This is a genomic window from bacterium (assembly GCA_026129405.1).
Taxonomy (GTDB): domain Bacteria; phylum Desulfobacterota; class Binatia; order DP-6; family DP-6; genus JAHCID01.
This window is the reverse complement of record JAHCID010000001.1, coordinates 339,841-396,700: the sequence shown is the minus strand read 5'-3', so window position 1 is coordinate 396,700 and position 56,860 is coordinate 339,841. Positions and strand designations below refer to the sequence as shown.

Sequence of the window (56,860 nt, the reverse complement as noted above, 5' to 3'; positions counted from 1 at the left end):
TCGCGTTCCGGCCGCTCGCGGGTCGGCATGGCGCCACGCGGACCGGAGCGGGTGCAGGTAAGGCCGAGGTGTCCCGCGGGTTCCGGCGCGGGCGTTGTCTCCGGCGGCGATGCCGCGAAGGCCGGCGTCGGGCGGCGCGGCTCGACAGTCGCTAGGTGAAGAGAGCCGGGTCTCAGATGAAGGTGGTCTACAGAATCACATACCCGAACGGAAAGATATACATCGGCAAGGATCTGACGGGGAGCATCAACTACTTCGGGAGTGCGAACAGCAAGCTCATCGCGATGGACTTTACGCCTGAGCAGAGGCGTAGTTTCAGCATCCGTCGCGATATCCTTTGGGAGTCGGAGACCGCGCCCGATGCCGAGGTTGGCCGCAAGGAAGTCGAGCTCATCAGAGCTCACCGCTCGAATGATCCAGCCATCGGCTACAACCAATGGCCAAAGTCCAAGGGATGAACTCGTTGAGCGGAGAGACGGGTCCTCGCAACCGCTCCGGCTGGTGGTCGCCGAATCGGCGACGTGGAGCACATTGGCCGGTTGGGCGGTCCGACGATTGGATCGAGCGGACGGTGACGGAGCAGGTGTGGCGCGAGGGGCTGTGGGGTAGCCTGAGGCGCGGGGCGGATGCGCTGCCGCCGACTGCGGAGCGGCCGGCCGACGTCGACCGTCGTCCGGGCCTGCTGGAGCGCGAGTGGAGGCCGAGCGGCGTCGCGCCGACGGGTCTTCGGCGCCGGCCGCTCGGCGCCGGCGTGTCGGGAGCCGGATCGTGATCGCGCAACGGATCGGCCTCGTCTCACTCGTGGTCGACGACTACGACGACGCGCTTGCGTTCTTCGTCGGCAAGCTCGGCTTCAGCGTGGCGGAAGACACGGTGATCGCGGAGCAGTCGAAGCGATGGCTGGTCGTGACGCCTGCGGGGGCGAGCGAGACCCGCCTCCTGCTCGCCAGGGCGTCCGACGACGAGCAGAGGATGCGCGTCGGCTCGCAGACCGGCGGGCGAGTGTTCCTCTTCCTCTATACCGACGACTTCTGGCGGGACTACGAGCGGTACAAGGCGAACGGCGTGGTGTTCGTGCGCGAGCCGAAGCGTGAGCCGTATGGCGTGGTCGCGGTGTTCGAAGACCTCTACGGAAACCTGTGGGACCTGCTGGAGCCGAGCGACGCCAACCGGAGCGCCTGACGACGCGCTGCTTCCGGCACGTGACGGCGAAGCCCCCCTCGGTACGGCGACGGTGGAACCTCCGTCCATGACCCGAGGCCGCGATCCAATCCGGCCGACGAGGTGACGAGACATGATCGACAAGCACGACATCGAGCGCGCTCTCGACGCCATCAACGCAGCCGAAAACGCGCTGGCCGAGCTCGGTGTCGAGGGCGTCATCGCCGCGATCGATCGTACGATGGCGCCGTCGGTCGAAGGTTGGATGAACGGCGGGCATCGGCCGGATCGCGAGGCGGAGAGGGCCGTCGAGCGCTGGCTCTTCGCCGAGCTGCCCGACTACCACCGGTCGATCGAGCGGTCGGTCATCGAGCCGCCGCGGGCGGCGATCGGCTGGCGGATCCGCGGGACCAGCAGGTCGCTCGGCCGCAGGCTCGAGATCGTCGGCGCGTCGCATTTCGAGCTCGACGACGAGGGACGGATCGCGCGCTACTGGGTCTACGTCGACCAGAGTGCCTTCCAACCGTGAGCGGCGTGCCGGCGGGCGGACCGCTGCGACGGCCGAGCTCGCCGTCGGCGCTTGGTGCATGGCGAGTGCGCCATCGACAAGGATGTGGCGACACATGCGATGCGCCTCGTATAGTCGGCCGCCATGCTTCGGTCCCTCGCGTCCGCGACCCTGCTCGTCCTGCTCGGCACCTCCTCCGTATCCGCCGCCAGCATCTACGCCGAGGTCGACGGCGTGGCGCAGTTCCCGAGGTCGATCGGCGGGTTCACGGAGAGACTCACCCACGGATCCGCGCTCCCGAACGGCGGCCGCGCCTTCGATTTCGGCGCCTTCAGCCACGGCGGCGGGCTCTGCCAGCCGTTCACCGGGCAGGTCGACTACCTGTGCGCGAGCGCCAGCGCGCGGGTCGAGATCGATCGCGAGCTCGTGGCGACCTCGACGTACGTCGGCGTCGCCACCCACGTCCGGCTCAAAGCCAAGGCGCAAGTCGAGTACCGCAACGTGCCAGGGTACCTGGTCGCGCAGATCTGGGGGCGGGCAACCATCCACTTCCCCATCGCGTGCCATGGGTTCCTGACGCCGCCGGTGACGGGTCTCGACCTCCGCTACCGTCTCACCGGCGACCACGCCGTGTCGTCGTCCGACCCGGCCCTGAAGGTGGAAGCGCCGCGGCCGTTCGAGACGTGCGATCCCGGGGGCGTGTGCGTCATCAGACTCCCCGACTTCCGCTGTCCCGACGAGGGGGCGACCGCGACCGTCACCGTCGATCTCTTCCCGCGCATCCGCATCGAGAATCCGCAGTATCACGAGGGATGGACCGTGCTGGGCGTGTCGGACTACTCGCACACCTTCACCGTCGAGGGGATGGACGTCCTCGACGCCAACGGCGACCCCATGCCTGGCGTCCGCGCCGTCGTGCCCGACGGCGCCGGCGGCGCGAACGACATCTTCCTGACGGGGGCCGAGTACGAGGAGATCGCGGAGAGCACGACGTCCACCACCACCACCGTCACGACATCGACCACGACGACCACGGTGCCCGGCGGTGGAACGACGACGACGATCCCGGTCGCAGGCACGACCACGACGTCGACGGCGATCCCGGTTTCGTCCACGACGACGACGGTACCGGCCACGGGCACCACGTCGACGACGTCGACCACCTTGCCGCCGTGCGCGGGCGAGATCGGTGCCCCCGCGGCCCGTTGTCACTGCGACCTGCGGCCGGTGGCCGGCTGCGAGGGCGTCGTGCTGAAGGGCCCCATCGCCAAAGGCGTCAAGGGGCTCTGTACGACCGTCGGCAAGGCCGTGGTCGCGAGCGGGAAGAAGCAGGTGCGTCTCACGCGGCGTGCCGCGGCGCTCGCCAAGCGCACGCTCGCCAAGGTGAACGGCCGCAAGGGAGCCGCCGTCGCCGACGCGTGTCGCAACGGTCTACGGACGTTCGTGGGTGCGGTGCAGACGGACCTCGCGACGACGCCGTGATTTCCGGATGCCGCCCACCCACACCGCGACGAATCCACGCACCGGCGAGCAGGTGGCGTTCGTCGCCGAGACCCTCGATCTGCTCGTGATGGACGTGCTGTGGACGCGGCCGGGACACCGCGCCGTCGAGCACCTGCATCCCGGGATGGAGGAGCGCTTCGCCGTCGTCGAGGGCCGTGCCGCCTGGCGGCTCGGGGGCGAGGGCGGCGCGAACGTCGACGGCGGCCCCGGCACCGTCGTCACCGTTCCCCCCGGCGTCGTGCACCTGGCCTGGAATCCCACCGACGCGCCGGTCCGACTGCGGATCGAGATGCGCCCCGCGCTGCGCTGGCGGGAGTTCACCACGCGCCTGTTCGCCGGCGAGAGCCCCGCCGCGCTGCTGGCCGAGTTCGCGCCCGAGGTCCGCCTGCCGTGATCCTCGAGGTCGCCGCGCTCCGCATCCGCTCCGGGCAGTCGGGCGCGTTCGAGGCCGCCTTTCGCCGGGCCCAGGCGATCATCCGCGCAGTGCCCGGCTACCTCTCGCACGAGTTGCAGCGGTGCGTGGAGCGCGAGGACGAGTACGTGCTCCTGGTGCGATGGCGCTCGCTCGAGGATCACGAGCGGGGGTTCCGCGGCTCGCCCGGGTATCAGGAGTGGAAGGCGCTCCTGCATCATTTCTACGATCCGTTCCCGACCGTGCTGCACTACGAGGCGGTCGAGGGGGTCGGACGCTCCTGACCGTCGCCCCGCGCGAAGCGGTCGGATAGATCCTCCCGGATGCTTCCCGGGACGGACTGGGCGTCGCTGTACGACGCGGTCAAGGACGAATGCCGCAGCGGCCTGTGGGCCCAGGGCGTCGGCCTCGCCCGCAACGGCGCGGTCAGCGCCTCCGGAGAGGGCGGCGGCGGTACGTGGAGCTTCCGCGTCGGCGCGGCGGCGACCGTGACGCTGCACCCCGGCGACGCCGAGTGGGACTGCGACTGCGGCAGCCGCATCGACCCGTGCGCCCACGTCGCAGCGGCGGCGATCGCCGTGCGCCAGAACCCGGATGCGGTCTTTGCGGCGGCGGCCGCGCGCCGGCACGTACGCTACGAGCTGTCGATCGCCGGCGACGCGATCACGTTGCAGCGCTCGCTCGCGACGCCGGACGGGGCCGCCGAGCCGCTCGGCGACCTCGGCGCATCGGGCGCGACGCCGAGCGCGACCGACGTGGTGCTCGATCGCCTGCTGCGCGACACCCGCACGCGTGCCATCGCGGCCGCGTCGTTCGCGCCGTTCCTGCGCGCGCTCGCCGATGCCGAGGACGTCCATCTCGCCGGCGATCCCGTGCGCGTGTCGCGCGATCCCGCCTTCCCGAAGGCACGCGTGCAGGATGGCGCGGACGGCGGCGTCGAGGTCGTCGTCACCGCCGACCCGGAGGTCGCGGCGGTCGTGGCGTCGGGCATCGTGCGCACCGGCGACACGCTGCGGCCGATGGGCGTCACGGGACGGTACGGTGCGCGATGGGAGCGGCTGCCGGCACGTCGCACGTACGCCCCTGCCGCGTTCGCCGAGGTCGTCGGCCGCGTGCTGCCGGAGCTGGAGCGCGAGATCGACGTCGAGGTCGCGACCACGCGCCTGCCGGGGCGGACCGGAGCGACGCCGCCGTGGGTCCGGTTCAACCTCGAGACCGTCGAGCAGGCGATCGAGCTGCGGCCCGAGCTGGTCTACGGCGATCCCCCCGTCGCCCGCGTCGAGGCCGGGCGCCTGGTGCATCTGCGCGGCGCCGTTCCGCGCCGCGACGAGGCGGCGGAGCATCGCCTCGAGCTGCGCCTGCGAGACGATCTGCACCTGGCGCTCGGCCGGCGCGTACGCCTCGCCGGTGCGGATGCGGCGCGCCTCCTGTCCGGCATCCGTACCTTCGACGACGGGCGGCCGCCGGCAGCGCGTGCGCGTACCACGGACGTTGCCCTCACCCCGCGTCTCGTCGGCGCGGGCGCGGACGCCGCCGTCGTCTTCGAGGCGCCCGACGGCACGCAGCGCGCGACGGCCGAGGCCGTCGTCGGGGCATGGCGCGACGGCCTGTCGCTCGTGCCGCTCGGCGGCGGCTTCGGCGCCGTGCCGTCGGGGTGGCTCGCGAAGCACGGGCACCTCGTCACCGAGCTGCTGTCGGCGCGCGAGGCCGGCGGCGGGCGTGTGCCGCGTGCGGCGATGCCGCTCGTCGCCGAGGTGTGCGAGGCGTTCGACCAGCCGCCGCCGTTCGATGCCGGACGGCTGACGGCGCTGCTCGAAGCCGGCGCGGTCGACGTGCCGGCCGACTTCACCGGCACGCTGCGGCCGTATCAGCGCGACGGCGTCGCCTGGCTGATCGCCCGCCGCGACGCGGACCTCGGCGCCGTGCTGGCCGACGACATGGGCCTCGGCAAGACGATCCAGGCGCTCTGCGCGTTGCGCGGCCGCACGCTCGTCGTCTGCCCGCGCAGCGTGATCCACAACTGGCAGGCGGAGATCGCACGCTTCCGCCCGAGCCTGCGCGTCGCGCTCTACCACGGGCCGCGCCGCGAGCCGTGCGACGCCGACGTGACGATCACGACGTATGCGACGCTGCGCAACGACGCCGACGTCCTCGTCGCGACGCGCTGGGACACGGTCGTCCTCGACGAGGCGCAGGCGATCAAGAACCCCGACAGCCAGACGGCGCGCGCGGCGTACGCGCTCGACGCGGGCTTCCGCCTGTCGCTCTCGGGCACGCCGGTCGAGAACCGGCTCGACGAGCTGTGGAGCCAGATGCACTTCGCCAACCGCGGCCTCCTCGGCGGCCGGCGCGACTTCGCGGAGCGCTACGAGACGCCGGTCGCCGACGGCGACGCCCGCGCCGCGGAGCGGCTGCGGCGCCGCATCGGCCCGTTCGTGCTCCGGCGTTTGAAGCGCGAGGTGGCGCAGGACCTGCCGCCGCGCACCGACGCGGTGCTGACCTGCGAGCTCGAGCCGTCGGAGCGTGCCGTCTACGACGCGGTCCGCGCCGCTGCGCGCGCCGACGTCGCCCGGCGGCTCGGCGACGGCGGCAACGTTCTCGCGGCGCTGGAGGCGTTGCTGCGCCTGCGCCAGGCGGCCTGTCACGTCGGCCTCGTGCCCGGGCACGAGGCGGCGACGTCGTCGAAGGTCGAGGCGCTGCTCGACGCGCTCGGCGATGCCGTCGCCGACGGCCACAAGGCGCTCGTGTTCTCGCAGTGGACGAGCCTCCTCGACCGCGTCGAGCCGCATCTGCGCGGGAACGCGATCCCGTTCACCCGCCTCGACGGCAGCACGCGCGATCGTGCCGGCGTGGTCGACGCGTTCCAGCGCGCCGACGGCCCGCCGGTGATGCTCGTCTCGCTCACCGCGGGCGGCACGGGTCTCAACCTCACCGCCGCCGACCACGTCTTCCTGCTCGACCCGTGGTGGAACCCCGCCGTCGAGGACCAGGCCGCCGACCGCGCGCACCGCATCGGCCAGGATCGGCCCGTCCTCGTCTACCGCATGGTCGCGAAGGACACGGTCGAGGAGCGCGTGCTCGCGCTGCAGGCCCAGAAGCGAGGCGTCGCCGAGGCGGCGCTCGGCAGCGGCAGCGCCGGCGGGGCATTGACGCGGGACGACATCCTGGCGCTGCTCGATTGAGTTCCGACGACGCGCGCGTGCCGCAAGGCTCGGGCGTCACGTCGACGCCGAGACGAGGCCGCCCGGGTCGAAGCTGGCATGACTCTGGATCGTCATGGCGTGTCGTTATTCGCAAGTCTTGCTATGCGACGCGCAATGGAGCTAGTGAAGGCCGTGATGCTTATCTGCCCCCATCTCGCGCTGGGCGACCCGCAGTCGCGATCGGTCCGTGGCCGCCAGGCTGGCAATTCACCGGCGCCGGGGATCTCGATGGGCCCGAAGGGACGGGTGTTCGCATGAGCTACGACGCAACGCGGCAGCACGTTGCCAATCGGGGTAGGCCGCCCGAGTCCTTTCTCGACCAGCTCGTCGGATGGGGGAAGGTCGCGCCCGACGATATATTCGTGCCGAACACGGTGAGCGACATCTACTCGAGCGTGAAGAATACGCTGGGACCCTGGCAGGGGCTCTACCATCGGCGCGCGGTGATGTTGGAAGTGATGCGGGTTCTCGCCGGCTTCGAGTCCTCTTGGGATTGGAACGAAGGTCGGGACGTCTCGAATCCCAATTCCGACACGCCGGAGGAGATCGAGGCGGGCGCATGGCAGGTCAGCGCCAACTCCATGCGCTTCGGGCCGGAGCTCAGTGACCTCGTTCGACAGCACACCGGAGGTTCGACGGATCCCGAAGCGTTCCAGGCGCGGATGAAGTCCGATCATTCGCTTGCGATGGAGTATGTCGCTCGCCTACTGCGCCGGACGACGCGTCACCATGGTCCCGTCCGCGACCACCACATCCACGCCTGGCTTCGCCGAGATGCGGTCGATGAGTTCCTCGATCTACTGGGTCGGCGTGACGGGATGGCCGTGGAACGCGGAGGTGCAGAGATCGGGTGGGACAGCACGGCCATCGGCGGCGGGCGACTTCGTACGCCGCACGGCCTTCAAGAGATCGAGGAGATGTTCGGCAGGCCGAACAATCGGGATGGTACGCTCAACGAGGCGTGGGAAGCCGAGAACATCCGCCGAATCGAGCCCCCTCTCGGCTGGCAGCTCTACTACCAAGACGACCACCGCGGGCTCGTCCGTGTCTCGGGCATTCGCTTGCATCGTAAGCTCGAGGGTAGCTTCCGCGATGTGCTCTCGGCCGTCTGGGATCGCGCTAAGCGAGAGATCGGTGGCTCGGTGCCCGATGAGGTTGTTCGCAACTGGCTCCACGAGCGGTGCCTCGATCAGCATGTCGGGGGGTTCAATTATCGAGCGATCAGGGGTGCGACGCGGCTCTCGCTGCACTCCTACGGGATAGCAATCGACTGGGACGGGAAGCACAACCCGCGAGGTCGCTCGACCTACACACTCCCGGATTGGTGGTACGCCGTGTGGAAAGACCACGGCTGGTCGGATGGTCGCCACTTCTCCACGCCGGATCCGATGCACGTCCAATTCGCGACTGGAGCTTGATCGATCGCCACCGTTCGGAAACGGATACCAGCGCGCGAGGTCGTCGACGCGCGCGACTCTCGCCGTGCGGCGGTCGCTCGGGGGAGGGTCGGCCGCGCCAACGAATGGTGATCCGGTGACGGATGCGCTAGAGGACGCTGGTCGACCCCGATGAGCGAGCGCGACAACGACTACGCCGACACCAGCGCCCTTCCCGGGCGCGTCGCGCAGGCGGCGCTGCTGGCGGCGCGGTTCGGCTTCCGGAACTCGAGCGCCATCGTCTATGCGCCGCTGCTCCAGATGCTCGCCGCCCAGGTGCGCGGCGGCGTGATCGCCGAGATGGGGACGGGCGTCGGCGTCGGCACGGCGTGGATGGCGCTCGCGATGTCGTCCGACTCCCGCCTCGTGACGATCGAGAAGGACGCGCCGCGCGCGCATGCCGTCGCCGAGCTCTTCGCCGACGACCCGCGCATCACGGTCCTGCGGGGAGACGCCCTGGACATCGCCGCCCACGGGCCGTTCGACTTCGTCTACTGCGATGCGGGGCCGGGCAAGATCGAGCGCCAGGAGGTGACGCTGGCGATGACGCGTCCGGGCGGCGTGATCCTGCTCGACGATCTCAGCCCGACGCGCACCGATCTCGCCTGGTGGCTGCGCTGTCCCGACGTCGTGACCGCCACGATCTGGCTGACGCCCGAGCTGGGCGCCATCCTCGCCGTGCGCCGCTGAGGGCGCCGCGCCGGCGAGCGTCGCGGCGATTGATCTCGGCCGGCGAATGGGCGATCAGCGGACGCCCGGCTCGCCACGGGTCCGGCGGAGGGAACGACGTGATGCAGAGGACGATGCCCTGGGTGCTGGCAGGCGCGATGCTGTTCGCGATCGCGTGCAGCTCGGCCCAGAAGCCCACCGCGCCGCTCCCGGCCTCGGTCGCGGACATGGTCCCGGCCGACAGCCCGCTGCCGCCGCCCGCGCCGCCGGCCGACGCGCCTCGGCGCGTGCACGTCTACGTGACCGGCAAGGTCCAGGGCGTCGGCTATCGCGACTTCGTGAAGACCGAGGCCGACCGCTTCGGTCTCACCGGCTGGGTGAAGAACCTGCCGGACGGGCGCGTCGAGATGGTCGCCGAGGGGCCGCGCGGCGGCGTGGACGCCCTGGTCGCGTCGATGTCGACCGGGCCGCGCCAGGCGGAGGTCGAGGACGTCCAGGTCACGGACCAGCCGTACCAGGGCGAGTTCAAGATGTTCACCCGCGAGTGACCGGCGCGCACCGGCGACGCGGCTCAGAACCAGCCGTGCAGCGTGCCGTCGGGATCCCAGCGTCGCCGGATCGCCTCCAGCCGCAGCCAGCTCGACGGCGAGAAGGATGCCTCGGCCTGCGCCGGCCGCCACGCCAGGTCGGACTCGCCGGCGTAGCGGCCCACGGTCAGCGGATCGAGCGCGGCGACCAGCTCGCGATGCCAGGCGCGGTTCGCGTCGTCGTCTGCCGGGTCGTCCCAGACCGCGTATGCCAGCGCCAGCATGCGCGCCGACATCGACCAGGCGCCGTCGAAGGCGTCCGACGCCTGCGGGATCGCGCAGAGGACCTGCGAGCGCGGCGACGGTGCGTCACGGACGCGCGTCGCCAGGATCGGCACGACGTCGCGCGGCGGGGCGTCGATCCACGCCGTCTCGGCGAGATAGCGGTGCCACGTCGGGAATGCGGCCGCCGTGGCGTCGCCGAGCACCTCGAGCGGCGAGCCCTGCGGCTCGTCGCGCAGGAGACAGCCCGTGCCGACGCGGCCGTGCAGCAGCCGGCGCAGCACGTCCGACGCGTGGGTCGCGTCGTCGGCGAACACCGTCGCGCCGACGATGCAGGCGCGCCCGCCCGCGTCGCGGCAGTGCGCGGCGGCCGGGGGCGGTGCCTGGCCGAGGATCGCGACGACCTCGAGCTCGCGGGGCAGGGTCGCGTCGGCGAGCGTCTCGATCACCTCCGCCGCGTCGTGCAGGGCATGCACGACGGTCACCGAGGTGATCGCGCGCGGCAGCGGCTGCAGCGCCAGGTGGAAGCGGGTCACGATACCCGGGAAGCCGAGGCCCCCACCACGCGCCGCCCACAGGAGGTCGTGCCGAGCGTCGGCGTGGAGCAGCTCCCCGGCCGCGGTCACCACGTCGATGCCCGCGATGCTCGCGCACGCCGGGCCCCAGGCGCCCGAGTTCCAGCCGAGGCCGCCGCCGAGGAGATAGCCGCCCAGCGCGACGGTCGGGCAGTGGCCGATGGGGAAGCAGAGGCCGCCGGCGGCGAGCCGGCGCGCGAAGGCGCCGCCCTGTACGGCCGGGCCGACGCGCGCCACGCGCCGGCGCCCGTCGATCTCGACCGCGTCCAGCGCGCCGAGGTCGAGGAGCAGGCCGCCGTCGCGCAGCGGTGCGCCGCACCAGCTGTGCCCGCCGCTCCGCACGGCGACCCGCAGCCCTTCGGCCCGCGCGAACCGCACCGCCGCGACGACGTCGTCCGCCGACGTCGCGCGCACGATCACCTCCGGCCGCCGCTCCGGACGGAGGCGATTCCACAGCAGCGTGGCGCAGGCCGCCTCGAACCCGGCGTCGCCCTGCGCGATCACCGGACCCGAGACGCGCAGCGCCGCGCGGTTCACCCGAGCGCCTTCGCCGCCCGCAAGGCCGCGATCTTCGCGTCGTCGTAGCCGAGGACGTCGCGCAGCACCGCGTCGGTGTCGCGTCCGGGCTCGCGCGCGGCGATCGTCGGCACGGGCAGGTCTTCGCCGATCGGCCTGATCGGCGACGGCATGAGGTCGGTGCCCGCCTCGGTGTACGGCCGCATCGCCAGCCGCGCCTGGAACTGCGGGTCGCGCGGGATCGTCTTCACGGTGTTCACCGGGCAGATGGGCGTGTTCACCTTCTGGCCGAACTCGACCCACTCGGCGGTCGTGCGCGACGCGAAGATCTCGGCGAGCTCGCGCCGCAGGGCGACGTTGCCGCGCGCGTGGTCGGCGTACTTCGCGCCCGGATTGCCGGTGAACATCTCCGGCTTGCCGATGCCCTCGCAGAAGTTCTTCCAGAACTCCCGCTCGGAGGCCATGAACAGGACGAGGCCGTCCTTCGAGCGGTAGTACTGGTAGCGCACCGACTCCTTCATCGAGTCGTCGCCGACGGGTCGCCGCGGGCCCTTGCCGTCGCCGTCGTTGCCGGTGACCTCGTCTTCGGGACGCTCGTACGCCTTGTTGCCCTCGATGCCGTTCCAGTTGAACGCCGCGGCGGCGTCGCACTGCGCGACCTCGAACCAGCACGGCCGTCCGGTGGCACGCGCGCGGATGATCGCGGCGCAGATGCCGAGCGCGGCGTAGAGCGGCCCGGCGTTGATGCCGACGGCGGTGTACGAGGGGATCGTCGGCATGCCGTCGTCGTTGACGAACGGCCGCGCGACGCCGGCCCACGCGTCGTAGGCGATGCCGTGGCTCGGCATGTCCTTGTATGGGCCGGTCATGCCGTAGCCCGAGTGCGTGCAGAAGACGATGCGCGGGTTCACCGTCTTGAGATCGTCGAAGCCGAGGCCGCGCCGCGCGAGCGCGCCCGGGCGCATGCCCTCGATCACCGCATCGGCGCCGCGCACCAGCTCGAGATACGTCGCGACGCCGTCCGGCGTCTTCAGATCGAGGATCATGCTCTTCTTGCCGCGGTTCAGGTGCCAGTGGAGCATCGAGATGCCGTCGACGATGGGGAAGGCCATCTTGCGGACGTAGTCGCCGCCGGGCCCCTCCACCTTGATGACGTCGGCGCCGAGGTCGGCGAGGTGCATCGCCACCCCGCCCGGGCCGAGCATGGCGCTTTCGATGATGCGGACGCCGGCGAGGAGGCCGGCGGAGGGCGTCGTGGTCATGGCCCGCGGCGTAGCACAGGGGCCGCGCGACGGGCGACCGCACGGGGCACATTGAAGAAACGACCAGACCCGGTCGCGGAAGACCCCGCCGCGACGGGGCGTCATCTGGGCACGCGTCCTGCAAACGCCTCCCGGGTGGACTCCGCCCCGCTCACCACCACCCCCGCGTCCGCCGTCGGGCTCGGCGCCGCCTGGCAGCGGCTCGACGGCATCCTGCAGACGGCGATCGGTCTGCTGCCGCTGCTCGCCGCCGCCGCCGTCGTCGTCGCGCTGGCCGTCTTCGTCGCCAACCGCGGTCAGGCGATGGTGGTGCGCGGCATCGAGCGCCGCGGCCGCCGCCACAACCTCGCCCTGGTCCTCGGCCGCTTCGCGCAGGTGGCGCTCCTGTGCCTCGGCGTTCTCGTGGCGCTGTCGATCGTGGTGCCGTCGTTCCAGCTGGCCGACCTGATCAACGTCCTCGGCATCGGCTCGGTCGCGATCGGCTTCGCGTTCCGCGACGTGCTGCAGAACTTCCTCGCCGGCGTGCTGCTGCTCCTGAACGAGCCGTTCCGCATCGGCGACCGCGTCGTCTTCGGCGGCTACGAGGGGCGCGTCGAGGAGATCGCGACCCGTGACACCAAGCTACTGACGGACGACGGCGACATCGTCGTGATCCCGAATGGGAAGCTCTTCACGGAGTCGGTGCTGGTGAGGAACCGGGGGGCGGCGCCGTCGCTGGCGCGGGCGGCGCAGCGGCGTTAGCTGCCCGGCAGGAGCGCGGCGACCGTCGACCGCTCGTCCGCCGGCGGCGGGAACAGCTCCCAGCCCCCACCCAGCGCCTTGTACAGCGCGATCAGGCTCGACGAGACCGACGTGTCCGAGATCGTCAGCGCCGTCTGGCTGCGCAGCAGGTTGCCCTGCGCGTCGAGCACGTCGAGGAAGTCGGTCAGGCCGCGGACGTAGAGCTGCTGCGCCAGGTCGACGGCGCGCTGGTTCGCGACCACCGCCTCCGACAGCGACGCCCGCCGCATGCGCTCGCGCGTATAGGCGACGATGGCGTTCTCCACGTCCTCGAGCGCCGTCAGCACGGTCTGCCCGTAGAAGAGCAGCGCCTGCTCCTCCTGGGCGTTGCGCACCTCGATCGTGGCGACGATCTGCCCGCCGCGGAAGATGGGCCACGAGATCGTCGGGCCGAACGACCACGCTTTGCTGGCGCCGGTGAACCAGTCCGACGCCGAGATGCTCTCCAGCCCCGCGGCGCCGGTGATGGAGAACTTCGGGAAGAGGTCGGCCGTCGCCACGCCGACGCGCGCCGTCGCCGCGGCGAGCTGGCGCTCGGCCTGGCCGACGTCGGGGCGCTGGCGCAAGAGGTCCGACGGCAGGCCGGGCGGCAGCGCCGGCGGTGCTTCGGGGATCGGCCGCGTCGCGGTGAGCTCGTCCGAGAGGGATCCCGGCGCCTCGGCGAGCAGCACGCTCAGGCGGTGCACGCCCGCCTTGTAGTTGCGCTCGACGAGGGGGATCTCGGCCGCCGTCGTCTCCACCTGCGCCGCCGCGCGCGCAACGTCGAGCTCGCTCGCGAGGCCGCCCTGGAAGCGCGCACGCGTCAGCTCCAGCGTGTCCCGTTGGAACGCGAGGTTCTGCCGTGCGACCTCGAGTTGGCGCTGGGCGCCGCGGAGCTCGACGTAGTTGCGCGCCACCTCGGCGATGAGCGTCAGGAGGACGTTGCCGCGCTCGAGCAGCTGCGCCTCGAGCTCCGCGGCGGCGGCCTCCATGCCGCGCCGGGTGCCGCCGAAGACGTCGATCTCCCAGCTCGCGTCGAAGCCGGCCTGGTAGAGCGACGTCGGTTTCGCGAGCCCGCCGACGTCCGCGAAGCGCGGGCTCTGGAAGCTGTTCACGCTCTGCTGGCTGCGCGAGTAGGATGCGGACGAGTCGATCCAGGGAAACAGCGGCGCCGCGGCGATGGTGCGGTTGGCGCGCGCCTCGCGCACGCGCGCCTCGGCGAGCTTCACGTCGAGGTTGGCGGCGACGGCGCGGTCGACCAGCGAGTCGAGCTGCACGTCGCGGAACGTCTCCCACCAGCGCGACGGGCCCGGGCTCGGCTCGGCCTGGCCGGGCGCTTCGCTCCAGCGGGCGGGGACGTCGGGCTCGGGCGGACGGTAGTCGGGGCCGACCATGCAGCCCGCGAGCGCGATCAGGGCGACGACGGCGACGCGCTTCACGACGTCTTCCCGGGGATCGGCGTCGCCTCGGCCTGGTGCGCCTCCGCCGACGGCGCCTCGATGAAGACGTCCATCTGCTGGCCGACGTAGACCGGCAGCGTGCCCTCGTCGAAGCTGTAGATCACCTGCAGCACGCGGGTGTCGACGCGCTCGCTGCTCATGCCGGTCAGCGACACCTTCGGCACCACGTAGGGCTCGATGCGCTCGAAGTGGAGCTCCGTCTCCAGGTTCGGGTTGCCGCGCACGAAGGCGACGGCGTCGGCGCCGGGGCGGAAGCGCCAGGCGTCGTTCTCGTCGATGTCGACGCGGACGTGCAGGCGGTCGTGGTTGCCGAGCATCATGAGCGGCGTCGCCGTGACGCCGGCCGGCGCGAACTCGCCGAGCCGCGTCTTCACCTGCATGATCTTGCCCGGAACGAGCGCGCGGATCTTGCGGCGCGACAGCTCGATATCGAGGCGCTCGACCTCGGCCTTCGCGCCCGCGAGCGAGGCGTCGTCGATGCTGACGGCGGCGCGGCGGTTGCTGAGCTCCTCGGCGCTGATGGCGCGCTTGTCGGGCACGCTCTCGGCGAGCTTCAGGAGCGTGCGGGAGCGGGCGAGGCCGGCCTCGGCCTCCTTCACCTTCGCCACGGCGACCAGGCGCTGCGCCTGCAGGTCGCGGTCGTCGATCTCGAAGAGGACGTCGCCGGGTGCGACCTTGTCGTCGACCTTCACGTGGATGGCCGTGACGATGCCGCCGACCGGCGTCCCGACCGCGATGTTCTCGGTGCTCGCCTCGATGATGCCGGCGCCGGCGACGAAGGCCTGGAACGGCGCCTTCGCCGGCTCGGCGACCGGCGGCATCACGGGCGTGGGTTGGTTGCCGCGCCGGACCATGCTGATGGCGAACAGCAGGCCCACGACGGCGAAGAGGGGGAGGCCGTATCGGCGGATCATGTTCCGTTCCCGTTTCCCTTGCTGATCGATTCGATGTGGCCGTCGTCCATGCGGGCGATGCGGTCGGCGAACTCGAAGATGCGGGCGTCGTGCGTGACCACGACGAGCGCGCGATCCGGCCCGGTGGCGACGCGGCGCAGGAGGCCCATGACGTTGTGGCCGGTCTCGTGGTCGAGGGCGCTGGTCGGCTCGTCGCAGACGACGAGCTTCGGCCGGTGGACGAGCGAGCGGGCGATGGCGACGCGCTGCTGCTGGCCGCCCGAGAGCTGCGACGGCAGCGACGAGGTGCGCGCGCCGAGCCCCACCTGCTCGAGCATCTCCTTCGCCTTCGCGACCGCCTGGCGGCGGCCCATCCCACCGATGAGCAGCGGCACGGCGACGTTCTCGGCGGCGGAGAGCGCCGGCAGCAGGTTGAACGCCTGGAAGACGAAGCCGATCGACGAGCCGCGGAAGCGCGCGCGCTCGCGCTGGTTCATCTTCGACGGGTCCCGGCCCAGCACGGTGCACTCGCCGCCGTCCTGGTCGAGGATGGCGGCGATCACCGAGATGAGCGTCGTCTTGCCGCAGCCGGACGGGCCGACGAGCATCAGCAGCTCGCCGTGCTCGACGTCGAGGTCGACGCCGCGCAGCGCGGTGACGGCCGCGTCGCCGGTGCCGTAGGTCTTCGTCACGCCGCGGCAGCGGACCGCGACGGACGGAGCCGGGGATGCGATGGCGCCCTGCATGCGTCAGCCCTTGAAGACGATCGCCGGCTCGAGGCGCATCACCTTCCACATGCTGAGCAGCGCGGCGAGGATGCAGATGACCGACACGGCGCCGGCGCTGATGAAGAGCAGCTGCCACGGCATGCGGAACGAGAGCTCGGTGTTGCTGGCCGAATAGCCGATGAAGGCCGCGAGCCCGACGCCGAGCCCGTAGCCGATGAATCCCACCATCACCGCCTGGAGCAGCACCATGCGCAGCAGCGTGGCGTTCTGCGTCCCCATCGCCTTCAGCGCGCCGAACTGGCGGATGTTGTCGAGCGTGAAGTTGTAGAACGTCTGCCCGGCGATCGCGGTGCCGACGATGAAGCCCAGCAGCACGGCGATGCCGATGTTGATGGGGATGCCGGTGTATTTCATGAAGTAGTTGATGGTGACGTCGGCGAACTCGTCGGCGGTGTAGGCGGCGAGACCCGTCTGTCGCTCGATGCGCGCCGTCAGCTGCTGCATGTCCTCGCCCGGCTTCGCCTTCACCAGGATGAAGCCGAGCATGCGGCGCTCCGGCGGCGCGAACGACATCGCGCGCGAGTACGTCGTGTAGATGATCGGCTGCGACTGGAACGTGCGCGTGTTCTGCGAGAAGCCGACGACGATGGCGCGGTGATCGTTGATCTCCAGCGTGTCGCCGACGTGCAGCGGCTCGCGTGGGCCGCCCGGCACGCGCGGCGGCTTGGCGAGCTTGTCGTGCGCGCCGACGGTCTCGACGATGACGCCGTCGGCGCGGCGGAGATCGGCGAGGCGGCCTTCCAGCATGCGCGGCGGGCCGCCCATCAGCGTCGAGTCGTCGAGGCCGATCACGTAGACGGTCTGGAAGTTGCCGTCGGCGAGGCGCGCCTTCAGCATGCCGCGGTACATCGGCACCGCCCACGCGACGCCGTCGATGCCGCGCACGCGCAGGAGCTGCGTGTCCTGCATCGGCTTCACGTCGTCGACGTACTGCGCCTTCGGGTCGACCACCCAGATGTCGGCCTGGCCGAGGTCGGTGATGGTGCCGTAGGTGCGGGTCATGAGGCCCACGAAGATCGCCGACTGCTGCGTGATCAGCAGCGACGCGAACGTGATCCCCATGATGATGCCGATGTACTTGGCGCGGTCGCCGATCAGCATCTTGAGGGCGACGAAGCTCACGCGGACTCCTTCGCCGTGCTGCGCGCCGCGCGCAGCGCGGCGATGCCGGCCAGCGAGAAGCGCGTCACGTGCTCGGCCAGGGTAGGCACCTGCGCGCGGCCGATCTGCACCTCGGGCGTCAGGCGCGCGATCACCGCCTGCGAGTGGCGGTAGAAGAGGCACTGCCCGACGACGCTGTAGGCGCAGCGCCGTACGTCCTCGTCGGGGGCGCCCGGGCCGAGCAGCGCGGCGACGATGTCGCGCAGGCGCTGGTGCGTACCGCGGATGTGCTGCTGCACGATGACGTCGAGCGCGCCGGTGGGCTCGAACATCTCGCGCGCCATCAGGCGCCCGTGCCAGGCGGGCCGCCCTTCGTCGAGCAGGTGGAGGAGGAAGGACTCGACGTGGTCGCGGAGCCGGGCCTCGGCCGGGGCGGCGGCGTCCGGCGGCGGGACCTCGCGATGGGCGATGAACTGGCCAGCGTAGTCGATGACCGCCCGGTAGAGCCGCTCCTTGTCGCCGAAGTGGTAGTGGACCGCCGCGATGTTCGCGCCGGCCCGCAGGCAGATCGCCTGGATGGTGGCGCTGCGGAATCCCTGCTCGGCGAACACCTCGCCGGCGGCCTCCAGGAGTCGATGCCGGGTCTCGGCGGATTGGGCGGGCGACGGCATGTCGAACGAACGTTTAAATTGAACACTTGAAGCGGCCGTTGGTGCGAGTCAACCGCGCACTCGCGTTGGCTCGCGCCCGTCGCGGCGAGGGGCTATGGACGCCCATGGCCGAGACTCGCCTGCCGCCGTGGACCCCCGCCCAAGAGCGTTGGGCGGACGTCGTCATCTGGCTCATGACCGCCGCCAACGTCTGGGCCTATCGCCTCACGGGCGGCTGGCTCGGCGGCAGGTTCCTGCGCGGCGCTCCGGTCTGCCTGGTGACCACGATCGGCAAGCGCAGCGGCCAGCCGCGCACCGTCGCGCTCCTCTACCTGCGCGACGGCGCCGAGGTGATCTTCGTCGCCTCGAAGGGCGGTATGTCCCACAGCCCGGCCTGGTACTGGAACATGCTCGCCAACCCCGAGATCACGGTCCAGGTCGGCGGCACGACGACGTCCATGCGCGTGCGCCGCGCGGCGTCCGAGGAGAAGGCGGCGCTCTGGCCGCGTCTGGTCGCGATGTACCCGGACTACGACGACTACCAGGGCCGCACGACGCGCGACATCCCGGTGATGATCGCGTCGCCGCGCTGACGCACCGGCGTTCGGCGTCGAACCCGCCTCAGTCGCTGCGGAACGCGAACCCGGCCGTCGTCGTCGCCGCGACCATGGCCGCCTCCATCGGCGGCTCCGCGGCCTCGGCGGCCGGGTCGGCGACGATCGTCCAGGCGAGCCGCTCGCGCCCCGCCGGCGTCGTCGGCACGCAGCGCGCGCGCGGGTTCACCGCCTGCACCATGGCGTCGAGGGCCGGGTGCGGGCCTTCGGCGAGGAGCGCAGGCCACGACCAGGCGTCGCCTTCGGCCAGCGCCGCGCCGTCTCCGAGCGCGAGGCGGTCGCCGCGGACGTCGACGCCCGAGTAGCCCGGTACGAACGCGGGATGCAGCGCCAGCACGGCGGCGATGCCGGCGGCGGCGTCGCCGGCGCCGAGGACGCGCCGCAGCCGCGTGGCGGCGACGGCACCGGCCCCGATCCACTGCGCGAGGCCGATGCGGCGGGCCATTTCCTCGCCGGCGCGCTCGGCCACGGCGATCATCAGCGACCGCACCAGCAGATGGTCCTGCACGAGGAACTCGCGGCACAGGCGCACCAGCGCCGGGCGCGAGAAGGCACCGAGGCGCAGGTCCGGCACGAACGCGCCGGCGTAGTCGGCGAGGCCGTCGCCGTCGGGTGCGACGGCCGGGAACGCGAACGCGGCCAGGCGCGAGCGGCCGACCTGGCGCGTGATCGCGATCTCCTCGATGGGCTCGGCGGCCGGGTCGATGACCACCTCCCATTCGCAGTGGGGCATCCGGTCGGCGGGAACGCGCGGCGGGCGATGGAGGGGCCGGACGCGCGCCCGCGGATTGGTCGCGACGGCCGACGCGTCGAAGGTGGGATCCTCGATGTGGTGGCACATCGAGATCACGGCGCCCTCGCCGTACTGCTCGACCTCGAGCAGCGCGCCGCAGCGCCGCAGCCAGAAGACGCCGCGCGCCGGCCCCTCTACGCGATAGCCGACGTCCATGTACTGGTGGGGAAAGCCGACGTCGAGCTGGAAGCCCTTGAAGATCGTCTCGACGTCGTCGCCGGCGAAGCCGAGCAGGCGCTGGAGGCGGCGGGTGTACACCGGGCTCGCGCCCATCCATTCGGCGATCGCGATCGCCTCGCGGGCCTCGGCGCCCACCTGCAGATGGACCTGCGGCAGGGCCGCACGGTTCAGGAGGTGGCCGAAGAGCATGTACTCGCGGCCGACGGCGGCGAGTTCGGCGCGCGAGAGGTCCTCGAGGGTGCGCATGCGGCGCGGCTAGCAGAGAGCCTTGCCCGCCGGCAATCCGCGTCGCGTGGGCCTACTCGTGATCGCCGCCGGACGGGTCCTCGGGATACCGGTCGAGATCCGCTTCCAGGTGGCGGATCAGCCGCCGCACGGCGCGCTGATCGACCGGGCCCTCGAAGGTGATGGTCGCCCAGGCGTCCGGACCGATCCGATAGCGCGCGGGAGGATCCCGCTGGTCGCGTCCGCTCACGGCGCCGACCGTCGCACGACCGCCCGCAGGCGCGCCAGCAGCACCTCGGGCGCGATCGGCTTGGCGAGGTGGTCGTCGAAGCCGGCGTCGAGCGCCTCGCGGCGATCGTTGCTGCTGGCGTGGCCGGTCAGCGCCAGCACCGGCAGGGCGGGGCCGTGGGTGGCGCGCAGCTCGCGGATCAGGTCGAGGCCGCTGCGTCCGGGCATGGCGATGTCGCTGAGGACGACGTCGGGGAGGGCGTCGTCCAGGCGGGCGAGCGCCTCGGTCACCGAGGCCGTGGCCCGCACGGTCGCGCCGTGCGCCTCCAGCACCGCGCTCAGCGCCTCACGGGTGTCGTCGTCGTCCTCGACGAGCAGCACGTGCACGCCGTCGAGGACGTCGGGCGACTGGCTCGCGGGCAGCGTCGGCAGCAAGGCGGGCACGCGGGTGAACGGTGCGCTGTCCATCGGCAGGCGGACGCGGAAGCACGCCCCCCGACCGGGGCCGTCGCTCGCGACGCCGACGGTGCCGCCGTGCAGCTCGACCAGATGCCGCACGATCGACAGGCCGAGGCCGAGGCCGCCGTGCGCGCGCGTGCTGGTTTCGTCGGCCTGGCGGAAGCGGTCGAAGACGTGGGGCAGGAAATCGGGAGCGATGCCGGCGCCGGTGTCGCTGACCTCGATGCCGGCGGCGCCGGCGCGCTCGCCCAGCGCGACGGTGACGCGGCCGCCCGGCGGCGTGAACTTGATCGCGTTGGTGAGGAGGTTCGTCACCACCTGGCGCAAGCGCTGGGCGTCGCCGAGGACGGCGTGGTCGAGCACCGCGACGTCGGCCTCCAGCGCCACGCCCTTGGCCGCTGCCGCCTGCCGGGCGTCCTCGACCGCCGTCTGCACCACGGCGCCCAGGTCGACGCGCTGCGCGTCGAGGCTCAGCTTGCCCGAGACGATGCGCGAGACGTCGAGGAGATCGTCGATCAGCTGCGCCTGGAGGTTGACGTTGCGCTCGATGGTCGCGACGGCGCGTGTCAGGTCGGTGCCCTGGAGCGCCCCGCGCTTCAGCAGCCCCAGCCACGCCATCATCGCGTTCAGCGGGGCGCGCAGCTCGTGCGAGAGCACGGCCAGGAACTGGTCCTTCGCGACGTTCGCCGATTCCGCGAGGGCCCGCGCCTCCTCGGCGTCGGCACGCGCGCGGTCGGCGTCCCGCAGCAGGCCCTCGCGGTCGGCCTCGGCCTCCTTCAGCTCGGTCACGTCGGTGCTCGTGCCGAACCAGCGCGTCTCACCGTCGCGGGCCCCGAGCGGGGTCGCGCGCGCGTCCATCCAGCGATACGTCCCGTCGTGCCGGCGCAGCCGGTGCTCGACGCGGAACGGCGTCGTCGTCGCCACCGCGGCCCGCCAGCGGGTCATGGTGGGGGCACGGTCGTCGGGGTGGACCGCCTCGAGCCAGCCGTAGCCGAGCTGCTGCGCGAGCTGGACGCCCGTGTAGGTGCGCCACTGCGGGCTCAGGTAGTCGCAATGGCCGTCGCTGCGGCAGGTCCAGACCATCTGCGGCAGCGACTCGGCCAGCTCGCGCCAGCGGCGCTCGCCCGCCGCGTGCTCGCGGACCCGCTCGTACTCGCGGCGCTCGGAGACGTCGCGGAAGACCAGCACGACGCCCATGATGTCGCCGTCGGCCTCGCGCACGGGCGCGCCGCTGTCGTCGATCGGGACGTCGGTGCCGTCGCGTCGGACGAGCAGCGTGTGGTTCGCGAGCCCGACGATCGTTCCCTCGCGCAGCACCTTGGCGACGGGGCTCTCGACGGTCGCGCGCGTGTCCTCGTTGACGATGAGGAAGACCTCGTCGAGGTGGCGCCCCCGCGCCTCGCGCTCGCTCCACCCCGTGCAGGCCTCCGCGATGGGATTCATGAAGACGATGTGCCCGCGCTCGTCGGTGGCGATCACCGCGTCGCCGATGCTGCGCAGCGTGACGTGCAGGCGCTCCTCGCTGTCGGCCAGCTCGCGTTCGGCGACCAGCCGCCGGCGCGTGGCGGCGTTGAGGCCGAAGAGGACGATGCCGACGAGCCCGATCGCGAAGGCGGCGGCGGCGACGAGCCACAGCTCGAGTCGGGTGCGGCTCGCCGCCGCCGCCGCGAGCCGCTCGCGGAGCAGGCCGGCCTCCTCGCGCTGCATCTCGTCGACGGCGCTGCGGACGTCGTTCATGACCCGCTGCCCGACGTCGCTCCGCACGTGCGGCACCACGGCCGCGAGCCCCTGCTGGCGGCGGATGTCGAGATTCTCCGCCAGCTCGCGGAGTCGCTCGCGCACGAGCTCGCCGAGACGGTCGACGCGGCCGATCTGGGCGGGATTGTCGCGCACGAGCTCGCGCAGGCGGGCGAGCTCGGTGGCGAGGCCGGCGCGGCCGCGCTCCCAGGGCGTGAGGTAGGCGGGATCGCCGGTCAGCAGGAAGCCGCGCTGGCCGGTCTCCGCGTCGAGGATGTCGCGCATGAGCGCGTCGGTCTGCTCGCGCACCTCGTGGGTGTGCATCACCCAGGCGGTGGTCTCCGTCGCGTCGCGCAGCTGGTGCAGGTTCGCGGCCGTCACGAGCACGCCGAGGACCATGGCGACGCCGAGGCCGAAGGTGGTTGCCCGGTCGAGGGCCCAGCGCGGCGTGGTGCGCAACGAGCCGGTCATAGCCGCCCGCGCCCGGTCCGAAAAGTGCGTTCGGTGGGCGCCGGCGCGATCGGCGGAGCGTTCCCGCCGTCGCCGCTCAGCCAGAGGAGCATGAGCGCGTAGGCACGCCAGGGGCGCCAGCCCTCGGCGCGCTCCGCGGCCGCGCGCGGCGTGGGCCGGACGCCGTCGCGCGCGAGCGCGCGCAGGACGCCGACGTCCGTGGGCAGGAAGGCGTCCGGATCGCGCAGCGCGCGCATCGCCACGTACTGCACGGTCCACGGACCGATGCCGGGCAGCGCGTGCAGGGCCGCGAGCGTAGCGGGTGCGGCCGGGCCGTCGAGGTCGAGGCGGCCGCCGGCGACGGCGCGCGCCAGGCGGTCGATGGTGGCGACGCGGGCACCGGTGAGACCGAGGCCGCCGAGATCGGCACCGGCGAGGCGCTCCGGAGTCGGGAAGAGGAGTGCGGCGCCGGCGCGCTCGCCGCAGCGGGCGACCAGACGGCCGGCGAGCGTGGTCGCGCCGCGGACGCTCACCTGCTGCCCGAGGATCGCGCGTACGGCCAGCTCGAAGCCGCTCCATGCGCCGGGGACGCGGACGCCGGGCAGGCGGTGCCAGCGTGCGGCCAGGGTGGGGTCGGCGGCGAGCCGCGCGCCGATCGCGGCCGGATCGGCGTCGAGATCGAACACGCCGCGGATGCGGGCGACGACACGATCGATGGCGACCGGGGGCGCGAACTCGAGCCTCGCCTCGAGCGCGTCCGCGTCCGGGAGCGGTCGGACCGCGACCGTCCCGACGGCGTCGCCGACACGCAGCGCGCGCCGGCAGCCCGCGCGCGTCGCGGTCTCGACGCCGGAGATCGCCCGATGGGCCAGGAAGTCGGCAAGCGCGTCCCACGCGAACGGGGCACGATAGGGCAGGCGCAGCGTGACGCCGGCCTCGCTGGCGTCGGGTCGCATCGCCCGGGTTGTACGTGCCCGCCGCGGGCGGCGGCCAGCCGCGCCGTCAGCCGAGCGTGCGGCCGCGGGCGATGGTGCCGCCGCCGTCGACCGGCAGCAGCACGCCGGTGACGAACGCGCTCTCGCGGCTCGCGAGATAGACGACCGCCCAGGCGACGTCGTCGGGCTCGCCGAGGCGCGTCAGGTGCATCGCCTCGAGCTCGACGCGCCGCTCGGGGGTGAGATCGGCGTCGCGGCGTTCGTTCAGGACGTAGCCGACCGACAGCGCGTTGCAGCGGATGCCGCGCCGGCCGTACTCGACGGCGAGCGTGCGCGTCAGCGCCTCGAGACCGCCTTTGCTGGCGGCGTAGGCCGTGAGGCCGCCGCTCGGACGCTGCGCCTGGCGCGACGAGACGTTCACGATCGAGCCGTGTCCGGCGTGCAGCATGTGCGGGACGGCCGCGCGGCACAGCCAGGCGACGGCGGTCAGGTTGACGCGCAGGACGGCCTCCCAGCGTGCGGTGTCGAGCTGGTCGAACGGGCGCTGGCCGCCGGCCGCCGCCGCGTTGTTCACCAGCACGGTGAGGCCGCCGAGGCGCTCCGCCGCATCGTCCACGAGTGCGCTGCAGGCGGCCTCGTCGGCGAGGTCGGCGGGCAGGAAGACGGCCGTCCCGCCGGCGCGCGTGATGGCGTCGACCACGGCCGCGCCGCGCGCGGCGTCCCGCCCGTGCACCGCCACGGCGGCGCCCTCGCGGGCGCAGCGGATGGCCGTCTGCGCGCCGATGCCGGCGGTGGAGCCGGTGACGAGGACGCGTTCGCCGGCGAGCCGGCTCACCGGCGCCGCCTGCCTCGCGAGGGGCGGCGCGCCGCCGGCCGCCCACGAGGAGTCAACGCAGGCGTGGCCGGGGCCTCGTGACGGCGGCGTCGGGCGCGGCTCGGAGCTGCATGTCGCGCTGGAGCAGGTGGAGGAGGGGGGACGTCGCCACCGTCGTGACGATCGCCATCATCACCAGCATGGCGAACAGCGTCGGCGAGATGACGCCGAGATCGAGCCCGATGTTGAGCACGACCAGCTCCATCAGACCGCGCGTGTTCATGAGGACGCCGAGGCTCGCCGCATCGCGCCAGTCGAGGCCGGCGAGGCGCGCCGCGATCGCGCTGCCGCCGAACTTGCCCGCGCACGCGACCGCGATGACCACCGCGCAGATGGCCCATTGCCCGAGGCCGTGCACGAGCCCGATCTCGGTTCGCATGCCCGTGAACGCGAAGAACGCCGGCAGCAGCAGCACCACGACGAGATCCTCGAGCCGGTTCGTGAGGTCGCGCGCCAGCTGCGAATCGTGGGGGATGACCGCGCCCAGGAAGAACGCCCCGAACACGGCGTGGATGCCGATCAGCTCGGTGACGAGGGCCGACGCCAGCAGCGCCAGGCATGCCCCCGCGAGGGCGCCCTGCTGGACGCGCGTGCCCTCGAGCCGCGCGACCAGACGCGGGGCCAGCGGGCGCACGACGAGGAACATCGCCGCGACGTACGCCAGCGTCAGGGCGAGCGTGACCAGCGCGCTCGCCGCCTGCGCCTGGGCGATGGCCACGACCAGCGCCAGCAGGCACCAGGCCGAGACGTCGTCGACCGCGGCGCAGGTGATCGCCACGACGCCGAGCTTGGTGCGCTGGAGCCCGCGGTCGGTGAGGATGCGCGCCAGCACCGGGAACGCCGTCACCGACATGGCCACGCCGAGAAAGAGCGCGAAGCTCGTGAAGGGGACGTCGGCCGTGGCGAGCTGGGGGTAGAGCCACAGCGCCAGACCCGCGCCGAGCAGGAACGGCGCGACGATGCTGGCGTGCGAGATCGCGACGGTCGCGTGCGTCTGGCGCCCGAGCATCGTGGTGTCGAGCTCCAGCCCGACGAGGAACATGAAGAGGACGATCCCGACCTGCGCCAGCACGTTCAGGTAGGGGGCGACCTCGGGCGGCAGCAGAAACGCCGCGCCCTCGGGCCAGACGCGGCCGAGCAGCGAGGGGCCGAGCAGGATGCCGGCGAGCACCTCGCCGATCACCGGCGGCTGGTGCAGGCGGCGGAAGACCGCGCCGAGCGCGCGCGCCGCGGCGATCACCACGAGGAGCGCCAGGAGGACGTGCGGCAGGACGTCGCTCGGCGCCGCCGCCGCGCTCGTCGCGGCGGCGGCGGGCCGCGCCGGCGCCGCGAGCGCGCTGCCCAGGCTCCGGATCGCAAGAAATCCGCCGGCCGCCAGCGCCAGCATCGCGACGTAGGCAGCGACGACGGGCATGCGGCGGGACATCCCCTGTCCGCTCACGGGCCGGACCATGGCACGGCGGCCGGGACGCGGGAAGCACGATCGCCGCGCCCGGGGTTCACAATCCTCCGGCGGCGGAGTACGGAGGCGCGACGCAGCGACGATTCGGGAATAAATCGGGCCCGATCGACGTTCGGACGGCGGGAGAGCACAGCGCGGTTGATCGGCATGACCGACAGGAACGCGGCGCGGAGCGCCTTCGAGGCTCAGGTGCGGGCGGTGCTCGACCCGCTCTACGGGTTCGCCTGTGCCCTCGTGCCGCCGCCCGAGGCCGACGATCTCACCCAGGTCGCCTGCCTGCGCGCCTTGGAGCACTGGAGCGGCTTCACGCCGGGGACCAGCTTCAAGACCTGGATCTTCACGATCCTCAAGAACGAGTTCATCGACCGCTACCGCCGCGAGCGGCGGCGCTCCGAGCGCCAGCTCGAGCTGGCGGTGCCGCTCGACGGACCGGCCGAGGGGCTCGAGTCCGCGCTCATCGCACATCAGTGGGACGCCGAGGTGCGTGACGCGCTCCTGGCGCTGCCCGAGGGCTTCCGCGAGCCGGTGTATCTGAAGGACGTCGCCGGCTTCGCATACCGCGAGATCGCGGAGATCGCGGGCTGCCCGCTCGGCACGGTGATGTCGCGGCTGGCGCGCGGGCGGGCCATGCTGCGGACGGCGCTGGCCAAGCAGGCGACCGAGCGCGGGCTGCTGCGACGGGCGACGGACGTGCGGGTGGCGCGATGACCTGCCGCGAGGTGCGCGACCGCATCGCCGCGTGGGCCGACGACGAGCTGGGCGTCGAGGCGGCGCTCGACGTCGAGGCGCACCTCGAGCGCTGCCCGACGTGTCAGGCGGCGGCCGAGCGCCAGCGCGACTTCCGGACGACGGTCGGCGCGCTGTATCCGCGGCCGCGCATGCCCGAGACCTCGCGGCGCGCGCTCCTGAGGCAGCTGCGGCCGCCGCGCCGCGCGCCGCGCATCGCCGCGACGGCGTTGGCCGCGTCGCTCGCCGCCGTCGCGGCGATGTGGGCGCTGCGTACGCCGGGGCTGCCGGCCGAGGTGCATGCGGCGGTCGCGATGCACGAGGTCGCCGAGCACGGGCTGCCGCCGCTCGGCGTCACCTCGTCCGCGCTGCCGGCGGTGAACCGCTGGCTGCGCGACGAGCTGCCGTTCGCGGGCGAGATCGCGCCGGGGCCGGCGTCGCTGCGGCTCGCGGGCGCGGCGGCGGTGCGCGTCGGCGGCGCGCGGGCGGCCTGGGTGCTCTACCGCGACGGAGCGGAGCCGGTGTCGCTGTTCGTGCTGCCGCCGCGGGAATGGCCCGCGGTCGGCGAGGCGGTGCACCACCGCGGCATCGAGTTCCGCACCTTGGAAGTCGGCGGGCATCGTGTGATCGCGTGGAACCACGATCCCGTCTCGTACCTCCTCGTGTCCTCGATCCACCGGCGGCCCGCCGAGGCGTGCGCCGTCTGTCACGTGGGACCCGAGGCCCCGGCCGTCGCGGGGTTCGCGATGCCGTCGGGCAGCTGAGCCGCAGGGGGAAATGCGCATGATGCAGAAGAGGACGTGGAGCTTCGGGATGGTGGCGGCGGTGCTCGCCCTGCCGTCTCTCGTCGGGGCGCAATCGCCGCCGGCGACGACACCGGACGCGCCGCCCGAGCCGCCGCCCCCGGCCAGGGCCGAGGCGAAGGGGCCGCACGGGGCGATGCCGATGGCCGAGCAGCGCGCGGAGCTGGCGAAGCTCCAGGGGCAGCTCGACGTCACGGCGCCGCCGCCGGGCTACGACCCGGTGATCTGGGCGACGCTCGTGCCCGCCGACAACGCGATGACGCCCGAGCGCGTCGAGCTGGGGCGCAAGCTCTACTTCGACTCGCGGCTCTCGCGCGACGGCACCGTCGCCTGCGCGACCTGCCACGACGTCAGCCGCGGCTTCACCGACCAGCGCAACGTCTCCGAGGGCATCGAGGACAAGCTCGGCCGGCGCAACGCGCCGACGACGCTGAACGCCGTCTTCTTCCAGACCCAGTTCCTCGACGGTCGCGTGCCGTCGCTCGAGGAGCAGGCGAAGCTGCCGATCACGAACCCGATCGAGATGGGCCAGCCCGACGGCGCCGCGGCGATGAAGAACGTCGCCGACGATCCCGAATACGAGGACCTCTTCCAGAAGGCCTACGGCCGGGCGCCGAACTTCGACGACCTGGCGCGTGCCATCGCCGCCTTCGAGCGCACGCTCGTCTTCCTCGACTCGCCCTTCCAGAAGTTCCTCGCCGGCGACAAGGGCGCGATCTCCGAGAACGCGCAGCTCGGCTGGGCGCTCTACAACGGCAAGGCGCGCTGCGTGAGCTGCCACCCGATCAACGGCGCCAACCCGATCGGCAGCGACAACCGCTTCCACAACATCGGCGTCGCCGCCCGCCACCAGGATTTCGAGAAGCTCGCCGCGCAGGCGCAGGTGGCGCTGCGGGGAAAGACCGGCGGCGCCGCGCTGGAGGCGATCGACAAGCTGGCGCTCGAGACCGACCTCTCGGAGCTCGGCCGCTTCCTCGTCACCCAGAACCGCTCCGACATGGGCGCCTTCAAGACGCTCCAGGTGCGCAACATCGGCATCACGGCGCCGTACATGCACGACGGCTCGATGCAGACGCTGTGGGACGTCATCGACCACTACAACAAGGGCGGCGAGGCGAACCTCTTCCTCGACGGCGGCATCGAGCCGCTCGCGCTCAGCGAGCCCGAGATCGACCAGCTCGTCGAGCTGCTCTTCACGATGACGGATTCGCGCCTCGGCGCGCAGAACAACGCCGAGATGACGCGGCAGAAGGCGATCGCCGCGACCAAGCGGCCGTTCCGCGACACCGACCTGGCGATGCGCAAGGTGCTCCCGTTCGAGACCCGTCTGAAGCAGGACCAGGCGGCGGCCGCCGGGGCGAAGGAGAACTGACGATGCCGAGGCGCAAGGATCCCGAGACCCGCTGGTACGAGGAGCGCGACGAGCTCTTCCGCGCGCTGCCGCACCTGGACCGTCGCAGCTTCATGAAGGTCGCCGCCGCCGCCGCGAGCGCCGCGCTCGTCAATGGGGTGGCGGTGAACCCGACGTCGTTCTCCACCGTCCGCGTCGCGGACGCCACGACGGCGGGCGAGGCCTTCACCTTCGCGTACATCTCCGACTCGCACCTCTACGATCGGACGCTGAACGACCGCTTCGTCAACGCCCTCATGCGCGCGGTCGACGACGTCAACCGCATGGACCCGCAGCCGGACTTCGTCCTCTACGGCGGCGACCTCGCGCAGCTCGGCCAGGCGTCGGAGCTGGATCTCGGCGCGCAGATCCTGAAGGACCTGCGGGCGCCGGTCCGCATGATGGTCGGCGAGCACGACTGGTTCCTCGACATGGGCGAGAAGTGGAAGTCGCTGTTCGGCGAGGAGACCTACTCGTTCGACCACAAGGGCGTGCACTTCGTCACCCTGATGTCGGTCCACGAGAAGGACTTCTGGACCGAGCGCAAGATGACGCCGATGGAGCGCATGCTCACCGTCGCCGGCCTCGACAACGGCATGCAGAGCCGCTTCGAGGTGACGGCGCCGCAGCGCGAGTGGCTGAAGAACGACCTCGCGAAGGTGAGCGCGGACACGCCGGTGATCGTGTTCTCGCACTCGCCGCTCTACCACTACTACGAGCCCTGGAACTTCTGGACCGTCGACGCACCCGAGGTGCAGGCGATCCTGAAGAAGTTCAAGACCGTGACCGTCATCCACGGCCACACGCACCAGATGCTCACCAACCGCGTCGGCAACATCCACTTCCACGGCATGCTGTCGACGGCGTGGCCGTGGCCGTACGCGCCCGAGGGCCTGCCGGCGCTGACCGTGCAGATGAACCGGCCCGATCCGTTCGATCCCAACGACGGCTGCGGCGACGGGCAGGTGAACGTCGGCGCCGCGGGGCTCGTCGACAAGGTCTACAACCTCTGGAACCGCAACCCGATCTCGGTGCCCAGCGGCTATCTCGCGTCGAACGGCAAGAAGGACCGCCCGCCGACGCCCACCCTGACCAGCTTCTGAGGGGGACGAAGATGCGAAAGACGATCGTGGCCGGCATCACCTGTGCGGCCCTGCTGGCGGTGGGACTGGTCGTGGCTTCCGAGCGCGGCGGCACGGAGCAGGCGGCCGAGGGCGTGACCGTCGAGCTGTGCGACGGCGAGACCAAGGTGCAGCTCGCGGCCAACACGCCGGTCACCGCCGAGCAGGGGCAGAAGATCGCCGACCAGCTGATGGAGAAGTGGCGCCAGAAGAACCCCGGCTCCGACTGGATCGCCGAGGAGCAGGCGAAGCACAAGATCGTGCCGCCGGCCGACAACTCGAAGCTCGTGGGCAAGGGCAAGGACGACACCGGCCAGGGCCAGACCTACGGCCGCATCTCGCCCGAGGACGTCGCCGTCTGGGCGCGCGAGAACGTCGCCATGGCGACGCGCGGCTCGCAGGTCTTCCACAGCGGCGACGAGCTGGGCAGCACCATCGGCGTCTCCTGCGACATGTGCCATCCCGACGCCGCCAACACGCACCCCGAGACCTATCCGAAGTTCCAGCCGCAGCTCGGTCGCACCGTCCTGCTGCGCGACATGATCAACTGGTGCATCGAGCACCCCGTCCGCGGCGCCAAGCTCGCCGAGGACGACCCCAAGATGCGCGCGATGGAGGCCTACATCCTCGCGCAGCGCAAGGGCACGCCGCTCGACTACGGCCGGCGGTGAGACGGTCGGGGCGACCGGTGCATCCTCGGACGCGCCGGTCGCCCCTATGACACGCGCTCGGCGACTTGCTTCCCATGCACCGTGCCGTCGTTTGGGGGAATTCGGCGACCGTTCTGGGCTCCGCTCTTGGGGTCGGGAACGGGTCCATTGGGCTGCTCTTCGCCGGGCTCGCTCGCGTGGTGCTGTGAGCTTGCTTATCTCGCCAATTGATAGTACGCGCCATTTCCTCCGAGTTCATCTCGTTCCGCGAGGAGGGGTGCGTGCGCAATGACATCGTTCTTGCGGGTGTGGTTGTCATGGGGCTCGTCCTCGCGGCACGGTGGGCCGCCGGCGCTACGATTCCCGTCGTGCACGAGCCCGTGACCGCCGTGGTGAAGTCGGGGGCAGCGTTCGTCCCGGTCTCTATCACCGGATGGGGGTTAGGTCCGGAAACGGGGTCCGAGGTCGACGTGATCAGCTCCTTGGGCACGACGACGCTCGGGGCGAGCCATGCGGACATCGTACTCTGGAACGACCGGCAGGTCGTCGTGAAGATATCACCGTCGCTCACGAACCTGTCTGTTCGCGTGCGACACCCCGGCGGCGAGAGTATGGCGTTCCCCGTCGAGTTCTTTCGCTATGATAGTTTCGGCGCTGCCGCGCCGGCGTCGCTCCCGGTCGACTTGGTCGTGGATGCGGCAAGCCGCGTGTGGATCATTGCGCAGTTCCACGACTCGCTGCGTTACTGGGATCCCGCGGATGCGACCGTGCATACGGTGGCGATCCCACACGCCGCGGGGGCGGGGGCCTTCACCAGTTTTGGCTTGCGGACTTGGAACAGCCCGGTCGGCGAGGACATCGCGCTCGACTCCCACGGTCGCCTCTGGTGGGCGCAGGGGGGCGGTGTTCATGCCACACTCCCGGCGTTCAGCCGCGTCGTCTCCTACGATCCCGCGGAGGACGAGCCCGATCGATTCCGTATCTGGAACGTCCCCGGGAATCAAAGCTGGGCCACCCACGTCGTCTGGGATGCATACCGCTCCCGAATGTGGTTCTCGCGGCTGCCGCGGACTCTCTGCAACAACGAGGCGGGGGGGGCGGGCATTGCTTGCGCGACGGCACAGCCCGCTCGACTTGTCGCATTCTACCCTGACGATCACGGAGGCGCCCTTCCCCACGACAACGCATTCGACTTCAACGCCGCCACGTCCGCCGCCACCTGCACGGGCTTCTCGCAAAACGCGTATCCGACGCCGCCGACCGCCGGAACCTGTGCGGGTGTGACACCGACACGGGCGTGTTTCACCGCGGCGGATTGTGTGCTTGCGAATAAGGTTTGTGGTCCCCCTCCCGTTGACGAGACGACGTGCTTTCGTGAGTACGATGTCCCGAGCTCCATGGGGCCGCGCGGGATGGTGGTCGATGTGGACGGGAACCTCTGGTTCGCCAGCACGCTCGCCACCAGTGGGTTCGGTTACCTCGGACGTCTCGATCCCACGACCGGCACCATCACTAGATTTCCGTTCCGAGAGTCCGACGTACCGTCCGCGGACCCTGCCGCAAACGCCAGCGGTGTACAGCCCGTCGAGGTCGCAATGGGACCGAACGGCGACATCGTCGTGGCGGAAGGCAACGCGTCGCGGGTGACACGGCTGCGGAAGGCTGGTTTGAACACCGCCCTGTTCGAGTTCATTTGCCCCCTGCTACTAGGCCCGGGTGACTCCAACATCTGTATGACGGAGCTCCTCAGCCCAAATTATTGTGATCGCACGGCAGGCACCTGCGTCCTCGGAGCCGGCTCCGGCTCGGGTATCGTAGACAAGCGTGTCCGCGACGTGGCTGTCGATTTCTTCGGGAACACTTGGTTCACGCAGCGCGGGCGTACGACGGGGGCTCCGTCGACCAGCCTCGGGCTGGTGCGCCCAGGGTGGGGACGCATCGCCCTCCTTCCGCCGCTCAGTCTGTTCGGCGGTGCGGCCTTCCAAGGCGGTGGTATCGACGTCGATCCAGTCACCAATGCCGTCTGGTTCGCGGAAAGCGATCGTCGAGAGGTCGGTCGCATTCATCCTCTGCCAGTGGCGTTCGGCCCCGCCACGGCGCTACGCCGCACCGGTCTCTCGACCGTGCCGATCTCGGTGACGGGCACCGGGTTCGGTCCGCCGGCCGCGGGCTCGGAGATCGTGGTGCAGTCGGGTGCCTCCGCGCTCAACATCCCGGCGACCGACGCCAGCGTCGTTCTGTGGTCGGATCGACAGATCGTCATTGAGGTGAGCGAATCACTGACCAACGCCACGGTGTCGGTGACCACGCCCGCCGGCTCGAGTGCGGCGGTGTCGACGGAGTACTACCAGTACGACGTTTTCAGCACGAGCCTGACGGCGGCCGGTCTCGCGCTGGATCCGGCCATCGATACAGCCTCGGGGCGTGTCTGGGTGCTCGACGAGTTTCATAGGCACCTGAAATTCTGGAATCCCGGCTCCGAGGAAGTAGAGCTCATTCCCGATGCAGTGCCGAGCGGTCAAACATTCCCGGACCTCATTCCGCATGCCCTCACCACTGGGGCGTTCTCCGTGAGCTTCCAATGTCGACCCGCCCCAGGTTCGCTTTGCACATGCCCGATCGGCAATCCTAATCATGTATGCGAGGCCCGCTCGTGGGTGAGTACATGGGGAGAGGATGTGCTCATCGACGGTACGGGTCGGGCATGGTTCGGGCAGGGCGGAATCACGGCGACCGGTCTCCCAAACCATGGACGCATCGTGTCTTATGACCCGAACCTCGCCGTCGGCTCGCGGTTCAAGATATGGAACATTCCCGGGAACGACGTAGGGGCTCCGTTCGTCGTCTGGGACGAGGATTCCGATCGACTCTGGTTCACCACAAAGCGCCGGGAGACTTGCAACAGCGGCGGCCTTTTTGATCCTCGGAAATGTACGACCATCGCACCGCCACGCCTCATGAGCTTCCGTCCCGATGCTGGGTATTTCCCGCACGACAACCGGTTCGATTTCGAGGCGGCCGCGGCTGATCCGGATAATGAATGCGTCGGGTTCTCGCAGGAGACGTATCCGGACGCTCCGATCGCAGGGGCCTGCGCAACCTCGGGACAGCCTTGCATCGACGATCGCGACTGCATTCTCCTGGAGACTCTCTGTGGCACCGGATTGACCGACGACTACTGTTTCCAGGCATACGATCTCGATGATCCGAACGATTTTGCGGACGACCCGTATCTGAAGGACCTGGCTCATATCGAGCTCGATGACGGAGCGATCTGGTCAACCACGTACTTGCGGAGCGCGAAGATCGGGCGCTTCGACCTCGGGACAGGAGAGCAGGTATGGTATCCGTCTCGCCCAGCCGAGTCGCCGGGAATCGGCTTCAGCCTCGGCGTTGCGCAGTGGGAGCTGCGGGTCTCCGATAGACATCCTGTGTACTCCGAGTACGGCGCGAGCCGACTATCTCGGCTCGATGGCGATCAGTTTGACAACGCTGCCTGTCAGAGCCTCGTCTCTCTTCATGCTCCCACCGACTGCGAGACGTTGCCGGATGCCACGTGCGACAACCCGTGCATCACGCAGATGCTGCCGCCGAACATCTGCGTCGGAAGCTGCGCCTCCTGGAGCTTCGATGGAGGTTTCCGGGTCAAGTCGGTCGCACGTGGTCTCGACTCCCGCGTGTGGTTCACGGAAACGGCGGATGCGTCCAACTCGGCCGGCGTCGAGGCGCTGGGATTCCTGGAGACGTCTTCGTCCACGCGGATGATCATGTTGCCGCCGATCGCGCTGGTTTCGGATCCGGGGGAGCCGCATCGCGGCGCCGGTATCGACATCGATCCGATGACGGGCCAAATCTGGGTCACCGACGTGATTCGCAGCGAGCTCATGCGGCTTACGCCACTGGCGCCTTAAGTGCGCGAAGCTTCTCCGTTCACCTATGGCTCTTGCGAGCGGAGTGAGCTGGTGTCGTTCTCGTACGCGCCAACGTCGCGCCCGCCCGCGTGTCGTGCGAGAGCCTACGTTGCTTTCTCCTGGAACGGCTCGCAGAGTCTACCACGGCCTTTGTGTCTGAGAAGGGTGATTTTATGGCCGAGCTGGGAGCCCTGCTCGGCTCACCACCGTGCTGAAAGGGTTCAATCCCCGCTTTGGAAGTGGGGATCGCGTACCCGGATCCCGGTTCTCCGATGGGGTGCGGAAACTACGCGGCACAGGCGGCGCCCCGACCGCGTCACAGCGCGACGGTTCCGCCGATCGGGACCGTGCCGAGCCGGACGTCCCGGCCGGCGGCACCGAGCGCGTCGACGAGGCGAGGAAAGGCGAGCGCGGGCAGCGGGCGCGCGCCCGCCTCCATGGGGCGGAAGAAGTCGTCCCAGTGCGAGAGCAGGATCGCGCCGGGCGCGAACGCCGACAGCACGCGGGTCGGAAAGTCGCGCGTCGACGTCCAGCCCGCGACGCACATGAGCAGCAGATCGACGCCGGGCACGCGCTGGGCGTCGACCAGGTTCGCGCTGCCGAGGTGGTAGAGGCGCTTGCCGGCGACGGTGATCTCGACGCCGAAGACGGCGCCGCAGCGGTAGCGCTGCGCGCGCATCGGCACCTGGTCGCAGTCGGCGATCTCGCCGGGGAACGGGATGCGGCCGAGGAGCAGCGCCGAGTGCGCGCTCGGTACGAAGCGGAGCGCGAACGGCCCCACCTGCGCCCGCACCGGCTCGCCGCGGAGCGCGCTCTCGACGTCGACGACGCGGCCGTCGGGTACGCCGTCGATCCGGCACAGCGCGGCGCACGAGCGCGAGCCGTAGACCGTCGCGCCGGTGGCGCGCGCGATCGCCGGCACGTCGAGGGCGTGGTCGAAGTGCGTGTGGCCGGTGACGATGGCGTCGGCGCGCGGCGCCCAGCGTGCGACGGCCGCGGCGTCGCTGGCGAGCGGCGCCCGCACGCAGCTCCACAGCGAGGCGCGGGTCACGTAGGGGTCGATCAGCACCGTCGTGCCGTCGTGCTCGATCGCGAAGCCGGCGGTGCCGAGCCAGGTGACGCGCACCGGCGGCCGCGTCGCCGGCGGCGCGAACGCGTCGGGCGCGAAGGGCAGATCCTCGGGCCGCATCGCCCCGGCATAGCGGAGCCGCGGCGCGCCTGTCACGGGGACGGCGCGCAGCGCGCGGCGCGCGCGCGGCGTCGCCGACGGCGGGTTGAGTGGTCGCGAGATCGTGGCAGGGTGCGCGCATGGCGAAGATGACGGTGGCCGTCTTCCAGAAGGCGAACGCTCCCCTCGAGATCGAGACGCGCGACGTCCCCGAGCCCGGGCCCGGGTGGGTCCTCCTCAAGGTCCACGCCTGCGGCGTCTGCCACAGCGACCTGTTCGTGAGGGGCGGGGCGTTTCCCGGTCTGACGCTGCCGCGCGTGCCCGGCCACGAGGTCGCGGCGGTCGTGGAGAAGGTCGGGGCGGGCGTGCGGCCGTGGAAGCCGGGCGACCGCGTCGGCGTCGGCTGGCACGGCGGCCACTGCTTCGTGTGCGACTCCTGCCGCGTCGGCGACTTCGTCACCTGCGTCGAGGAGAAGGTCACCGGCTTCGCCTACGACGGCGGGTACGCCACCTGGATGGTGGCGCGCGCCGAGGCGCTGGCGCGCATCCCCGACGCGCTCGGGTTCGTCGAAGCGGCTCCGCTCATGTGCGCCGGGGTCACGACGTTCAACTCGATCCGCCATACCGGGGTCCGCCCCGGCGAGCTGGTGGCGGTGCTCGGCCTCGGCGGCCTCGGTCACCTCGCCGTGCAGTTCGCCCACAAGATGGGCCTGCGCACGATCGGCATCGCGCGGGGCGACGACAAGGCCCCCCTCGCCGAGCAGCTCGGCGCCGACGACTACATCGACACCACCAAGACGCCGGCCGGCGCGGCGCTGGCGAAGCTCGGCGGCGCGAAGCTCATCGTCTCGACCATCGTCCACGGCCCGACCGTGGTCGAGGCGATGGGCGGCCTCGGCGTCTCCGGGCAGATGCTCGTCCTCGGCGCCGTCGCCGAGCCGCTGCCGATCTCGACGGTCCCGATGATCCTCCGCCGCCAGTCGCTGCGCGCCTGGCCGAGCGGCCACGCGAAGGACTCCGAGGAGACGCTGCAGTTCGCCGTCGACACCGGCGTCCGTCCGATGACCGAGATCTTCCCGCTCGAGCAGGCGAACGAGGCGCTCGAGCGGATGGAGAGCGGCAAGGCGCGCTTCCGGGCGGTCCTTCAGCTGGCGTGACGCGGGCGGCGTCGCCGCGCTACACCCCGGGCGTGAGCGACGCGCTCCTGCGCATCTTTCGCGGCCTGCCGCGCTACGCGCCCGGCAGCGACGACGCCACGCGCGAAGCGCTGCGCCGCCTGGGGCCCCTGCCGCCGCGCCCGCGCGTGATCGACCTCGGCTGCGGCGGCGGTGCGCAGACCCTGACGCTCGCCGCGGCGCTGGACGGGCCGCCGATCGTCGCCGTCGATCGGCATCGGCCCTTTCTCGACGAGCTCGACGCGGCCGCGTCGCGCGCCGGGCTCGGGCATCGCATCCGCACGCGCTGCGCCGACTTCGCTGCGCTCGACGACGCGCCCGGCAGCTACGACCTCGTCTGGAGCGAGGGCGCCATCTACCACCTCGGCCTCGCCGACGGCCAGCGCCGCTGGCGGCCGCTGCTGGCGCCCGGCGGACGGTTGGCGGCAACCGAGCTCACCTGGACGACGGACGATCCGCCCGCCGAGGCGGCCGCGTTCTGGGGCGCGGCCCATCCGGCGATGGCCGACGAGGCGGACGATCGTCGCGTCATCGCCGAGGCCGGCTGGATCGTGCTCGACGCCTTCGCGCTGCCGGCATCGGCCTGGTGGGACGGCTACTACGCGCCGCTCGACGCACGTCTCGCGGAGCTGATGCCCGAGGCCGACGCGTCGCTGCGCGCCGCCGTCGCCGAGACGCGCCGCGAGATCGATCTCTGGCGGCGTCACGGCTCGTCGTACGGGTACGTCTTCTACCTGCTGCGGCCGCGCTAGCCGCAATGCCGGTCGGCCGCGCGCGGCGCGGAACGTCTCCGCGCACGTCCGCATCGACTCGCCCATCGTCCCGTCCCCCCGCGGACGATCATCCAGGACCGGCCCGATCGACAGGCCGTCCTCGAGGCCGGGCAAGGCTCGCGTGGACCTGGTTTGGACCGGGCTGGCCGGCTCAGGAGCAGGTGCCGCCGCCGGCGTGGCAGTTGGCGTCCGCGGCCGTGCCGGCGAGACCGGCGGCGCCGTCCGCTCCATCCATGCCGTCCGTGCCGTCGGGCGCGTGGCCGTCGCCGAGGGGCCAGTTGGTGCCGCCGGCGCCCTTGCGGCCGCGCGTGCCGCCGGCGCCGAAGCAGGAGAAGCCGCCCGGCGTGCAGCTGTTCGTGCCGCCCGTGCCGGCGGTGCACGCGTTCAGGAGGAACGTGACGCCGGTGAGCGACGGCTGGACGGTGCTGAAGATCGCGGCGCCGATGGCGTCGCCGCCGGCGCCGTTCGAGCCGCCTGCAGCGCCGTCGGCGCCATTGCCGCCCTCGCCGCCGTGCTTGCCGGCGTCGTTCGCTCCTTCGATGCCGCCGGCGGCACCGTCGCCGCCGCTGCCACCGCTGCCGGCCGTGCGGCCGAAGCCGCCGTTGTTGCCGGTGGCCAGGTTGTTGCGGAAGGTCGTGTCGCTCACGGTCAGCGTTCCGGTGTTGAAGCTCGCGCCGCCGAAGCCGCCGCCGCCGGTGCCGCCGTTGCCGCCCTCGGTACCGGGCCGTCCGTCGGCGCCGTCGCCACCGTCCCCGCCGTTGCCGCCGTTCGTGCCGGTCGGGGCGTTCGAGAGCGAGCCGCCGCCGCGGCCGCCAGTGCCGCCGAAGCCGGCGCGGCCACCGCCGCCGCCGAAGACGCTGTTGGCGGCGAACAGACAGCTCTCGAGCGTGAGGTTGCCGGCGTTGTAGATGCCGCCGCCTTCGGCGCCGCCGCCGTCTCCGCCGTCGCCACCCTTGGTGGCGAGGCCGCCGGTCGCGCCGTTCCCGCCGTGACCCGCATCGGTGCCCTCGCCGCTGCCGCCGCGACCGCCGCTGCCGCCGTCGCCCCCGCGTCCGCCCTCGCCGCCCTTGCCGCCGAGACCGCCGGCCGCCGAGTTGAGCTCGACGCGGCAGTTGCGCAGGACGACCGTCGCGCCGGCGGCGATCTGCATGCCGCCGCCGCGGGCCGATCCGCCTGGTGCGCCGGGAAGCAGGCGCTGGCCGAAGATCACTCAGCTGCCGTCGGGACAGCGCGGCGGCTTCCTGGCGGCGGCGGGGCCGGCGACGAGGAGGAGGGCGATCACGAGGAGCGCGGCGGGCCGCATGGGGCCGACGCTAACGCCGGGGTTGCGACGGGGTCAACGCGAAAGTCGGCTTCCTTCCTGGCGAGGAGGCTCGCTCCCTGGCGCGTTCCCGCGCCGACCGCCCGCGTTCTCGTGCGCGTCCCGGAGCGCGCGCGTGCCCGACGCGGCCCGCCGCCGTCAGCGTTTCGGCTGCACGCCGTGGTACTCGAGGTACCAGTCGACGAACCGTCGCACGCCGACCTCGACCGGCGTGTTCGGCCGGTAGCTGACGTCGCGCGCGAGGTCCTCGACGTCGGCCCAGGTGTCGGGCACGTCGCCGGGCTGGAGCGGCAGCATGTTCATCTCGGCCTTCTTGCCGAGGCACTCCTCCAGCAGCTGGATGTAGCGCAGCAGCTCGACGGGCTGCGCGTTGCCGATGTTGTAGATGCGGTAGGGCGACTTGCTGGTCGCCGGATCCGGCGCCTCGGAGTTCCAGTCGGGGTTGCCGGTGGCGACGTTGTCCATGCAGCCGACGACGCCCGAGACGATGTCCTCGACGTAGGTGAAGTCGCGCTTGTGGTGGCCGTGGTTGAAGACGTTGATCGGCTGCCCGGCGAGGATCGCCTTGGCGAAGAGGAAGAGCGCCATGTCGGGACGGCCCCACGGCCCGTACACCGTGAAGAAGCGCAGGCCCGTCGTCGGCAGGCCGTAGAGCGTGGCGTAGGTGTGCGCCATCAGCTCGGTGCCCTTCTTGGTCGCGGCATAGAGCGACAGCGGGTGGTCGACGTTCTGGTGCACCGAGAACGGCATCTTCGTGTTGGCGCCGTACACCGAGCTGGTCGAGGCGTAGACCAGGTGCTGCACCTTCGTGTGCCGGCAGCCCTCGAGGACGTTCAGCGTGCCGACGACGTTGCTGTCGACGTAGGCGTGCGGGTTCTCCATCGAGTAGCGCACGCCGGCCTGGGCGCCGAGGTGGATGACGCGGTCGAAGCGCTCCTGCTGGAACAGTGCCTCCATGCCGGGGCGGTCGGCCAGGTCGAGCTTCGCGAAGCGGAAGCCGGGCTTCTCGAGACGCGCCAGGCGCGCCTGCTTGAGGGTCACGTCGTAGTAGTCGTTCAGGTTGTCGAGGCCGACGACCTCGTCACCGCGGTCGAGCAACCGGTGCGACGTGAAAGAGCCGATGAACCCGGCTGCGCCCGTGACGAGTACCTTCATCCCGTTTCCCTTCTTTCTGGACCGTGGCGGCCCGGACCGCTGCCGGACCGACGGCCATTGTTGCGGGCCGCCGCCCGAAGTTCCACCAGCCCTGCGGGTCTCACCCGATGCGACCGGTTGTCAGTCCGGGACGCGGCTGTAATTCCTGCCCGTCGCGCGGACGGGAAAATCCTCGCGGAATCACGCAGATCGCCCTGGCACGCGGCTCGCTTTCTACTGCGCTGACCACACGAGCAACCATGCGAACCCGCGGCACCATGACCATCTCCCTCCCACCGTCGATGCTGGCCCGCATCGAGCGTGTCCGGCGACGGGAGGAGCGGACCCGGTCGGAGTTCGTCCGCGAGGCCATCCGCGTGTACCTGGCCCACGTCCGCGACCTGGAGCGCGGCCGCCGGGGCGGCGGCAGAAAGGGAGTGACACCGTGAGCGACGGCACGACCGACGAGGCGAAGGGACACCGTCACCGGAAGGCGGCGACGGTGCCCGCGCGAGGAGGCGCACCATGCTTCAGTGGGCTCTGATCTTCTTCGTGGTGGCGATCGTTGCGGCCCTCCTGGGTCAGCGCGGGGTCGCCGGGCTCTCGGCCCAGATCGGGTATTTCCTGGTCGTCGTGGCCGTGGTCTTCCTGGTCATCGCGTTCGTCATGGGGCGCGCTCCGGTCGCTCCATGACGCGCGTCGGGTGTCGCGGCCGATCCCAAGGGGCCGCGGCACCCGGCGCGTCCGCATCCGCATCCAGGTTCGGCTACCGGCACCGTGTCCGTAGTGCGGACTAGGCTATGTGTGCGGCGTCGCAATGCATTTTCGCATCGAGGCGGTGACGTCGCGCCGTCGGCGATTCAGCGCCGCCGTCACATTCGCACCATGCAAGGTGCCCCGCACGGCGCCGCCGCGCCCGAAGTATCAGGCATTCCGACATGCCGAACGCCTGGTCCCAAGGTTGCATATCCCTCGGTACCCCAGGTCGAGGTGAGGATTCGAGCTGACTTGGGGGGGCGGGTCGGATGCAGAAAAAGGTCGTCGTCGTCGAGGACACCGAGGTCGTCCGCGCGCTCATCGTCGCATACCTGCGCCCGTACGGCTGCACGGTGATCGAGGCGCGCAACGGCATCGAGGGCATCACCGCCATCCGTGAGGAGCGCCCGGACCTCGTGCTGCTCGACATCAGCATGCCCGAGATCAGCGGCAACGACGTCCTCAAGCTGATGCGCGCCGACGCCACCACGCGCGGCATCCCGGTCGTCATGACCACCGCCCAGGCCGCCAAGGACATCGTCTCCGAGGTCGTGTCGCAGGGCGTGAGCGCCTACCTCGTGAAGCCGATCACGCGCGAGGTGTTCGACCGGGCCGTGGGCCGGATCCTCGGCCCGCCCGTCGCCCCGATCCGCAAGGCGCCTGCGCCGAAGAGCGAGGCGGCGCCCGCCGAGCCCGCGCGCAGGGAGGCTCCGGCGGCCGCGGCGCCGCCGCGTCCGGCGCCTCCCGCCGTCTCGGCGCCGCCGGCGACGATCACGGTGCTGGTCGCCGACGAGAGCGGCCGCTCGCTCGACAGCATCCGCAGCGCCCTCGAGAGCCACGCGCGGGTCCTCACCGCGACCAACGGCCGCGAGGCCGTCATGCGCTTCGATCAGGAGCGCCCCGCGGTGACGCTGCTGTCGCTGTCGCTGCCCGATCTCGACGGCTGGCAGACGCTCGCCGCGATCCGCGGCACCGGCACCGAAGGCGGGCGCATCCTGGCGCTCGTGCCCGAGGGCGAGACCGTCGACCCTGCACGCATGGAGGCGGCCGGCTTCTCGGGACGGCTCGCGAAGCCGATCAACGCCAACGACCTCGTCCACACCATACGCGCCGCGGCTCTCGAGGCCGGCGACGACGCCGCCGACGCGCGGGTCGACTGGCTCGACGGCATCCCGGTCGTGGTCTTCCCGAATCCCTCGCTGCCGGCCTTCGCGCGCATCGTGCTCGGCCTGCCGCGCGTCGTGCAGCGGCTGGCGCAGGCGGGGCACGACTGCATGGTCGTCGACCTCGGCGGGCTCGAGGACACCTCGAGCGGCATTCCGCGTCTGGTGGCACGCATGCTGGCCGCGGCGGGCGCCAACCGCATGCGGGCGGCGGCGGTCGCCAGCCCGGCGGTGGCGGCGGGACTCGAGGCGATCGCCGAGACGAAGGTGCCCTACCTGCGCACGCGCGCCGAGGCGCTCGACCTGCTCGCGGCGCGACGCACGTCGCATCCGGCCAGCAGTGCGAGCTGACGACGCTAGCGTCCGACGGCCGGGCGGCTCGGCGTGCGCGTCGCCGCGCGCTGCGCCTCGGACACGGCCGGATGGAGATGCGTCGTCGGCCGCTCCGTGACGTGCTCGGGGCGGATCTCGAGCGGGTTCAGCCACTCGATCACCGCGGCCCAACCGAGGCTCTCGGGATCGTCGGTCAGGTAGTGCGGCACCACGGCGAGGACGTGGAAGCCCTCGTGCAGCTGGAACGTGAGCGTGTCGTCGACGAGGCGGCCGTGGACCACGTCGGCGACGTAGGCCGAGGCGTCCATGGACGCGGCGTAGCGGTGATAGCCGCGCAGCCGGCCGCCGGCACGGATGCGCCGCAGGCCGAGCCGTTCGACGAGCGTCCGCCGGCCGCGGTAGAGGGCGCCGCCGACGCCGTGGTGCTGCACCCCCGGGTCGACGATCGCCTCGGCGGCGTAGAGCGTGTGGCCGCGCCGCGGGTCGTGGTTGGCGAACGTGCCGTTGGCGGTGAAGCGCTCCCACGAATCCAGCGTGTCGTAGTCGTCCCAGTGCACGACCAGGCTGGCGACCATGCCGACCACCGCGTCGCCGAGCGTCGCCACCAGCTGACCGTCGGGGAACATCCGACGGTGGTTGCCGAGCTGCTCGGGCGTCCACGGCGGGGTCTCCGGATAGACGCGGCGGCAGAGCTCCGCGATGCGCGGGAAGTCGCACGGCTCCGTGTTGCGCACCCGGACGGTGTCGTCGGCCATCCCTCGACGGTGGCAGCGCCCCCCGCGAGTGTCGAGCCGCGATTCCCAGCGGACGTGCCGCCCACTACGATGCGTGCCGATGCTGTCCGACGTCCTGCGCTCGCTCGCGTACTGCACGCCCCGTAGCGTCCGCTCCGGCGACGAGGTCGCGCTCCACCTCTCCGCGGTGGATCTCTCGTTCGTCGTCGAGGTCGTGCGTGACGGCCCCGAGCCGGCGGTGGTCTGGCGCCGCGACGGCGTCCGCGCCGCGACGCACGATCTGCCGGCCGATGCGCCCGAGAACGGCTGCGGCTGGCCCGTCGCCCTCACCATTCCCGTCGATCCCGCCTGGCGCAGCGGCCTCTATCTGGTGCGCTGCACGCCGGCGGGCGCGTCGGAGGCCGATGCGCCGACCGCGTTCTTCGTCGTGCGCGCGCCGGCGCCGTCGCCCGACCGCATGCTCCTCGTCCTCGCGACGACGACCTGGAACGCCTACAACGACGCCGGCGGCCGCAACTACTATACCGGCGCCGACACGCTCTCGTTCGAGCGCCCGCTCTGCCTCGGCATGCTGGCGAAGCCGGCCGGCGACGGCGAGCGCGTCGCCAGCGTCGTCCCCGGCTCCGGCGCCGACGCCTACGTGCTCTACACCGCGACGCATTCGCTCGGCATGTGGCACGGCATGGCCGGCTGGGCGGCGTGGGAGCGGCGCTTCGCGTGCTGGGCCGAGGTCGCCGGCTACGCGCTCGACTACGCCACCAGCGAGGATCTCGAGCGCGTGCCCGACCTGCTGCGCCCCTACCGGCTCGTGCTGAGCGTCGGCCACGACGAGTACTGGAGCGGCGGCATGCGCGACGCGGTCGAGAGCTTCGTCGGCGCCGGCGGCAACGTCGCGTTCCTCTCGGGCAACACCTGCTACTGGCAGATCCGGCTCGAGGGCGCGCGCAGCGTCTGCCTGAAGCATCGCTTCCGCGAGGACCCGGCGGGGGACGGTCCGACGACCACGACGATCTGGTCCGACCCGCGCCTCGGCCGCCCCGAGAACGCGCTCACGGGCGTCTCGTTCACGCGTGGCGGCTACGCGCGGACGGCGTCGAGCGTGCCGCGCGGCAGCGGCGGCTACGAGGTGCACCGCCCCGACCACTGGCTGTTCGCCGGCACCGAGCTGCGCCGCGGCGACCAGCTCGGCGCCGCGCCGGTCGTCGTCGGCTACGAATGCGACGGCTGCGCTCTCACGCTGCAGGACGGCCTCCCCGTCGCGACGGGGGCGGACGGCACGCCGCCGGGCTTCGTCGTGCTCGCGACCGCGCCGGCGACGCCGTTCGACGCGCACACGACGCCGCTGCCGCTCGCGCCCGGCGGCGAGTACGAGCTCGAGTTCCACGCCAGGACGCTGCTCGGGAGCGACGACGCGGCTTCGTGCGAGCGCCTGCGGCACGGGCACGCGGTGCTCGGCACCTACGCGCGCGGCGGCACGGTGGTGACGACGGGCTGCACGGACTGGGCGTACGGGCTCGACGATCCCGTCGTCGCGCGCGTCACGCGCAACCTGCTCGAGCGTCTCGGCCGTGGCGTGACGGATGCTCCGGGATGATCGCGCCGCGCCGACCCGCATTGACGGTGCCGGCGGCGGGAGGAACAAGTCTCCACGATGGACACGCTCAGTGATGCCGAGCTGGCAGGCCTCGACGCATGGTGGCGCGCCGCCAACTACCTCACCGTCGGGCAGATCTACCTGCAGGCGAATCCGCTCCTGCGCGAGCCGCTGCGTCCGGAGCACGTCAAGCCGCGGCTGCTCGGCCACTGGGGCACGTCGCCGGGCCTGAGCCTCGTCTACGTCCATCTCAATCGGCTGATCCGGCGCGACGACGTCGACGTCGTCTATCTCGCCGGTCCGGGGCACGGCGGGCCGGCGATCGTCGCCAACGTCTGGCTCGAGGGCACGTACTCGGAGATCTATCCGAAGGTTCCGGCCGACGCCGACGGCATGCACCGGCTCTTCCGCCAGTTCTCCACGCCCGGCGGCATCCCGAGCCACGTGAGCGTGCCGACGCCGGGCTCGATCCACGAGGGCGGCGAGCTCGGATACGTCCTCGTGCATGCGTTCGGCGCCGCCTTCGACAACCCCGATCTGCTCGTGTGCGCCGTCGTCGGCGACGGCGAGGCCGAGACCGGCCCGCTCGAGGGCGCCTGGAAGGGCATCCACTTCCTCAACCCCGCCCGCGACGGCGCGGTCCTGCCGATCCTGCACCTGAACGGCTACAAGATCGCCGGGCCCACCGTGCTCGGCCGCTCGACCGACGCCGAGGTCGCGGAGCTGCTGCGCGGCCACGGCTGGGAGCCGCACCTGGTCGCCGGCGACGATCCGACGCTGGTGCATCGCGCCTTCGCGACCACGCTCGACGCGTGCTGGCAGCGCATCCGCGCCATCCAGCACGACGCGCGCACGAAGGGCGTCACCGACCGCCCGCGCTGGCCGGCCGTCGTGCTGCGCACGCCGAAGGGCTGGACGGGACCGCGCGAGGTCGACGGCGTGCGGGTCGAAGGCACGTTCCGCGCCCACCAGGTGCCGTTGGCGAACGTGCGCAACGATCCGCAGCACCTCGCCATGCTCGAGGCGTGGATGCGCAGCTACCGCCCCGAGGAGCTGTTCGACGCGCAGGGGCGTCCCGTCCCGGCGCTGACGGCGCTGGCGCCGCGCGGCGACAAGCGCATGAGCGCGTCGCCGCACGCGAACGGCGGCCGCGTCCTGCGCGATCTCGATCTGCCGCCCTGGGCGGACTACGCGCTGCCGGTCGCGAAGCCGGCCACCGAGCGCCACGAGTCGACGCGCCAGCTCGGCAAGCTCATGCGCGACGTCTTCACGCGCAATCGCGCGCAGGCGAACTTCCGTCTCTTCTGTCCCGACGAGACCAACTCGAACCGTCTCGGCGACGTCTTCTCGGTCGAGAACCGCTGCCTCGTCGGCGACGTGCGCCCCTACGACGACCACGTCGCCGCCGACGGCCGCGTCATGGAGGTGCTCTCGGAGCACAACTGCCAGGGCTGGCTCGAGGGCTATCTCCTCACCGGACGCCACGGCCTGTTCGCCACCTACGAGGCCTTCGCGATGGTCTCGGCGTCGATGACCGTCCAGCACGCAAAGTGGCTCGAGGAGGGCATCAAGCTCGAGTGGCGCGCGCCGATCGCGTCCCTGAACATCCTGCTGACGTCGACCTGCTGGCGGAACGACCACAACGGCTTCAGCCATCAGGGGCCCGGGCTCATCGACACCGTGTTGTCGAAGAAGGGCACGGTCGCGCGCATCTACCTGCCGCCCGACGCGAACTGCCTGCTGTCGGTCGCGACCCACTGCTTCCGCAGCCGCAACTACGTGAACCTGATCGTCATCGACAAGCAGCCGCAGCTCCAGTGGTGCGACGCGGCGGCGGCACGCGAGCACTGCGCGCGGGGCGCGTCGGTGTGGGACTGGGCGGGGACGCCGAGCGGCGGCATGCCCGAGGTCGTGCTCGCCGCCGCCGGCGACGTGCCGACGCTGGAGATCGTCGCCGCGGCGTGGCTGTTCCGCACGCACGCGCCCGACGTGCGGGTTCGCGTCGTGAACGTCGTCGATCTGATGGCGCTGTTCACGCGTGAGGCGCATCCGCACGGCCTCGACGCCCCCACCTTCGAGAGCCTGTTCACCGCCGATCGCCCGGTGATCTTCGCGTTCCACGGCTATCAGCGTGCGATCCACGAGGTGATCCACGGCCGCCCCGAGCCGGAGCGCTTCCACGTCCGCGGCTTCAACGAGGAAGGCACGACGACGACGCCGTTCGACATGGTGGTGCGCAACGGCATGAGCCGCTACCACCTGTGCCTGGAGGTGCTGCGGCGTCTTCCGAACCGCGGCGAGCGCGGTCGGGCGCTCGAAGAGCTGTCGCAGGCGATGCTGGAGCGGCACGAGACGTACGTCTGCGAGCATCTCGAGGACATGCCGGAGGTACGCGACTGGACCTGGACGGGCGAGTGAGCGTGTGCGCGTCCTGTCGCTGAACGGCGGCTCGTCGTCGCTGAAGGCGGCGCTCTGGGAGATCGACGCGCATGGCGAGGTTCGTCTCGCCGACGCGACCGTGAGCGGCCTCGGCATCGCGGCGGCGACGCTGCGCCTGCGCGACGGCGGCGGCGTGCGGATCGCCGACGCGGCGGTCGTCGCCCGCGATCCGGCGGCGGCCGTACCGCTGGTCGCCGACGCCTTCACGGAGCACGGCTTCGCCGCTCCCGAGGCGGTCGGCCACCGCCTGGTGCACGGCGGCCCCGACCTCGGGGCGCCGACGCGCGTCGACGACGGGCTCCTCGCGACGCTGCGCCGGCTCGTCTCCTTCGCACCGCTGCACCTGCCGGCGGAGATCGCGTCCATCGAGGCGGTGGCGGCGCGCGCGCCGGCGCTGCCGCAGGTCGTGTGCTTCGACACCGCCTTTCACCGCGGCATGCCCGACGTCGCCCGCCGCCTGCCGCTGCCGCGCGCGGCGCACGACGCCGGCATCCGTCGCTACGGCTTCCACGGGCTCTCGTACGAGTACGTGTGCGAGCGGGTGGGGGGCGCGGCGGCGGGGCGCCTCGTCATGGCGCACCTCGGCAACGGCGCGAGCCTGGCGGCGGTCCGCGACGGCAAGCCGGTCGACACCACGATGGGGCTGACGCCGACCGGCGGACTCATGATGGGCACGCGCACCGGCGACCTCGATCCCGGCGCGCTCGTCCACTGGATGCGGGCGCACGACGCCGGCGCCGAGGCGCTCGCCCGCCTCGTCGACCACGAGTCCGGCCTCGCCGGGGTGTCCGGCACGACGGCCGACATGCAGGCGTTGCTCGCGGCCCGCGCGACGTCCGTCGCCGCGGCGGAGGCGGTGGACCTCTTCTGCTGGATCGCGCGCAAGCACGTCGGCGCGATGGCGGCGTCGCTGGGCGGGCTCGACACCCTGGTCTTCACCGGCGGCATCGGCGAGCGCGGCGCGGACATCCGCGCCGGCATCTGCGCCGGGCTCGAGCACCTCGGCGTCGAGCTCGACGCCGCCCGCAACGCGTCGCACGCGCCGACGATCTCGCTGCCCGGCCGTTCGTGTGCGGTGCGCATCGTGCCCACCGACGAAGACCGCATGATCGCCCGCCACACGCACGCCGTCCTCGCGGCGGCGTGAGCGCAGGGACCGCGCGGCGTCGCCAAGCCTCGCCGGACCGGGCATAACGGCCGGATGGCGCAGTCCGACGACGAGGATTTCGCCGCGCTCCTCGCCGCCAGCGAGCAGGGGGCCCGGCGCGAGAAGAAGATCAGCACCGGCGACGTGGTGCGCGGCCGGGTGATCGCGGTGGGGGCGTCGACGGCGTTCGTGGCGATCGGCGGCAAGCACGAGGCCGGCATCGACGTGAACGAGTTCCGCGACCCGACCAGCGGCGAGGTCGGCATCGCGGTGGGCGACGAGATCGAGGCCACGGTCGTCGACGACGGCGGGCGCAGCGGCGAGATCAAGCTGAAGCGCGTCGCCGGGCGGGGCGGCCACGTCCCGGGCGAGCTGGAGCAGGCGTTCGTCGCCGGCATCCCCGTCGAGGGCCTGGTGAGCGGCGAGAACAAGGGCGGGTTCGACGTGCAGATCGGCACCGTGCGCGCGTTCTGTCCGGCGTCGCAGATCGACCGGCGGCGCGGCGAGGCGTCGCAGTACGTCGGGCAGCGCTTCGCGTTCCGCATCACCAAGCTCGAGGGCGGCGGGCGCAACGTCGTCGTCTCGCGCCGCCAGCTGCTCGAAGAGGAAGCCGAGGCACGCGGCGCGGCGACCTGGGCCGAGCTGCGCGAGGGCGCGGTCGTCACCGGCACGGTCACGTCGGTGCGCGACTTCGGCGCCTTCGTCGACATCGGCGGCGTCGACGGGCTGATCCACGTGAGCGAGCTCGGGCACACGCGCGTCGAGAACGTCGCCGACGTGCTCCAGGTCGGCCAGCGCGTCGAGGCCAAGGTCGTGAAGATCGAGCGCGGCGCCGACGGCAAGGGGCGCATCGGCCTCTCGCTGCGCGCGCTGGCGCCCGATCCGTGGCGCACGGCCGCCGAGCGCTATCCGGTCGGCGCGCACGTGCGCGGCGTCGTCCGCCGGCTCGAGCAGTTCGGCGCCTTCGTCGAGCTGGAGCCGGGGCTCAACGGCCTCGTGCACGTCTCGCGCATGGCGCTCGATCGCCGCATCGCGCACGCGCGGCAGGCGGTGACGGCCGGCGACACGGTCGACGTCACCGTCGTCGAGATCGATCCTGCGAAGCGCCGCATCGGTCTCTCGATGGTCGAGCGCGCGCGCCAGGCGCAGGACGCGGCCGAGGCCGAGGAGCGGCGCGAGACCGAGGCACATCTCGCCAAGGGCGAGTCGCGCGGCGGGCTCGGGACCTTCGCCGACCTCCTCTCGGGCGCCGGCAAGGGGCAGAAGCCGAAGGGCTGACCGTCTACCCGCGGCGCAGCACCAGCACCTGGAACGTGCTCCGCCGCCGGCCCACGAAGGTCGCGAGGTCGCGCGCGACGCTCGCCCGCAGCCGCCCGCCGCGCGCCCGGCCGCCCGACCACGTGAGGCTGCCCTGGCGCCAGGCGCGCTCCGGCGCCGGCGACACGAGCCCCAGCATCCACTCGACGGCGCGGTAGGCGAGGATGCGATCCGCCGTCGCGGCGGCAGGCAGGCGCAGCCTCGTGCCGCGCAGCAGGCGGCCCTGCGGGCCATGGTCGACGACGCGCAGCCCCGCCTCCTTCGCGGCGTCGGTCGCGACCGTGAAGTCGACCATGAAGGTCACGTCGTCCTCGCCGGGACGGTCGTATACGCCGTGCCGCGAGCGCGGCGGTCCGGCGAACACCTTGCGCCGCTCCGGCGCCCGCAGGTGAAAGGCCCGCGTGTCGCCGTAGTCGATCCACAGCATCTCGCTGCGCCGGTAGAGGCGGCCGACGTTGGCGACCAGCCGCGGGATCTCCGGCGCTGCGAAGTAGGGCGGCCGCGCGCCGCGACCCGCGCGCAGCTCCGGCACGAAGGCGTCGCAGAAGGCGGCGAGGCCGGGCACGACGTCGAGCGGCAGATCGACCTCGTGGAAGCGCACGCGCCCGCGCCGGCGCGGATCCGCCATGACGTCGTCGAGGCCGCGCGCGGGCAGCGGCCGCCCGCCCAGGCGCGGCACGACGAACGTCACCGCGGGCGGCGCGCCGGCGGGACGCACGATGCGGTGGTGCGCGAGGCAATCGAGCACCTCGTTGGCGACCACCAGCCCCGCGTCGCGGGGACGCGGCAGGCGGGCGTCGCCGGCCGACGGATCGGCGACCCGCCAGTCGACGCGCGCCGCCAGCGACCCCAGCTTCGCGCGCTGGCGCTCGGCCAGCGCCGGGCTGCGCTCGACGACGCGGTAGCGGAACCCGCGGTCGAAGGCGCGCCAGGCGGTCGACTCGCCGGCGCGCCGTGCCACGGTCACGACGACGTCGAGGCAGAGCTGCCCGTTGCCGGCGCCCAGCTCGCAGACGTCGAATCGCGCCGGACGCCCGCAGCGCTCCCACTGGCGGAACGCGCGTGCCGCGACGATCTCGCCGAACACCGGCGAGAGCGCGATCGGGTAGGTGTCGTAGTGCCCGCCCTCGCCGAAGCGGATCGCGCCCGTCGCGTAGTAGCCCCACGACGGCGCGAAGAGCGCCGCGTCGACGAAATCGCGCCACGAGGGGTACGTCGCGGCGACCGCGCGGTGCGCGTCGCGCCGCTCTTCGGCGCCGCGGATCGACAGCATGCGGGCGAGCGCCTAGCACGCGTGCGGCGGCGCAGACCAGGGAACGGGCCCGGCGGCAGCGCTACTTCCCGAGCTGCGCCGCCGCATAGCGCAGGGGGTCCGGCGATACCTTGAGGAGGCCCTGGAACGGCTGGTCCATCTCCAGCACCAGGAATACCGCGCCGCCCACGGACATCGCACAGACGACGAGCACGACGACGACGGTCGCGTGGCGCGGCGCGAACAGGCCGAAGCTGGCGAACGTGATGGTCAGCCAGAAGAGCAGGATGCCGAGGAAGGGACCCGGCACCGAGCTGGCGGCGCTCGCCGAGACCAGCCAGCGGGTCTTCAGCAGCTGCTCGGCGATGTCCTCCGCCCGCGCCTGGAGGTAGCGCTGTCCCTCGTTCGCCGGCTGCAGGGCGTGCAGGGCGCTCGCGAGGGCTTCGACCCGGGTCGCACCCTCCGACACGTCGAGCTGCGGTGCCTGTGCGCCGTTCTGGGGCCAGATCATCGCGATGCGGTGATCGAGAGCCTCCTTCAGCGTCGCCCGCAGCGGCGCCGTTTCGGGGCCGTAGCGGGCGAGCATGCGGTCGAGCGACAGGACGTTGAGCGCCGCTTCCTTCACCGCTGCGTCGACGCCGTCGAACGAGCTCTTCGCCGACGCGGTGATGAGTCCCAGCACGAGCGCCGTCATCGTCGCGACCAGGCCGATGCCGACCTTCACCGTGTCGCGCGTCTCACCGTCGAGATGGTGTGCCGGCAGGACCGTGCGCAGCCACATGCCGCCGAGCGCGCCGGCGAGCGCGCATGCGGACACCATCAAGCCCACCAAGAGGGGGTTCATCCGCGCCCCGAGTAGCCGAGTCGGGTTCCGAGGGCCACCGGAGCGGTCCTGCATTGACCCGGGCCCGACATCGCGAAATGACGGGAGGGTGCGGTCCGACGCGATCTCGCCGAATCCCGCGGCGCTCGCCGCCATCGCGGCGGCGGCGCTCGACATGGTGGTCGACGGCGCGCGCCTCGGGCTCGGCACGGGACGTGCGGCCGCCACCTTCATCGACCGCCTCGGCACCCGCGTACGCGAGGGCCTGCGGGTGACGGGCGTGCCCACCTCGGAGGCGTCGGCTCGCCAGGCCCGCGAGCTCGGCATCCCGCTCGTCGAGCTCGACGAGGAGTCGGAGCTCGACGTCACCTTCGACGGGGCCGACGAGGTCGCGCCGAACCTCGACCTCGTGAAGGGCTGGGGCGGCGCGCTGGTGCGCGAGCGCATCGTCGCCGCCGCCTCGAAGCGTCAGGTCATCCTGGTCGGCGACGAGAAGCTGGTGCGCGGTCTCGGCCAGCGCGGGCGCATTCCCGTCGAGGTGATTCCGCTCGGCCGCGGGCCGGTCGTGCGTCGCATGCGCGCTCTCGACCTCGTGCCCACCGTCCGGCCGAAGGCCGGCGGCACCGACCCGTTCATCACCGACAACGGCAACCTCACGATCGACGTCACCCCGGCGTCGCCGCTCGCCGACGGCCCGGCCGCGCGCGCGCTCGACGCCGCGCTGCGGGCCATCCCCGGCGTGGTCGACACCGGACTCTTCCTCGGCACGGCCGAGTGCGTCCTGGTCGGGCATGCCGACGGCCGGGTGGAGACGCTGCGCCGAGCCGGCGCAGGAAGGAGCAGCTGATGAGCGCGACGAATCCCACGCGGCGTCTGCACGACGCCGGTCAGAGCCTCTGGCTCGACAACATCACCCGCGCGTTGCTGAACGGCGGCGGCCTCCAGAAGTACATCGACGAGCTGTCGGTCACCGGTCTCACCTCGAACCCGACCATCTTCGACCTCGCCATCAAGGGCAGCGCCGACTACGACGACGCGATCAAAGCCGGCGCCGCCAAGGGCCGGGAAGGCGAGGCCCTCTTCTTCGACCTGGCGCTCGACGACCTCACGCGCGCCGCGGATCTCTTCAAGCCGATCTGGGAGCGCACCAACGGCGTCGACGGATGGGTGTCGCTCGAGGTGTCGCCGAAGCTCGCGTACGACACGAAGAGCACCGTCGCCGCGGCGCTCGACCTGCACGAGCGCGCCGGCCGCCCGAACCTGTTCATCAAGATTCCCGGGACGCCCGAGGGCCTGCCGGCCATCGAAGAGGCGATCTTCGCCGGCGTGCCGGTGAACGTGACGCTGCTCTTCTCGCGCGAGCAGTACCTCGCCGCCGCCTACGCCTACGTGCGCGGCATCGAGCGGCGCGTCGCCAAGGGGCTCGATCCCTACGTGGCGTCGGTGGCGTCGGTGTTCGTGAGCCGCTGGGACGTGGCGGCGTCGAAGACCCTGCCGGCCGAGAAGAAGGACAAGCTCGGCGTCGCGATGGGGCGGCGCATCTACAAGTCGTACCGCGACCTCCTGAACGGCGACCGCTGGCTGCGCCTCGCCAACGTCGGTGCCCGCCCGCAGCGCCTGCTGTTCGCGAGCACGGGGACGAAAGATCCGAAGGCCTCCGACATCCTCTACGTCGCCGGCCTCGCGGCGCCGAACACCGTCGACACGATGCCGGAGAAGACGCTGCAGGCCTTCGCCGACCACGGCGAGGTCCCCGGCACGATTCCGGCCGACGGCGGCGACGCCGAGGACGTGCTCGACGACATCGCGCGCGCCGGCATCGACCTCGAGGCGCTCGCGGCGACCCTGCAGAAGGAAGGCGCGGAGTCGTTCGTGAAGTCGTGGGAGGACCTGCTCGCGGTCCTCGTCGAGAAGAGCAAGTCGCTCAAGCGCGCCGGCTGAAGGAGACCCGCGATCATGGGTGCGACCCCGCTCACCGAGCGCCCGGAGTGGCAGGCGCTCGTCCGCCATCACGCGTCCATGAGGGACGTCCACCTGCGCCGGCTCTTCGCGGACGATCCGGGCCGCGGCGAGCGGCTCGTCGCCGAGGGCGCCGGGCTCTACTGCGACTACTCGAAGCACCGGGTCACCGACGAGACCCTGGCGCTCCTGCTGGCCCTCGCCGACGCCTGCGGCCTCCGCGCCCGCATCGACGCGATGTTCTCGGGCGAGAAGATCAACGTCACCGAAAAGCGCGCCGTGCTGCACACGGCGCTGCGCGCCCCGAAGGACGCGGTCGTCGAGGTCGACGGCAAGAACGTCGTGCCCGAGGTCCACGCGGTGCTGGCCCGCATGGCCGCGTTCTCCGACCGCGTGCGCAGCGGCGCGTGGATCGGGCACACCGGCAGGCGCATCCGGCACGTGATCAACGTCGGCATCGGCGGCTCCGATCTGGGGCCGGTCATGGCCTACGAGGCGCTGCGCCACTACGCGACGCCCGAGCTCGACTGCCGCTTCGTCTCCAACGTCGACGGCACCGACTTCGCCGAAGCGACCCGCGGCATCGACCCGGCCGAGACGCTCTTCGTCATCTCGTCGAAGACGTTCACCACGCTCGAGACCATGACCAACGCGCACACGGCGCGAGAGTGGTCGCTGCGGGCGCTGCGGGACGAGGCGTCGGTGGCGAAGCACTTCGTCGCCGTCTCGACCAACGCCGCCGAGGTGTCGAAGTTCGGCATCGACACCGCCAACATGTTCGGCTTCTGGGACTGGGTCGGCGGGCGCTACTCGATGGACTCGGCGATCGGCCTGTCGACCATGCTCGCCGTCGGCCCCGACCGCTTTCGCGAGATGCTGGACGGCTTCCGCGCCATGGACGAGCACTTCCGCACCGCGCCGTTCGCGCAGAACCTGCCCGTGCTGATGGGGCTCCTCGGCGTCTGGTATCGGAACTTCTTCGGCGCGCAGACGGTCGCCGTGCTGCCCTACGAGCAGTACCTGAAGCGCTTCCCGGCCTACCTCCAGCAGCTGACGATGGAGTCGAACGGCAAGCACGTGACCCTCGACGGCACGCGCGTCGGCTGGGACACGGGCCCCGTGTACTGGGGCGAGCCGGGCACGAACGGCCAGCACTCGTTCTACCAGCTGATCCACCAGGGGACGCTGCTGATCCCCTGCGACCTGATCGGCTTCTGCCAGGCGCTGAACCCGCTCGGCCGCCATCACGACCTGCTGATGGCCAACGTGTTCGCGCAGGCCGAGGCGCTGGCGTTCGGCAAGACGCCCGAGCAGGCGAAGGCCGAAGGCACCGCCGACTGGCTCGTCCCGCACCGCACGTTCGAGGGCAACCGCCCCACCACGACGATCCTCGCCGACCGTCTCGACCCGAAGACGCTCGGCGCCCTGGTCGCGCTCTACGAGCACAGCGTCTTCACCCAGGGCACGATCTGGCACATCGACTCGTTCGACCAGTGGGGCGTCGAGCTGGGCAAGGTGCTGGCGCAGCGCATCGTGCCCGAGCTGGAGAGCACGCCGCCGCCGGACCTCGCGCACGACGGCTCGACGAACGCGCTCATCCGGCGGTACCGGGCGCGCCGTGGGGGGATCGGCCGCTAGCTGCGTCGCGAGCGCATCGATGCGCAGGGGACGCCATGCGCGCGGCGTTCGGGCAGCTGGCCAGACTCGGGTTCACGGCAAGCTACGACGATCGCACGGCCATCGTTCGCCGCGTGCTCACCGCCGCCTCGACCCTCGGGAGCTAGCGGCGGTGCGCGTTCCGCACGCGCACGCGAGGGGGCTTCCCAGATCGCCGCGGAGTGCTAAGCGGGGTCCATGGAGTCCCGCTCCTGCGGCGCCTCGACCTGCTGGGTGGTCGGGGCGCCGCTCTCGTCTGCGGGACACTAGTAGCTGTGGTCGTCGAGGCGGACCTTGCCGCGGAAGGTCCAGTACACCGCCGCCGTGTACGCCAGCACTGCCGGCATGCCGATGGCGGCGATCAGCAGCATGATGCCGAGGGTGCGCGGGCTCGAGGCGGCGTTCCACACCGTCAGGCTGTGCGCCGGCTCGAGCGCCGGGACGAGGTCGGGAAAGATCGCGGCGCCGAGCAGGAAGACGAGCGCCACGATCGTCGCGCACGAGCTGGCGAACGCCGCGGCGGGCGTGCCGCGGTAGATCGCCCGCGGCACGTTCGCCACCGCGAAGACGTTCGCCACCGGCACGATCCACAGGATCGGATGGTCGGCGAGATGCTGCGTCGCACGCGGCACGGCGACCAGCGTGAACATCGTCGTCAGTACGAAGGCGACGAGGAAGCAGCCGAACGTGCGCCACATCCACGCCACCGTGCGCTCCCGGAGGGCGCCCTCGGTCTTCAGGTGGAGGTAGATCGTGCCGTGCATCGCGAAGAGCGTCAGCGTCAGCACGCCGACGAGGAGGGCGTACGGGTTCAGCAGGTCGAGCAGCGAGCCGGTGAAATCGCCGCGGGCGTCGAGTGGTAGACCGCGCATGACGTTGCCGGTCGCGACGCCGAAGAGCAGCACCGCGAGCGTAGAGCCCGCGGTGAACGCGCCGTCCCACACGCGGCGCCACGTCGCGTGACGGACCTTGCTGCGGAACTCCATCGACACCGCGCGCAGGATGAGCGCGCAGAGGAGCAGCATGAAGGCGGTGTAGAAGCCCGAGAACACCGTCGCATAGGCCTCGGGGAAGGCGGCGAAGAGCGCGCCGCCGAAGGTGACGAGCCACACCTCGTTGCCGTCCCAGATCGGGCCGATGGTGTTCATCACCAGGCGGCGCTCGCTGTCGTCGTGCGCGACGAGGTGGTGCATCATGCCGACGCCGAGGTCGAAGCCGTCGAGGATCGCGTAGCCGGCGAGCAGCACCCCGAGCAGCGCGAACCAGATCACCGGGAGCGTCGTCGCGTCGAGGGTCATGCCCGCCTCCCCACCGTCTCCGGCTCGGTGCCCGTCAGCGAGTCGCGGTGCTCGAGGCGCGCCGCCGCCGCTGCCACGACGCCCTCGGCGCCGGCGGGTGGCGCTTCGGGGACGGGGACGGGGCCGTGCTGGATCTTCTCGTTCAGGACGTACAGCCAGACCGCGAGCAGCAGCAGGTAGACGAAGCCGAACATGAGGATCGAGCCGAGCACCTGAGCGGACGCGACCGAGGGGCTGATCGCGTTCGCCGTACGCAGGCCCACCGCCTCGTCGTAGACGACCGTTCCCGCCGGGCCGGTGACGACGTCGTTGCCCGCCCACGCGACCGGCGGGTACACGATCCACGGTTGGCGGCCGACCTCCGCGGCGACCCAGCCCGCCTGGTTCGCGACCGCGGCGCCGAGCACCGCGACGACGAAGATCCACAGCAGCCAGCGCTGCTCGAAGAGCGTGCCGCGCCAGAGGAAGAAGCACCCCAGCAGCGTCAGCCCGATGAAGCCGACGCCGAGCGAGATCATCAGGTGGTAGCTGACGTACGCCGGCACGACGGGCGGC

At 71.9% G+C, this 56,860-nt stretch carries 51 protein-coding genes (1 of these 51 cut by a window edge); 30 read left to right on the top strand and 21 right to left on the bottom strand.

What is annotated here, in order from left to right; all coding sequences use genetic code 11:
• Positions 1-176: 176 nt before the first annotated feature.
• The 10 genes from KIT14_01805 (at position 177) to KIT14_01760 (ending at position 9,440) form a co-directional block, all read left to right on the top strand.
• Complete coding sequence (locus KIT14_01805) at positions 177-458, top strand: GIY-YIG nuclease family protein (GenBank protein MCW5889267.1); 282 nt, start codon at positions 177-179, stop codon at positions 456-458.
• Positions 459-771: 313 nt separating this feature from the next.
• Entirely contained in the window at positions 772-1,182 is a 411-nt protein-coding gene (locus KIT14_01800; protein ID MCW5889266.1) for a VOC family protein, read from the top strand.
• Between the two features lie 112 nt (positions 1,183-1,294).
• Positions 1,295-1,690 carry a nuclear transport factor 2 family protein gene (locus tag KIT14_01795; GenBank protein ID MCW5889265.1) on the top strand — a complete coding sequence of 132 codons (396 nt, stop codon included), beginning with the start codon at positions 1,295-1,297 and terminating at the stop codon, positions 1,688-1,690.
• Positions 1,691-1,813: 123 nt separating this feature from the next.
• On the top strand, positions 1,814-3,151 hold the full coding sequence (locus KIT14_01790) for a hypothetical protein (GenBank protein MCW5889264.1): 1,338 nt from the start codon (positions 1,814-1,816) through the stop codon (positions 3,149-3,151).
• 7 nt (positions 3,152-3,158) lie between these two features.
• Complete coding sequence (locus tag KIT14_01785) at positions 3,159-3,566, top strand: cupin domain-containing protein (GenBank protein MCW5889263.1); 408 nt, start codon at positions 3,159-3,161, stop codon at positions 3,564-3,566.
• Complete coding sequence (locus tag KIT14_01780; protein MCW5889262.1) at positions 3,563-3,868, top strand: antibiotic biosynthesis monooxygenase; 306 nt, start codon at positions 3,563-3,565, stop codon at positions 3,866-3,868. Before KIT14_01785 ends, KIT14_01780 begins: the two co-directional genes overlap by 4 nt.
• A 39-nt stretch (positions 3,869-3,907) precedes the next feature.
• The gene (locus KIT14_01775; protein ID MCW5889261.1) at positions 3,908-6,766 is read left to right on the top strand and encodes a DEAD/DEAH box helicase; all 2,859 of its coding nucleotides are present in this window, start codon (positions 3,908-3,910) and stop codon (positions 6,764-6,766) included.
• 275 nt (positions 6,767-7,041) lie between these two features.
• Positions 7,042-8,205 (top strand): M15 family metallopeptidase, encoded by a 1,164-nt coding sequence (locus tag KIT14_01770; GenBank protein MCW5889260.1) that lies wholly within the window; start codon positions 7,042-7,044, stop codon positions 8,203-8,205.
• A 150-nt stretch (positions 8,206-8,355) separates the two neighbouring features.
• Positions 8,356-8,913 (top strand): class I SAM-dependent methyltransferase, encoded by a 558-nt coding sequence (locus KIT14_01765; GenBank protein MCW5889259.1) that lies wholly within the window; start codon positions 8,356-8,358, stop codon positions 8,911-8,913.
• Positions 8,914-9,119: 206 nt separating this feature from the next.
• Positions 9,120-9,440: an acylphosphatase gene (locus KIT14_01760; GenBank protein ID MCW5889258.1), complete on the top strand. Its 321-nt coding sequence runs from the start codon at positions 9,120-9,122 to the stop codon at positions 9,438-9,440.
• Positions 9,441-9,463: 23 nt separating this feature from the next.
• On the opposite strand, the gene KIT14_01755 is transcribed toward KIT14_01760, so the two are convergent.
• Together KIT14_01755 and KIT14_01750 are read right to left on the bottom strand one after the other, a co-directional pair.
• Positions 9,464-10,813, bottom strand: coding sequence for an FAD-binding oxidoreductase (locus KIT14_01755; GenBank protein MCW5889257.1), 1,350 nt, complete (start codon positions 10,811-10,813; stop codon positions 9,464-9,466).
• Entirely contained in the window at positions 10,810-12,054 is a 1,245-nt protein-coding gene (locus KIT14_01750) for a CoA transferase (protein ID MCW5889256.1), read from the bottom strand. Before KIT14_01750 ends, KIT14_01755 begins: the two co-directional genes overlap by 4 nt.
• Positions 12,055-12,189: 135 nt before the next feature.
• Between KIT14_01750 and KIT14_01745 the strand changes: the two genes are divergently transcribed.
• Positions 12,190-12,795 carry a mechanosensitive ion channel gene (locus KIT14_01745; GenBank protein ID MCW5889255.1) on the top strand — a complete coding sequence of 202 codons (606 nt, stop codon included), beginning with the start codon at positions 12,190-12,192 and terminating at the stop codon, positions 12,793-12,795.
• Here KIT14_01745 and KIT14_01740 read toward each other — a convergent pair.
• Genes KIT14_01740 through KIT14_01720 form a run of 5 tightly spaced genes read right to left on the bottom strand, consistent with a single transcriptional unit; the run spans position 12,792 to position 17,726 of the window.
• Positions 12,792-14,207: an efflux transporter outer membrane subunit gene (locus tag KIT14_01740; protein ID MCW5889254.1), complete on the bottom strand. Its 1,416-nt coding sequence runs from the start codon at positions 14,205-14,207 to the stop codon at positions 12,792-12,794. The two genes, KIT14_01745 and KIT14_01740, sit on opposite strands and share 4 nt — an antisense overlap.
• A 41-nt stretch (positions 14,208-14,248) precedes the next feature.
• A complete protein-coding gene (locus tag KIT14_01735; GenBank protein MCW5889253.1) occupies positions 14,249-15,187 on the bottom strand; it encodes an efflux RND transporter periplasmic adaptor subunit in 939 nt (312 codons plus the stop codon).
• A complete protein-coding gene (locus KIT14_01730; GenBank protein ID MCW5889252.1) occupies positions 15,184-15,912 on the bottom strand; it encodes an ABC transporter ATP-binding protein in 729 nt (242 codons plus the stop codon). The genes KIT14_01735 and KIT14_01730 overlap by 4 nt, the downstream gene beginning before the upstream one ends.
• Positions 15,913-15,915: 3 nt before the next feature.
• A complete protein-coding gene (locus KIT14_01725) occupies positions 15,916-17,076 on the bottom strand; it encodes an ABC transporter permease (GenBank protein ID MCW5889251.1) in 1,161 nt (386 codons plus the stop codon).
• Entirely contained in the window at positions 17,073-17,726 is a 654-nt protein-coding gene (locus KIT14_01720) for a CerR family C-terminal domain-containing protein (GenBank protein ID MCW5889250.1), read from the bottom strand. Before KIT14_01720 ends, KIT14_01725 begins: the two co-directional genes overlap by 4 nt.
• A 104-nt stretch (positions 17,727-17,830) precedes the next feature.
• Between KIT14_01720 and KIT14_01715 the strand changes: the two genes are divergently transcribed.
• Positions 17,831-18,298, top strand: coding sequence for a nitroreductase family deazaflavin-dependent oxidoreductase (locus KIT14_01715; GenBank protein ID MCW5889249.1), 468 nt, complete (start codon positions 17,831-17,833; stop codon positions 18,296-18,298).
• A gap of 28 nt (positions 18,299-18,326) precedes the next feature.
• Here KIT14_01715 and KIT14_01710 read toward each other — a convergent pair whose 3' ends face one another.
• The 6 genes from KIT14_01710 to KIT14_01685 are packed head-to-tail and all read right to left on the bottom strand — an operon-like array spanning position 18,327 to position 25,587.
• Complete coding sequence (locus KIT14_01710) at positions 18,327-19,538, bottom strand: hypothetical protein (GenBank protein ID MCW5889248.1); 1,212 nt, start codon at positions 19,536-19,538, stop codon at positions 18,327-18,329.
• 52 nt (positions 19,539-19,590) lie between these two features.
• Positions 19,591-19,767 (bottom strand): hypothetical protein, encoded by a 177-nt coding sequence (locus tag KIT14_01705; protein ID MCW5889247.1) that lies wholly within the window; start codon positions 19,765-19,767, stop codon positions 19,591-19,593.
• Positions 19,764-22,400 (bottom strand): CHASE3 domain-containing protein, encoded by a 2,637-nt coding sequence (locus KIT14_01700; protein ID MCW5889246.1) that lies wholly within the window; start codon positions 22,398-22,400, stop codon positions 19,764-19,766. Before KIT14_01700 ends, KIT14_01705 begins: the two co-directional genes overlap by 4 nt.
• An 8-nt stretch (positions 22,401-22,408) precedes the next feature.
• Positions 22,409-23,347: a DNA-3-methyladenine glycosylase 2 family protein gene (locus KIT14_01695; GenBank protein ID MCW5889245.1), complete on the bottom strand. Its 939-nt coding sequence runs from the start codon at positions 23,345-23,347 to the stop codon at positions 22,409-22,411.
• A 46-nt stretch (positions 23,348-23,393) separates the two neighbouring features.
• Complete coding sequence (locus KIT14_01690; protein MCW5889244.1) at positions 23,394-24,161, bottom strand: SDR family oxidoreductase; 768 nt, start codon at positions 24,159-24,161, stop codon at positions 23,394-23,396.
• Between the two features lie 52 nt (positions 24,162-24,213).
• On the bottom strand, positions 24,214-25,587 hold the full coding sequence (locus KIT14_01685; protein MCW5889243.1) for a cation:proton antiporter: 1,374 nt from the start codon (positions 25,585-25,587) through the stop codon (positions 24,214-24,216).
• Positions 25,588-25,809: 222 nt separating this feature from the next.
• On the opposite strand from KIT14_01685, the gene KIT14_01680 reads away from it, so the two are divergent.
• From KIT14_01680 to KIT14_01655, 6 genes are all read left to right on the top strand, one after another.
• A complete protein-coding gene (locus KIT14_01680; protein ID MCW5889242.1) occupies positions 25,810-26,370 on the top strand; it encodes a sigma-70 family RNA polymerase sigma factor in 561 nt (186 codons plus the stop codon).
• A complete protein-coding gene (locus tag KIT14_01675) occupies positions 26,367-27,152 on the top strand; it encodes a zf-HC2 domain-containing protein (protein ID MCW5889241.1) in 786 nt (261 codons plus the stop codon). The genes KIT14_01680 and KIT14_01675 overlap by 4 nt, the downstream gene beginning before the upstream one ends.
• Before the next feature lie 181 nt (positions 27,153-27,333).
• Positions 27,334-28,563 (top strand): cytochrome-c peroxidase, encoded by a 1,230-nt coding sequence (locus tag KIT14_01670; GenBank protein ID MCW5889240.1) that lies wholly within the window; start codon positions 27,334-27,336, stop codon positions 28,561-28,563.
• A 2-nt stretch (positions 28,564-28,565) separates the two neighbouring features.
• Entirely contained in the window at positions 28,566-29,684 is a 1,119-nt protein-coding gene (locus tag KIT14_01665) for a metallophosphoesterase (protein ID MCW5889239.1), read from the top strand.
• A 470-nt stretch (positions 29,685-30,154) separates the two neighbouring features.
• Positions 30,155-30,373: a hypothetical protein gene (locus tag KIT14_01660; protein MCW5889238.1), complete on the top strand. Its 219-nt coding sequence runs from the start codon at positions 30,155-30,157 to the stop codon at positions 30,371-30,373.
• A 260-nt stretch (positions 30,374-30,633) separates the two neighbouring features.
• A complete protein-coding gene (locus tag KIT14_01655; protein MCW5889237.1) occupies positions 30,634-34,263 on the top strand; it encodes a hypothetical protein in 3,630 nt (1,209 codons plus the stop codon).
• A gap of 316 nt (positions 34,264-34,579) precedes the next feature.
• Here KIT14_01655 and KIT14_01650 read toward each other — a convergent pair whose 3' ends face one another.
• Positions 34,580-35,452 carry an MBL fold metallo-hydrolase gene (locus KIT14_01650; GenBank protein ID MCW5889236.1) on the bottom strand — a complete coding sequence of 291 codons (873 nt, stop codon included), beginning with the start codon at positions 35,450-35,452 and terminating at the stop codon, positions 34,580-34,582.
• A 119-nt stretch (positions 35,453-35,571) separates the two neighbouring features.
• Here KIT14_01650 and KIT14_01645 point away from each other — a divergent pair, with 119 nt between their 5' ends.
• Both KIT14_01645 and KIT14_01640 read left to right on the top strand, forming a co-directional pair.
• Positions 35,572-36,588 carry an alcohol dehydrogenase catalytic domain-containing protein gene (locus tag KIT14_01645; GenBank protein MCW5889235.1) on the top strand — a complete coding sequence of 339 codons (1,017 nt, stop codon included), beginning with the start codon at positions 35,572-35,574 and terminating at the stop codon, positions 36,586-36,588.
• A 32-nt stretch (positions 36,589-36,620) separates the two neighbouring features.
• On the top strand, positions 36,621-37,358 hold the full coding sequence (locus KIT14_01640) for a class I SAM-dependent methyltransferase (protein MCW5889234.1): 738 nt from the start codon (positions 36,621-36,623) through the stop codon (positions 37,356-37,358).
• Positions 37,359-37,530: 172 nt separating this feature from the next.
• On the opposite strand, the gene KIT14_01635 is transcribed toward KIT14_01640, so the two are convergent.
• Positions 37,531-38,529: a hypothetical protein gene (locus KIT14_01635; protein ID MCW5889233.1), complete on the bottom strand. Its 999-nt coding sequence runs from the start codon at positions 38,527-38,529 to the stop codon at positions 37,531-37,533.
• A gap of 309 nt (positions 38,530-38,838) precedes the next feature.
• Positions 38,839-39,855, bottom strand: a complete 1,017-nt coding sequence (locus tag KIT14_01630; protein ID MCW5889232.1) for an NAD-dependent epimerase — start codon at positions 39,853-39,855, stop codon at positions 38,839-38,841.
• 239 nt (positions 39,856-40,094) lie between these two features.
• On the opposite strand from KIT14_01630, the gene KIT14_01625 reads away from it, so the two are divergent.
• The 3 genes from KIT14_01625 (at position 40,095) to KIT14_01615 (ending at position 42,104) form a co-directional block, all read left to right on the top strand.
• Positions 40,095-40,283, top strand: coding sequence for a ribbon-helix-helix protein, CopG family (locus KIT14_01625; protein MCW5889231.1), 189 nt, complete (start codon positions 40,095-40,097; stop codon positions 40,281-40,283).
• A 76-nt stretch (positions 40,284-40,359) separates the two neighbouring features.
• Entirely contained in the window at positions 40,360-40,527 is a 168-nt protein-coding gene (locus KIT14_01620; protein ID MCW5889230.1) for a DUF1328 domain-containing protein, read from the top strand.
• Positions 40,528-40,859: 332 nt separating this feature from the next.
• The gene (locus tag KIT14_01615; protein ID MCW5889229.1) at positions 40,860-42,104 is read left to right on the top strand and encodes a response regulator; all 1,245 of its coding nucleotides are present in this window, start codon (positions 40,860-40,862) and stop codon (positions 42,102-42,104) included.
• A 5-nt stretch (positions 42,105-42,109) separates the two neighbouring features.
• Here the strand turns inward: KIT14_01615 and KIT14_01610 are convergent, their stop codons facing one another.
• On the bottom strand, positions 42,110-42,841 hold the full coding sequence (locus tag KIT14_01610) for a hypothetical protein (GenBank protein ID MCW5889228.1): 732 nt from the start codon (positions 42,839-42,841) through the stop codon (positions 42,110-42,112).
• A 79-nt stretch (positions 42,842-42,920) separates the two neighbouring features.
• Between KIT14_01610 and KIT14_01605 the strand changes: the two genes are divergently transcribed.
• From KIT14_01605 to KIT14_01590, 4 genes are read left to right on the top strand one after another with little or no spacing between them, the layout of a single operon-like run.
• Positions 42,921-44,414, top strand: coding sequence for a hypothetical protein (locus KIT14_01605; GenBank protein ID MCW5889227.1), 1,494 nt, complete (start codon positions 42,921-42,923; stop codon positions 44,412-44,414).
• A 57-nt stretch (positions 44,415-44,471) separates the two neighbouring features.
• The gene (locus KIT14_01600) at positions 44,472-46,832 is read left to right on the top strand and encodes a phosphoketolase family protein (protein MCW5889226.1); all 2,361 of its coding nucleotides are present in this window, start codon (positions 44,472-44,474) and stop codon (positions 46,830-46,832) included.
• Positions 46,783-48,000, top strand: coding sequence for an acetate/propionate family kinase (locus tag KIT14_01595; GenBank protein MCW5889225.1), 1,218 nt, complete (start codon positions 46,783-46,785; stop codon positions 47,998-48,000). Before KIT14_01600 ends, KIT14_01595 begins: the two co-directional genes overlap by 50 nt.
• A 54-nt stretch (positions 48,001-48,054) precedes the next feature.
• Complete coding sequence (locus KIT14_01590; protein MCW5889224.1) at positions 48,055-49,278, top strand: S1 RNA-binding domain-containing protein; 1,224 nt, start codon at positions 48,055-48,057, stop codon at positions 49,276-49,278.
• 4 nt (positions 49,279-49,282) lie between these two features.
• Here the strand turns inward: KIT14_01590 and KIT14_01585 are convergent, their stop codons facing one another.
• Both KIT14_01585 and KIT14_01580 read right to left on the bottom strand, forming a co-directional pair.
• Positions 49,283-50,590 carry an SAM-dependent methyltransferase gene (locus tag KIT14_01585; GenBank protein MCW5889223.1) on the bottom strand — a complete coding sequence of 436 codons (1,308 nt, stop codon included), beginning with the start codon at positions 50,588-50,590 and terminating at the stop codon, positions 49,283-49,285.
• Between the two features lie 61 nt (positions 50,591-50,651).
• Positions 50,652-51,389 carry a DUF4239 domain-containing protein gene (locus tag KIT14_01580; GenBank protein MCW5889222.1) on the bottom strand — a complete coding sequence of 246 codons (738 nt, stop codon included), beginning with the start codon at positions 51,387-51,389 and terminating at the stop codon, positions 50,652-50,654.
• Here KIT14_01580 and rpiA point away from each other — a divergent pair.
• The 3 genes from rpiA to pgi are packed head-to-tail and all read left to right on the top strand — an operon-like array spanning position 51,349 to position 54,989.
• Positions 51,349-52,239, top strand: a complete 891-nt coding sequence (gene rpiA, locus KIT14_01575) for a ribose-5-phosphate isomerase RpiA (GenBank protein ID MCW5889221.1) — start codon at positions 51,349-51,351, stop codon at positions 52,237-52,239. The two genes, KIT14_01580 and rpiA, sit on opposite strands and share 41 nt — an antisense overlap.
• Positions 52,239-53,333 (top strand): transaldolase, encoded by a 1,095-nt coding sequence (gene tal / locus KIT14_01570; protein MCW5889220.1) that lies wholly within the window; start codon positions 52,239-52,241, stop codon positions 53,331-53,333. The genes rpiA and tal overlap by 1 nt, the downstream gene beginning before the upstream one ends.
• A 15-nt stretch (positions 53,334-53,348) precedes the next feature.
• A complete protein-coding gene (gene pgi, locus KIT14_01565; protein ID MCW5889219.1) occupies positions 53,349-54,989 on the top strand; it encodes a glucose-6-phosphate isomerase in 1,641 nt (546 codons plus the stop codon).
• A gap of 284 nt (positions 54,990-55,273) precedes the next feature.
• Here pgi and cydB read toward each other — a convergent pair whose 3' ends face one another.
• Positions 55,274-56,305, bottom strand: coding sequence for a cytochrome d ubiquinol oxidase subunit II (gene cydB / locus KIT14_01560; protein MCW5889218.1), 1,032 nt, complete (start codon positions 56,303-56,305; stop codon positions 55,274-55,276).
• Positions 56,302-56,860, bottom strand: partial view of a cytochrome ubiquinol oxidase subunit I gene (locus KIT14_01555; protein MCW5889217.1) — the final stretch only. The gene runs 974 nt beyond the window's last position; only the last 559 of its 1,533 coding nucleotides appear in the window; its start codon lies beyond the right edge, outside the window — the gene reads right to left on this strand; its stop codon occupies positions 56,302-56,304. The genes cydB and KIT14_01555 overlap by 4 nt, the downstream gene beginning before the upstream one ends.

What these genes read in the sequence shown, in the direction of transcription:
- KIT14_01605 (MCW5889227.1), top strand. Translation starts at nt 42,921, where the DNA reads ATGCTGTCCGACGTCCTGCGCTCGCTCGCGTACTGCACGCCCCGTAGC.
- KIT14_01650 (MCW5889236.1), bottom strand. Translation starts at nt 35,452, where the DNA reads ATGCGGCCCGAGGATCTGCCCTTCGCGCCCGACGCGTTCGCGCCGCCG.
- KIT14_01765 (MCW5889259.1), top strand. Translation starts at nt 8,356, where the DNA reads ATGAGCGAGCGCGACAACGACTACGCCGACACCAGCGCCCTTCCCGGG.
- KIT14_01795 (MCW5889265.1), top strand. Translation starts at nt 1,295, where the DNA reads ATGATCGACAAGCACGACATCGAGCGCGCTCTCGACGCCATCAACGCA.
- tal (MCW5889220.1), top strand. Translation starts at nt 52,239, where the DNA reads ATGAGCGCGACGAATCCCACGCGGCGTCTGCACGACGCCGGTCAGAGC.
- KIT14_01750 (MCW5889256.1), bottom strand. Translation starts at nt 12,054, where the DNA reads ATGACCACGACGCCCTCCGCCGGCCTCCTCGCCGGCGTCCGCATCATC.
- KIT14_01600 (MCW5889226.1), top strand. Translation starts at nt 44,472, where the DNA reads ATGGACACGCTCAGTGATGCCGAGCTGGCAGGCCTCGACGCATGGTGG.
- KIT14_01660 (MCW5889238.1), top strand. Translation starts at nt 30,155, where the DNA reads ATGTGCCATCCCGACGCCGCCAACACGCACCCCGAGACCTATCCGAAG.
- KIT14_01805 (MCW5889267.1), top strand. Translation starts at nt 177, where the DNA reads ATGAAGGTGGTCTACAGAATCACATACCCGAACGGAAAGATATACATC.
- KIT14_01710 (MCW5889248.1), bottom strand. Translation starts at nt 19,538, where the DNA reads ATGCGCACCCTCGAGGACCTCTCGCGCGCCGAACTCGCCGCCGTCGGC.
- KIT14_01785 (MCW5889263.1), top strand. Translation starts at nt 3,159, where the DNA reads ATGCCGCCCACCCACACCGCGACGAATCCACGCACCGGCGAGCAGGTG.
- KIT14_01585 (MCW5889223.1), bottom strand. Translation starts at nt 50,590, where the DNA reads ATGCTGTCGATCCGCGGCGCCGAAGAGCGGCGCGACGCGCACCGCGCG.
- KIT14_01670 (MCW5889240.1), top strand. Translation starts at nt 27,334, where the DNA reads ATGGCCGAGCAGCGCGCGGAGCTGGCGAAGCTCCAGGGGCAGCTCGAC.
- KIT14_01625 (MCW5889231.1), top strand. Translation starts at nt 40,095, where the DNA reads ATGCGAACCCGCGGCACCATGACCATCTCCCTCCCACCGTCGATGCTG.
- KIT14_01735 (MCW5889253.1), bottom strand. Translation starts at nt 15,187, where the DNA reads ATGATCCGCCGATACGGCCTCCCCCTCTTCGCCGTCGTGGGCCTGCTG.
- KIT14_01720 (MCW5889250.1), bottom strand. Translation starts at nt 17,726, where the DNA reads ATGCCGTCGCCCGCCCAATCCGCCGAGACCCGGCATCGACTCCTGGAG.
- KIT14_01630 (MCW5889232.1), bottom strand. Translation starts at nt 39,855, where the DNA reads ATGAAGGTACTCGTCACGGGCGCAGCCGGGTTCATCGGCTCTTTCACG.
- KIT14_01580 (MCW5889222.1), bottom strand. Translation starts at nt 51,389, where the DNA reads ATGGTGTCCGCATGCGCGCTCGCCGGCGCGCTCGGCGGCATGTGGCTG.
- KIT14_01635 (MCW5889233.1), bottom strand. Translation starts at nt 38,529, where the DNA reads ATGCAGATCGCCGCCGGCGCGACGGTCGTCCTGCGCAACTGCCGCGTC.
- KIT14_01775 (MCW5889261.1), top strand. Translation starts at nt 3,908, where the DNA reads ATGCTTCCCGGGACGGACTGGGCGTCGCTGTACGACGCGGTCAAGGAC.
- KIT14_01675 (MCW5889241.1), top strand. Translation starts at nt 26,367, where the DNA reads ATGACCTGCCGCGAGGTGCGCGACCGCATCGCCGCGTGGGCCGACGAC.
- KIT14_01685 (MCW5889243.1), bottom strand. Translation starts at nt 25,587, where the DNA reads ATGCTGGCGCTGGCGGCCGGCGGATTTCTTGCGATCCGGAGCCTGGGC.
- KIT14_01610 (MCW5889228.1), bottom strand. Translation starts at nt 42,841, where the DNA reads ATGGCCGACGACACCGTCCGGGTGCGCAACACGGAGCCGTGCGACTTC.
- KIT14_01680 (MCW5889242.1), top strand. Translation starts at nt 25,810, where the DNA reads ATGACCGACAGGAACGCGGCGCGGAGCGCCTTCGAGGCTCAGGTGCGG.
- KIT14_01760 (MCW5889258.1), top strand. Translation starts at nt 9,120, where the DNA reads ATGGTCCCGGCCGACAGCCCGCTGCCGCCGCCCGCGCCGCCGGCCGAC.
- KIT14_01615 (MCW5889229.1), top strand. Translation starts at nt 40,860, where the DNA reads ATGCAGAAAAAGGTCGTCGTCGTCGAGGACACCGAGGTCGTCCGCGCG.
- KIT14_01790 (MCW5889264.1), top strand. Translation starts at nt 1,814, where the DNA reads ATGCTTCGGTCCCTCGCGTCCGCGACCCTGCTCGTCCTGCTCGGCACC.
- rpiA (MCW5889221.1), top strand. Translation starts at nt 51,349, where the DNA reads ATGCCGCCGAGCGCGCCGGCGAGCGCGCATGCGGACACCATCAAGCCC.
- KIT14_01730 (MCW5889252.1), bottom strand. Translation starts at nt 15,912, where the DNA reads ATGCAGGGCGCCATCGCATCCCCGGCTCCGTCCGTCGCGGTCCGCTGC.
- KIT14_01715 (MCW5889249.1), top strand. Translation starts at nt 17,831, where the DNA reads ATGGCCGAGACTCGCCTGCCGCCGTGGACCCCCGCCCAAGAGCGTTGG.
- KIT14_01740 (MCW5889254.1), bottom strand. Translation starts at nt 14,207, where the DNA reads ATGGTCGGCCCCGACTACCGTCCGCCCGAGCCCGACGTCCCCGCCCGC.
- KIT14_01620 (MCW5889230.1), top strand. Translation starts at nt 40,360, where the DNA reads ATGCTTCAGTGGGCTCTGATCTTCTTCGTGGTGGCGATCGTTGCGGCC.
- KIT14_01590 (MCW5889224.1), top strand. Translation starts at nt 48,055, where the DNA reads ATGGCGCAGTCCGACGACGAGGATTTCGCCGCGCTCCTCGCCGCCAGC.
- pgi (MCW5889219.1), top strand. Translation starts at nt 53,349, where the DNA reads ATGGGTGCGACCCCGCTCACCGAGCGCCCGGAGTGGCAGGCGCTCGTC.
- KIT14_01695 (MCW5889245.1), bottom strand. Translation starts at nt 23,347, where the DNA reads ATGCGACCCGACGCCAGCGAGGCCGGCGTCACGCTGCGCCTGCCCTAT.
- KIT14_01665 (MCW5889239.1), top strand. Translation starts at nt 28,566, where the DNA reads ATGCCGAGGCGCAAGGATCCCGAGACCCGCTGGTACGAGGAGCGCGAC.
- KIT14_01645 (MCW5889235.1), top strand. Translation starts at nt 35,572, where the DNA reads ATGGCGAAGATGACGGTGGCCGTCTTCCAGAAGGCGAACGCTCCCCTC.
- cydB (MCW5889218.1), bottom strand. Translation starts at nt 56,305, where the DNA reads ATGACCCTCGACGCGACGACGCTCCCGGTGATCTGGTTCGCGCTGCTC.
- KIT14_01770 (MCW5889260.1), top strand. Translation starts at nt 7,042, where the DNA reads ATGAGCTACGACGCAACGCGGCAGCACGTTGCCAATCGGGGTAGGCCG.